Below are 57,551 nucleotides of genomic sequence, written 5' to 3'. Positions count from 1 at the left end.
AGCTGAACTGGGCTTCAAGTTCGACTTCATCGTCGTCTGCACCGTGACCGGCTCAACTCACGCAGGGATGCTGGTTGGCTTCGCCGATGACGGTCGCGCGCGCCAGGTGATCGGCATCGACGCGTCTTTCACGCCAAGACCGGTGAAGGCCCAGGTTCTCGACATTGCGCAGAAGACGTCCGCGCTGGTCGACGGGCCGGAGATCGCCGGCGACGACGTGATCCTGATGGAAGATTACGCCTATCCGGCGTACGGCGTGCCGTCGAAGGAAACGGTAGAGGCCATGCGCCTTGCGGCGCAGACCGAAGCGATGATCACGGATCCGGTTTACGAAGGAAAGTCGATGCAGGGAATGATCGACCTCGTGAAGACCGGTTTCTTCCCGAAAGGCGCGAAAGTTCTTTACGCCCATCTGGGCGGCGCGCCTGCGATCAACGGGTATAGCTATACGTTCCGTAACGGCTGAATGAAGTCCGTTGCGGGGCGCCTCGGGTAGAGGTGATGCGCTCCGCAACGTAAAGACGGCGCCTGGGCCGCTACCGGGCAATGTCAGAATAAGTAATGCTCGATCTGTGTCGACGCGTTCGCAGAACTGAACGCGTCGGCTAGGCGATCATTTTGGAAAACCGAATTTCTTATTGAGATAAATTATAGTCCATCCGTTTCAGGTCGCTGATGATACCCGGCCCGGTGGGCTGCCAGCCCAGTCGTGATCGGGTCCATGCACTGGACGCGACCAGATCCATTCCCATAAACATTCCCAACCACCCGAAATGTTGTTGCGCCTGCTCGGGAGGCAGGGAGATTACGTCGACGCCCAGGCCTGCGCCGATGACAGTTGCGATCGCTTGCGCCGTGACGCCTTCTTCATCGACCGCATGATACCGCTCGCCAGCTTGTCCTCTCTCAAGCGCCAGCCTGTAGAGAGCCGCGACGTCGCGCACATGGGCGGCGGGCCAGCGGTTAAGACCCTCGCCGATATAGGCGGCGACGCCTTTTTCACGCGAAATTGCAATATAGGGGGTAACCAGCCCCTGCTTTACCGTGTCATGGACTTGCGGAAGCCGCACGATGCGAACGTCCGCTCCATCATCGAGCAGTCGCGCGCCTGTGACTTCGGAAATGACACGCGGGTTTTGGTGTGCGGCGTTGAAGACGCTTTCAAGTGCGGGTTGACCCGGCGCCGCCGCGCCTACGCCAGTGCCCGACGTGATGAGGAATGGCCGCCTTGAGCCCTTGAGTTCGGCGCCAAGCGCTTCGATGGCCCGTTTGTCTTTCTCGCAATTTGCGACGAAATTCGTGAAGTCGTGATCAAAGGCGGTGTGAATTACGCTGTCAGCCGTCGCCGCGCCCGCCTGCAGACTGCCGGGGTTTTCAATGTCGCCGCGATGTGGTTCGGCTCCAGCTTCAGCCAGCGCGCGCGCGCCAGCCTCCGACCGTGTGAGGCCGATGACCTGATGTCCGGCGGACAGAAGTTCGGTGACGATACGCGAACCGATGAAGCCGGTGGCGCCTGTGAGGAATACACGCATGGAAGAGCCTCCGTTGTTGCTCCCAATCGCGTCGTATTCTAATTTTCATCATGTAAAAGTAGTGACTTTATCATGGTATAATGATCAACAGGATCGGCGTGACGTTGGAGAACGAGAACAAACTGGGCGGTTTTCTACGCAATTGCCGGACCCGGCTGGACCCGGTCGCGCTGGGGTTTGCCGGCGGGCGAAGGCGTACGTCCGGGTTGAGGCGAGAAGAAGTCGCCCAACGGGCCAATATCAGTCCCACCTGGTACACATGGCTGGAGCAGGGGCGGGGAGGCGCGCCGTCGGAGGATGTTCTCAACCGTATCGCTGCAGGACTGATGCTGACGGAGAGCGAACGCGAGCATCTGTTCATTCTTGGTCTTGGGCGTCCTCCGGCCGCGCGTTACAGGGCGACAGACACAGTGACGCCCCGTTTGCAACGTGTTCTCGACGCGCTCACCACAAGTCCGACCATTATCAAGACTGCGACGTGGGACGTGATCGCATGGAACGACGCCGCAGCGGCGCTTTTGACCGATTATTCAAAAATACCGCGAGAGAAAAGAAATATTCTGCGCATTATGTTCGGAAATGCTCACGTCAGGAAAGCGCAGGATGACTGGCGCAGCGTCGCGCGATTCGTCGTCGGCGCCTTTCGGGCTGATGTGGCGCGGGCGGGAGCGCATGCAGAGATTACACAACTGGTCGAGGACCTGTCGCGCACGAGCCCGGAATTCGAGGCCTTGTGGCAGGAAACTGGCGTCGCCTCGCATGGCGAAGGCGTCAAACGTATCCATCATCCGGATGTAGGTATGATTGAACTTGAGTTTTCAAACTTTGCGATCGACGGGCGCCCCGATCTTGGAATGATAGTCTACAACCCGGCAACCAGCGACAGCGCGGATCGGATCCGCGCGCTTATCGTGGAGCGAGACAGGCGCTCGCGCGCAGAGGTGTGACCCACTATTTTATAAATTGATGGTCAATTCAGGCGCTGGCGGCATGTGGGTCGTCGACGATCGGCCAGAGCGGCCGCTTGACCTTGACGTAATCGGTGCGCCGCGCGTCGGAGGGGTAATGCGTGCCAGCGTCGACGTAGAAAATTTCGGAAGCGACGGGCCTGAACGCCGCATAGAAATGATTCGTCGATTTCACGACAAGGTATTTCTTCTGACTGATGTCGACCCCCAGGCCCGAGAAGATGTCCGGGTCAAACGTCTGGGTCCGGTTGGTGTTCAGGATGACGTCGGTGCATGTGCCTGCGATCCGTATCACTGCGGAGGGGCCGAGCGGCACCCGGCTCGCGCCAAAACTCTCCCATGCTTCATCAACAGCTTTCAGAACCGTTACGGTCGCGTCGATCGGGTCGCCGGCGCCGGGACCGCTTTTTCCGCCGAAGCGCAACCTGATCGTCGCCCCGTCGCCAGCGGCGAGGCAGAAAGTGACCGCGACAGGGTCCCAGATTGTGGCTACGCCGACATCGTCCATGCCCGCGTCAAGCATGGCCCGCAGGATCAGCGTGCCGTCTCCGGCGACGCCGCCACCCGGATTGTCCCACGTATCGGCCAGCACGACGGGCTTCGTCGCGTTGGCTGTAGCGCAGGCGCGCGCCAGTCGCAGGGCGTCGGGAATGTCATGTTGCGTCATGCGGGTGGAGCCCCGCATTGCGAACAGCTCCATACCCTTTTCCCGGGCGAGGCGGTCTCCAAGCGCCAGATCATTATCGGTCACGACCACAAGCCGCGCCCCCAGTTCCGGCACGTCTCCGGCAAGAAATCCGTGAATCAGCGATACGCTGAGCACAGAGCCGCGCCCTTCCATGGCGCGCAGGCTGTCGACAAAGCCCCTCATCGGTTGCTGGCTGGTTGGAAGCACGTCGATCATGCGGCAGTCGAAGACGGAGATGACCGGCTTGATCTGCAGGCGAACGGCGCGAAGTGTCAGGTCCACGACCTGTTCGGCGCGTTCGACGAAATCCGTATGCGGAAATTCAAGAAAAGCGTTCAGAATATTCAGATTTTCGACCCGTTTCGGGGTCAGGTGGCTGTGCGGATCGAACGTGGCGCCGACAATGACGTCCGGCCCGACGATTTCACGGACGCGCTCAGCCAGATCGCCTTCGCAGTCATCGTAGCCCTGTGCGACCATGGCGCCGTGCAGGCCGAGCACGACGGCGTCGACCGGCGCCGCTGCGCGAAGCTGATCGAGAATCTCGTCGCGCAGCGTTTCATAGGTCTGACGCTGCACCAGGCCGCCCGGCTCGGCCCATGTCGCCGTTCCCTCGACAAGTTCGAAACCCTCTTCGCGCGCACGCTCGCGCAGCGCCGGGAATACGGCGGAGCACAAGGTTGGCGTGGCCGGATGATGTCCGGGCGGCGCATAGAACGCGGCGATGAAGTTCGCGCGGTCGGTGGGGACGGGGGAGAACGTGTTTGTCTCTGTCGCCAGAGACGCGACGAACACCTTCATGAGCAGTCTATCCTGTTTTGGCGCAGGCCGGGCGTTGCCGACGAATCAGAGCGGCTTGTAGGCGATCGCCTCGATCTCGACCGTGATGTCGACCATCAGGCCAGCCTCGACCGTCGTGCGGGCAGGGGGTTCGGACGGAAAGAACGTGGCGTAGACTTCGTTGAACGCAGCAAAATCCTTCTTGTCGGTCAGGATCACGAACGTTTTCACGACGTCGGACATTTCACATCCGGCAAGCTTCAGCGCCGCTGAGACGTTTTCCAGAACGGTCTGGGTCTGCACACGCACGTCGCCGTTGACGATCGCGCCGTCCTTCACCGGAACCTGTCCCGATATGTAGACGAAGTCTCCCGCACGGACGGCGGGGGACAACGGCACGTGGGAGGAGCCGAACATTTTCTTGACCATGATGTTATCCTCTTTCTGGTTGGTCAGGACACGCGCCCGCGCGCTGCAACGGGCATGGCGTCTAGCACTCGTTCGCCGGACACGAGGTAAACCGTGTCGAACATGTTGCTGACGACGCAGGCGTGATTGGGGATGATGCGCACGCGCTCTCCGATCTCCGGCAGGCCGGATTCAGCGCGCAGCACGCCATGTTCTTCGCTGAGGCCGCTTAGCGTCGCATGTGGACAGGCTGGAATGTGGCCGAAACCCTCCATGCCAAGCAGATCGCTGGTGAGCGTCTTCGTGCCCGCGTCGATGACGGCGCGGTCGGGGCGCGGCTTGCTGACGACGGTGGCCAACACGCTCAGCGCGCAATCGTCCATGCTCGCCGCGCCGACGGCGACCTGCGAACGATCCATATAGACGTAAGTGCCGGGCCGGTATTCCGTCACGCCCGGGATAGTGTGCGCCTTCCACAGATCCGGCGTTCCGCCAGCGGACACGACGCGCACCGGAACGTCGGTGGCCTTGAACGCAGCGAGGGCGGCGGAGAGCCATGCCGCCATTTCCGCCGTCTTTCCTGCTGCGGGATAGGTCATCAACCCGGCGAAGCGAGCCCCGCCGCGCAGGGCCTGCGCCAGCGTCACGGCTTCTTCGGGCGTCTGGACGCCGCAACGACCGCCGCCGGTGTCGCATTCGATCAGCACGTCGAACGAAACGTCGGCCGCCTCCGCCGCGCGGTTGTATCCTTCGACGGTGTGGAGGCTGTCGGCGGCGACGGTAAGTTTGATCCGCCGCGCGAGCGTCGTCATGCGCGCAAGCTTGTCGAAGCCGATCAGATTGTAGCTGATCAGGATGTCGTCGAGTCCGGCGTCCGCCATCACTTCGGCTTCACCCAGCTTCTGACAGGTAATTCCCTTTGCCCCGGCCTCAACCTGCAAGCGGGCGAACGCGGGAATCTTATGGGTTTTGATATGCGGGCGAAGGGAGAAACCGTGCTGGTCCGCGTAAGCCTGCGCGCGGCCGATATTGGCCTTCATGCGGTCGACGTCGATCAGGACGCAGGGCGTGGGCAGGGAGTCGATGTTCATGACCGGAACCTTGGTTACGTGTGTTTCAGAAAAATGAGTGCATCGACTGGAAGGCGACGGCGCCAGCCAGAGCCATGAGCGAAATGCCCGTCTCGATGACCGACCATGTGATCAGGGTCTGACCGACGCTCATGCCCAGATACTCCTTGATCTGCCAGAATACCGGGTCCGTCACAGGTCCGAAAGCCACCGAACCGGCGCCGGTCGCCAACACCAGCGCTTCTGGAGCGACAAGACCGGTGTGCAGCGCGACGGGGGCGAGCACCGCCGCAGCCGTGCTCATTGCGACCGTAGCGGAGCCGGTGGCCAGTCGCACCACGGCCGCCAGCCCCCACGCCAGAAGCAGGATCGGCATTTTCCACGATACGGCGAGTCCCGTCAGCACGTTCGAGACGCCCGAATCGATGAGCGCCCGGCCGAAGCCGCCGCCTGCGCCGACAAGCAGCACCACGAACGCGATGGGGGCCAGACAGTCGTGCAGACGGTGCGCCATGTCGGCCCATGCGACGCCCCGGGCCAGCCCCAGGCTGACGCATGCGAAAATCGTCGCCGCGACCAGCGCGACGTCCGTGGAGCCGAGCAAGTCCCCGACCCAAGGCCCGATGCCGGAAGGCAGCGCGAAGCGGGCGATCTGCCCGACGAGAATGAGCAACACCGGGGACAGCACGACCAGAGCGCTCAGCCAGAACGGTGGTAATGGCCCGCGGTCGCCACGCTCCAGAAACTGCGCCTCCAGTGAACTCAGTCCCCGGATATGCAGGCGAGGGACGATAAAACGCGCGAAGACCGGGCCGGTAAGGACGGCGGTTGGCAGCATCACCACCGTTCCCAGAAGCAGCATCTTTGGCAGGCTGGCGTGATAAGCCTCCACCGCGATCATGATCGCCGGGTGCGGCGGCATGAGGGCGTGCGCGATGGACAGGCCGGAGGCGAGGGGGAGAGCGGCCAGAAGCAGCGGTTGCCCGGCTGCGCGGGCGGCGACGAACGCCAGCGGGGCGAGCAGGACGAAGCCCACGTCAAAGAAAACCGGCAACCCGACCAGCAGGCCGATGCACATCATCGCCCAATGGATGTTGCGCGGCCCGAAACGCGCAATCAACGTATCGGCGATCCGCTCCGCAGCCCCGCTCTCCGTGACGATTCGTCCCAGCATCGTGCCGAAGGCGATGATGAACGCGATATGCCCGAGCGCATGCCCGGCGCCGTTCTCGAACGAAGCGACGGCTGCGGTCGGCGCCTTCCCGGTGGCGAGGCCAATCAGCACGGCGACGCCGAACAGGGTGATGATCGGCTCCGCCCTGAAACGTGCGATCAGGATCAGCACGGCGGCGATCGAGAGCGCGCCGATGGTGATGATGTAAGCGGGGCTCATCGAGATGTGGTGTTCGTGACGGTCGAAAAATCGAAGGTCATGCTGCTTCGGGCGCCTTGCGGAGCGGGGGCTTTACCGAGTCCGGCATGGGGCAGATATACGGAGTGACGGCCATTGTCGATGCGTGCTCCGCTTTGGCTTTCGTGAGCAGGTTTTCATCGAGAATGGCGTCGAGCGCGGTTGCCGCCATGATCTTCGCTGTATGGATCATGCCTTTGTGTGCATGGGCGGTCTTCCCCTGCCCAGTCATCTGCCAGGAGTGAAGCTGCGTGCCGATGGCGCAGGTTGCGCCCCGCGCCTGCACGGTGGGTACGGCCCAGCTGACGTCGCCGACGTCGGTCGAACCGGCGGAACCGTCGCCTTCCGCACATGGCGGCGCGATGAGGTCGCACAACACCGCGTCCGGATCATAGGGAATCCCCATCCGGTTATAGGCGGCGAGGCGATCCGCCTGGGTGAGTGTGGCGACGAATTCGCTGGCCACGGCGCGGTCCGCGTCGTCGAATTGCGGCGCGCCGAGGCGTTCGAAATTGCGCTGCATCGCCTGTTCCAGCGGCGTGTTTCCCATCAGGTTCGAGACGGCGCTCACCACGGCTTCCGACACTTGCGTTTCCGTCATCATCGCAGCTCCGGCTGCGATCTTTCGAACGCGCTCGATCAGGTCGCGCAGTTCCGGCAGTGTTTCGGAGCGGATGAGATAACGGATCGTGACCCTCGATTGAACCACGTTCGGAGCGACCCCGCCCGCGTCGATATAGGCGTAATGAAGCCGCGCGCTTTGCGGCATATGCTCGCGCAGGTAATTTGCGCCGATATTCATCAACTCCGCCGCATCCAGCGCGGAACGGCCCAGATGGGGCGCCGCCGCCGCGTGGGAGGCCTTGCCGGTGAAGGTGAAGTCGATCCGCGTGTTGGCGAGAGAGCGCGGCGCATTGACGCCTGAGAATGAGGAGGGATGCCACGAAATGGCGATATCGACGTCGTCGAACGCGCCTTCCCGCACCATAAAGGTTTTGGCGGCGCCGCCTTCCTCGGCGGGACAGCCGTAGTAGCGGACGCGCCCTTTCACGCCGTGGGCCTTCAGGTAATCCTTCACGGCGGTCGCCGCCAACATGGCGGAGGAGCCGAGCAGGTTATGGCCGCAGCCATGCCCAAAGCCTGCGCCGGGAAGGGGCGAGGGGCTGCTGACGCCCGCTTCCTGGCTCAATCCCGGCAGCGCGTCATACTCGCCCAGAATCGCGATGACAGGGCCTTCTTCGCCAAACTCTCCAGTTACAGCAGTGGGAATTCCGGCGACGTCGCGCGTGACCTTGAAGCCTTGCTGCTCAAGCATGGCCGCGTGTTCGGCGACGGCCGCGAACTCGCCATAGGCCAGTTCAGGTTGATCCCAGATACGGTCGGACAGGTCACAGAACGCTGGGCCGAGTTCATCGACGCGGCTCCAGACTTCGTCGCTGTTACGCATGGCGGTTTTCCTCGATGATCAGATTGACGGACTGGGAGCGATTACGCGTCGCTGCCAGGCAGCGGCATGAAGCCCGGGCGCGAGGCGATGGGTTGCATGGCCGAAAGCGCGGCAATGTCAGGGACCGGACGGCGCAATGCCGGAGAGGTTGCGAAGGCTGCTTCGATGGCGGCGGCTGTTTGCAGGACCAGAGAGTCGGCGCCGCGCGGTCCCACGATCTGCAGGCCGAACGGCATGCCCCGTTCGTCGACGCCGACCGGGATGCTGACGCAGGGATGTCCTGTCAGCGTGACCAGATAGGCGAGGGAGAGCCATTGGAAATAGTTCGTCGTCGGGACGCCGTCGATCTCTGTTGGATAAAGCTCTGTCCATGGACGTGGGCTTATGGTGATCGCGGGACTTACGATGATGTCAAAATTTTCGAAGAAGGTCTGATATCGCCGATATATTTTCGTCTGCGTCTCCGCCGCCCAAGCGTAATCGACAAGGGTGTAAGTGGCGGCTTCTTCGACATTTGCGCGTATGTTCGGCCCCAAAAGATCGTAATGTGTCTTGTAACGCTCACCGTGAGTGGATTGGAACATCGCCGCACGCAGGATCGCGAAAGCCTCATGACCGCCAGCACAATCGGGGGCGGCGTTCTCACTGGAGGCGAACAGTGCGGCTATCGCTGGCAGTTTGTCGCGGAAGGCGCGTCGGACGATGCTCTCGGTCGGCGCAAGGCCGAAATCTTCCGTGGCGGCGAGACGTAGTTTCGAAAGATCAATCGGTTCTGACGGAAAATACCGCTCTGGCCGGGCGCGAACCTCCTCTCCGGGCAGCGTGTAGGCGAGGGGGTCGTAGCTGAAATCGCCCGCTGAGACGGAGAGCATAAGGGCGGTGTCTGCGACGGTGCGGCCCATTGGGCCATCGCACGACAGGCAGGACCAGCCATGCACGCGGCGTTCGCTGGGAAGGAGTCCCGAAGAAGGTCTGTATCCGACGACGCCGTTAAATGCCGCGGGATTTCGCAAGGAGCCGCCCGTGTCAGAACCGGTGGCGAGGGCAGCCATGCCGCAGGCCAGCGCCGTAGCCGATCCGCCAGACGACCCGGCGGCGTTAAGCGCTGGGTCGAACGGATTTCCTGTCGCGCCGTAAACGGGATTTCGGCTGTTAGCGCCAGCCGCCCATTCGGGGACGTTGGTCTTTCCGGTGATCACTGCGCCAGCCGCCCTTAATGTAGCGACGAAATTCTGATCCTTCTCCGGTATCCAGTCGCGAAACTGCGGGCTGCCGAATGTGGTGCGAAGACCGCCCGTGACGTGCGTGTCTTTTACTGCAAGGGGAACGCCGCAAAGGGGGCCGGTGGGTTCGCCGCGTCGCCATGCGTCTTCCGCCAGACGGGCCGAAGCCAAAGCTGCATCGCGATCTTCGCAGACTATGGCGTTGACGGCGGGGTTAACCTTGTCCGTCCGGTTCTGGCATGACCGCAGCGCCTCGACCGGGGAGGCTTCGCCCGACCGGTAAAGATCGAGCAACTCGACGGCGGTCGCGTCACACAGTTCCATGATTGTCGGCTCCGAATGTCATCAGTTGTCCAGCGGGATTCTTGAACCGGCCAAGTGCGCTGTTCAGCGCAAGGGCAAGAACGCCCGCGACGAGAAGGGTAAGAAAGGCGGCGGGGTAGCTGCCGGTCAGGCCAAGGACGGCGCCGATCACAGGCGGCGCCACGAAACCCGCGATCTGGCCGCCGAAATTGATCAGACCGTAACCGACGCCCGCGATGTCCTGCGGGAGGAAACGGCCCGGCAGGCAGAGGACCGCCGCGAACACGAGCGTCTTGAAGAAGTAGAGCAGCGTCTCGAAGCCGACGACCGCCAGCACGGACGAGCAATACGCCATAGCGAGCAGCGCCGCGCATGAGATGACGACGCACAGCGAAATAAACCGCTCTTCGCGCTGCGTAAACCAGCGGGACATCGCCCAGCCGCCGATCAGGGCGGCGATGGTTGCCGCGGCGTATGGCAGGGTGAGAAGAACGCCCGCTTCCTTGAGCGATACGCCGCGCTCATGCAGCAGGTACGTGGGCATCCAGCTCTCCAGCCCCTTGTTGATGAAGCTGATCAGGAACCACGTCGCCATCAACCGGATGACGCCGGGAAGACGCAGCGCCCTGAGAACGCCAGCCCTTTTCGGAGCCGAAGGAGTGTCGCGGGATGGAGCGGAGCTTTTCGGCGCCAGCAGGAGCACCAGAAGCGCCGTAGCAAAACCGATGCCGCTCATCACGTAAAAGGTCCAGCGCCAGTCCATCCAGGCGAGCACGGGCAGCAAAACCGACGGTGCGATCAGGTATCCGAAATAGTTCGAGGACATCAGCGCCGACGGAGCCTTGTCGCGGGCGCGAGGCGGGACCGCATCGTACAACGCCTTGAGGCTGGCGGCGGGAAACACGCCTTCCCCGATGCCGAATAGCAACCTGACGGTCAGCAACGCGGCGACGGACTGCACCAGTCCGGTTCCGAGCGTGAAGGCCGACCACGCGACAAGGCCGGCCACGACCACCGACTTCGCGCCAAAACGGTCGGCGAGCCAGCCGCCCGGCGTCTGCATCAACGAGTAACTAAGGTAGAAAATGCCGACGATGAAGCCTTGTTCAGTCGGTGACATATGGATGTCGCGGAGCATCGCGGGGGCTGAGAAGGTGATGGCCGCCCGATCCATGTAAGACACGCACCACGCGATATACAGCAGGCCGAAGGTCAGGACGGCATTCTTGCCAAAGCGTGTCGTCCCGCTGTGATTCGTCGCTGTTTCGTGGTTCTCGCTCCTGACGGCCATCCTCGCGTTACTCCGGCGGCATCGTCCCGGCGGGCGCGGCGCGGCCTCCGGGAATTGCGAAGATGAAAATAAGGCCTCCCAGAGCCACGATCCCGCTCATGGTCAGCAGACCGGCGTTGACGTTCCCGGTGATCTGCGTGACGTGGCCGATGATGATCGGACTGCAAAAGCCGCCGAGCAGGCCGATCGAGTTGATCAGGGCGTATCCCCCCGCCGCTCCCGGCCCCTTGAGCAGATCGGAAGGCACGGACAGGAAGACCAGATATGTGGAGTAAAGGCACATGGCCGTGGCGCTCAGGGCGATGACGGCGCCGAGCAGGCTGCCCGTCGCGGCGACGATCGACGCGAGCCCGACTGCGGCGAGAAGAGCCGGGATGGCGCCATGCCAGCGCCGTTCCTGCAGGCGGTCGGATCGCCGGCCCCATGTCAGGATGGCGACAGTTCCGCAGAAAAACGGGATGGCGGCGAGAAAGCCGATCTGAAGATCGCTGGTCGCGCCTGACTGACGCAGTACCGTCGGCAGCCAGAAGCTGATCGTGTAGAGACCGCAGATCACGCAGAAGTAGCCGAGCGACAGGATGTAGATCATTTTATCGCGCAGCACGGCGGAAAATCCGTGGTGGCTGCTTCCGGTCGAGGATGCGTTTTCTTCGACGATCCGGGCCTCGGCGGGCGTCAGCCACCGTGCTTCGGAGGGTTTGTCAGGCAGCGTTGCGAAAACGACGAAGCCCATGATGATCGACGGCAGACCTTCGAGAAAGAACATCCATCGCCAGCCATCGACACCGGCGACGTGATCCATGTTCTGGACAAGCATGCCCGAGACGGGACCGGCGATGACGCCGGACATGGGCGCCGCGATTTGCTGGATCGAAATCGCAGTAGCCATGCGTTCCCGTGGATACCAGCTCGCCAGATAATACATTGCGGCCGGAGCGAACCCGGCCTCAAAGACGCCGAGTAAAAAACGCATGACATAGAAGGCGTTGCGGTTGGTGATCAGCCCCATGCTGGCGGAGGTCAGTCCCCACAGGACCATGATGCGGAAGAAGGTTCGTCGGGCGCCGACCTTCGGCAGAAGTAAATTCGACGGGATTTCAAACAGCACGTAGCCGATGAAGAAGATACCCGCCGCGAAGCCGTAATCCTGCGGCGTAAGGCCGATCCGCTCTGAAATCTGGTGTTGTGCGAAACCGATATTGAGCCGGTCGATACAGTCGAGAAGATATGAAACCGCGAGTATCGTCACGACCCGCAGGTCGATCCGGCGATAAAGCGCGTCGAGGGTCGCTGTGGGCAGCGCCCCGGCGCCGAGGGAGGCTGAGAGTGTCGATGTCCGGACCGCAGTCATGGCAGGGCTCCTGGGCGATGCGCGCGCTGGCGTCTGGGATTGGCCGTCTGTGGGGTTGGCGTCGTCAGGGACCAAAGGCGTCGTGCTCCTAGCGTGGTGACGTTCCCATAAACGGTCTCTGCTGACAGGCTAGCCTCCAGTTTCCATTCGTCCAACAGACGATGCGATTTAAAAACGATTTTATCGCTGAGGAGCAGGCTCGCGCTCATACTGCGCTGAGCAGCGGATACATTTCCGGGCGTCGATTTTTCGCGAAATTGAAAATATTTTCGCGAATTTCCGAGCAGCGGTCGAGATCGCAGGCCGCGACGATCACTTCGTCGCCAGTGGTGCTGGCCATCGAGACGATTTCACCCGTGGGGGCGACGATGCAGCTTTGGCCGAGCAGGCCGCAGCCCTCCTCCACGCCCGTCTTGCCCACGCCCACGACCCACAGGCCGTTCTGGTAGGCCCCGGCTTGCAGGCAAAGGTGGTTATGAAAGGACTGAAGGTGGTCGTGCTCCGGGGCCTGCGCGTAATGTAGAGGCGTGTTGTAGCCAATGGTCGCGACCTCGGCTCCACGCAGCGCCATTTCGCGATATGTTTCCGGCCAGCGCCGATCGTTGCAGATCGCCATGGAGAAGTGGCCGCCAAGAAGGTTAGTCGTTTCGAAAAATCCCTCTCCTGGTTCGAAATAACGTTTTTCGAGATGCTGAAACGCGCGCCCGGGCTCATGCTCGGAATGACCCGGCAGGTGGATTTTGCGATAACGCGCAACAATCTCCCCCTGTGTGTCGACGAGAACCGACGTATTGAAGCGTCTGACGATCCCATTTTCGGTCACTTTTTCAGCGAAACCAAACGTGAACGCCACGCCCAGAGACCGCGCACGCGTGAAAAGTGGCGCTGTCGACTCGTTTGGCATTTGCGTTTCAAAGAAGACGTCGATCTCCTGTTGTTCCGCCATGAACCAGCGAGGAAAAAACGTGGTAAGAGCGAGCTCCGGGAAAACGACCAGTTGCGCGCCCATTCGCGCGGCCTTTTCCAGCAGAATGACCATGCGCGCCACCACGCTTTCTCTTGTGTCGACCCGTGCGATCGGCCCCATCTGCGCGCCGGCGATGATAATTTCTCTTGTCATGACAGTGCTCCGATGAAATTTCGCCGTGATGCAGAACGGAGCGCCCCCGAAGCCGCCGAGAGCCCGTGGTTACCGTCAATCGCAAGCCGTTGCACCGCACAAGCGCTGCCGAAACCGGAGCGTTCATAGTCCTGTTTGCAGAAAAGAGACTTGCGCCCAGAAGAGGTCGTGACCGCCTGAAGCGACATCGGTGGGACGAGGGTGTATTGCGGCCAGGCGCGCACGGTCGTGCACGCTGTAGCGACTGCGGTCGGCTCTGCCGAAAACGCAAACTGCTCTTTGGTGACGGGGCGGGGGGCGGAGTTCATATAGGCTCGGGAAAGCATCGGGCGGCACTGACGCTGATTTGGAGGAGAGTTGCATCAGGCCGCGTGGGAGGCGGGATCGTCAAGGTCGTAACGAAATATTTTTTTCATGTTGTATTCGGAATGATAAATGTGTTTCATTCCGAAAGTGAAGTGAGTGCGGATGGAAAACGACACCCCGATCGAGGTTCGAATCATGAACGTTCAAGACGAGTTGTCCGTCGGCGAACGCAGGCTCGCCGCGGTCATACTTGAGATGGAATGTAATTTTTCCGGATTTACTGCCGGAGAAATTGCCACGCGTGCGCAAGTGTCGAATCCGACGGCGGCACGATTCTTCCGCCGTCTGGGCTATGAAAGCTATCAGCAGGCGCACACCCAGGCGCGTGAACGCGCGCAGATGGGGTCGCCGCTCGTGGCTCTTCGCAGCACGGAGCGTCATGAAAAGATCAATTACGATTTCACGGATTATGTGCGGCAGGAAAATCATAACCTGTCGCGCACGGCCGACGATCTTGGCGCCGACAAGCTGGAGCGGGCGGTCGCAATGCTCCGGGACGCCCGTCGAATCTGGATCGTTGGTTTTCGTAACTCGATGATCGTTGGTTCCTATCTTCACAATATTCTCAATCTCATGCGCGAGGGCGCCGCTCTTCTTCCCCGTGCGGGGATGACTTTGGGCGAAGATCTGGTGAACGCCGCGGAAAACGATCTGGTCGTGTTGTTGTCCTTTCGGCGGAGGCGTCCTGTCCGTGGACGGATTGCGCGTGTGGCCCAGCGGCGCGGTGCGAAGGTGCTTCAGATCGGCGACTTCGATGCTCCGCCCAACGATGACGGGGTCAATCTGACGCTTCGCTGCGCGGTCGAGGGCAGGGGAATTTTCGACAGTTATGGCGCCGCCATGACGCTGGTGAACTGCCTCGCGTCGCTGCTCGAGCAATCCGTTGGCGGCGCCGTGGCGAGCAGACTCACGCAGGTGGAAAGCCTGATGGAGGAGATCGACGTTCTCGCCTTCAAGAGTTGAGAGACGGGTCGCGTTGCGGCCCTATCATGTTGTTTTTGTTTTGATTTCGTAATGAAAAACCTCTCCGGAGTGACGTATGGTTCGCGTTTCATCATTACACCTGAAAAAGTCGCTCTCCGTGGCCACCGCGCTGTGTGCGCTTCATGGCGGCGCTGTGCGCGCGGCGACCGCGACGCACAAAAAAGCCGCGCCGCACGTAAACGTCGGAACTGCGGCTGTGGCGCAGCCTGCAAAACCCGCTACGCCGCGCAAGCGACAATCCATGGTGCGAACGGACACGGAAGCGGTGAGCGTGGTTGCGCGCCATCGCGTGTTGAAGTTTTCGGCGCAGCAGCACGAGGCCAACTCGGCGACTTATCTGGATCAGGAGGTGTTGACGCAGCGTCATATTAACAGCGTCATGGATCTCGGCCGTATCGTGCCGAACCTGACGGTGCAGACGGAAGGCGGTTCGAACGCCCCCTCCTACTACCTGCGCGGCATCGGTCTTCAGGATTACACCCAGAACAACATGCCGTCGGTGCTGACCTACTTTGACGACGTCGCCTACCCGATTTCGTCCATGAGCAGCGGCCAGATGTTCGACGTGCAGAGCGTGGCTGCGGATCCCGGTCCTGTAGGCTTTACGCACGGGTTGTCGGACACCGGTGGCGAAGTGCGCATTGAAAGCCGAGCCCCAACGAAACAGCTTCATTACGGGATTACGGAGGATCTCGCCACTCGGGATCGTAGCAAGACCACGCTGTATGTTTCCGGACCGATCACGAGCAATCTGCAATACCGTATCTCCGCTTTGAACATGGAAGGGGGAGCGTTTCGCTTTAATCGCGTGACGGGGCAAAAACTTGGCAATGCGAACATGGGCGCTATCAGAGGGCGTCTTGCATGGCAGCCTGACGAGAAGACCAATATCGATCTGATCAGCAACTGGTCGCTTGATCGCTCGGACGCCACAGGCGCCTTTGTGCTTCAGGATTTTTCCACGCTCAGCAACGCTCCGCGCGATCAGAACATTTACGCCACTGGCTGGAGCCTGAATCCGCAATACGCAAAACTGATCGGAATCAACCCCAAGAGCATTCCGTCGAATAATGACGTGACATGGGGGATCACGCTCAAGGCGTCTCGTGAACTAAATTTCGCAAAACTGGTCAGTATCAGTAATTTCTCTCAACAACAAAGACATGAATATGTCGATCGTGACGCTTTGGCGTTCCGATCTGGCGATACGTATTTCGCAGGAAATACGAATGTCTTCTCGCAGGAAATTCGTCTGGAAGGAAAGCCGCTGCTGAACGGCCGGTTTCACTGGACGACAGGCCTCTACTACAATCGCGTTCGGGCTTTCGGCGCCAACTGGTTCGATCTTACGGATTACGTAGGGTATTTCCGAGACAGTCTGCATAATCAACCGCAAGAAAATTTCAGCCAGTATGCGACGTTAGGCTACGATTTGACGCGCAAGCTGAAGTTCACGTTCGGTCTGACGCATCAGAGCGACGAGCGTCAGCTTGTTGGCGATGCGGTCAAACAATACTACATGCAGCCTTCGACGACTCAGGCTGCGAGGTGTAACGGCGCGGCAACCTGTATGAGTGAGACGAGCTTTGGGACCAGAGGCGCGCTGACCAACCAGTTTTCTGGAAAAGTCGCGCTCGCCTGGCAGGCTACGGATAATATCCTGGCGTATGCAAGCATCTCGCGCGGCGTGAAACCGGGCGGGTTCACCACCAACACCACCGTATCCGATGTTCAGATCAAACCGTTTAAACCCGAATGGGTTCTGGCGTATGAGGTCGGTCTGAAGACGGAATTCTTCAATCATAGACTGCGCCTCAACACGGCGATGTTCTACGACGACTACCATGACAAGCAGATGCTGGGCACTGTCGTCATCTCGGGTAATCCGAACGTCGCGACAAGCAGCGGCACTCCCGGCACATATGGTTCGTACGTCAACATCCCACACTCGAAGATCTGGGGAACCGAGTTCACGGTAGACGCGAACCCGTTTCCTGGCCTGACACTTACGCAGACTTTCGGGTACCTGCGCGGAAAATATACGGATTACCAGCAGGTCAACAGCGCTGCGGTTTCGGCCAATTACAAACTGACGGGCGTCTATTCCCCAGTCTACAGCAGCTATGACGGCGCTGATATGGGTATGCCGAAGCTTACTCTGAGTGGCATGGCCAGTTATGACACTCGACCTGTCTTCAAGAAATACAAGCTGAACTTTGCAGTCGATTACTCCTACCGGACGCAGCAGGACAGCCTGCAGCCGCGTGGTTCCGGCGTTTACGTCGTGCCGTCTTATTTCCTGATGGGCGCCAGCGTTACGTTCAAACCGATCAACAGCAAGTGGTTCGTGACTGCATACGCAGAAAATCTGACGAACCGGCATTACATACTGGTCGTTCCGGTGGCGGCGACGACGGCGCTGACGGGTATTTCCGGCTCTCCCCGTTTCGTCGGCGGCCGGTTCGGCTTCGACTTCTGAAATCGGTCATGACAGGGCGTTTCGTCAGATGTGACGAAACGCCCGATCGTACTGAACGGCGAAATAACTCGTCGAAGCGCAATTTCCGTTCGCTGGACGGGATTTTGCTGGGAATGAAGTATGCTTTCACTTTCGCTCACCGGCGATAGCATTCTGTTGCGTCGTTTGAACAGTTTCTCCGACCCGCGCATCGCGCCGTTATTCGATTTGATTCGTGAAGCTGACGTTTCTTTCACCAACCTCGAGGTGCTGCCGAACGATTATGAGGGAGATCCAGCGCTCGAGAGCGGGGGGTCACACTTCGGCGCGCCGTCGTGGGTTATCGACGAATTGATCGAAGCGGGCTTCGACCTGTTCGCCGCGGCGACGAATCACAGTCTGGATTACAGTATCTCCGGTCTGCGCAAGGCGATGAAGGAACTCGATGAAAGACAGGTTCTTTACGCAGGCATAGGCCCGGACCTGACCCGCGCCCGTATGCCGACATATTGCACTCACCCGAACGGAACCGTGGCGATGTTGTCATGCACGTCCACGTTCGGTGTCGGGCAGGAAGCGGCCGCCCAGACAGACGCCATGCTGGGACGCCCCGGGTGCAACCCTCTCCACTATGCGGCTACGTACGAAATCACCGAAGCGCAGATGGCGGTTCTGCGAGAGATCGCGGAGCAGTTGGGGCTTGAGACCATGCGGCGCGCGATCGTCAGGCTTGGCTTTGGGTTTGAGCCGGCCGATCCGCAAATGTTGCCTTTAGGCGGATTGAGTTTCCGCCCTGGCAGGGAGACCAGAATTAAGGCGACGGCTCGCGCTGAAGACGTGGATGACATCGTCCGCTGGGTGAAAGAGGCGCGTCTGGTCTCTGACGTCGTCATCGTGAGCGTGCACTCGCACGAGCCCGGTTATAACGACGCTGGCGTCATTGACGAAGAGACGCCTGCGCCATTTTTTCGCGATTTCGCTCACAGCGTTATCGATGCCGGCGCCAATGTAGTTGCTGGACACGGCCCGCATCTCCTTAGGGGAATAGAATTCTACCGGGGGAAGCCGATCTTTTACAGTCTGGGAAATTTCATCGGCCAGAATGAGTTGGTGCCGCGACTGCCGGCAGACTCGTACCGTCGGTTTCGTGCTCCATCTGACATGACGCCAGCGCATGTCTATCGGTTACGCACGGAGAATGACACGAAGGGCTTTCCGGCTGAAACAAGGTTTTGGGAAACTGTCGCGCCAATTTGTAAATTTGAGGATGGCCTTCTAAAGGAGATGGTCATTCATCCCGTCGAACTCGGGCTTGGCGGAGCGGCGCATCAGCGTGGCGTTCCCCGGTTGGCCAAAGGTGAACACGCCAGATCGATCCTGGGACGTCTTGATGCGTTGTCCCGACCGTTTGGAACGGAATTGGCGCTCGATGGCGAAACGCTCCGTTACACGCCTGCATAGGATGAGCAATATGTACGACGTTATTATCCGCGACGGCATTCTCGTCGACCCGGAAACGGGACTGGAGAAACGTGGCGACGTCGCCATACGTTCCGGGGTCATCGAGCGGGTTGGAGCGGTCTCGGGCGCAGCAGTTCGGGAGATCGACGCTGCGGGCCAGGTCGTGGCTCCCGGTTTCATAGATATTCACGCGCATGGGCAATCGATACCTGCCGACCGGATGCAGGCGTTCGACGGGGTGACGACGACCCTTGAGTGCGAGGTGGGCATTCTACCCGTGGCGAAATGGTACGAGAAGCAGGCGGACGTCGGGCGGGTGCTGAACTATGGCGCAGCGGCGGCATGGGCGTTCGCCAGAATTTCGGCGATCATCGAGCGACCGTTGGAGCCGTCGTTGTCTTTCATGGGCAAGTGTTTTGACGATCCGCGCTGGAGCCAGAACACGGCTTCAGACAGTGAAAGCAGAAAAATACTTGCGCTTGTCGAGCAGGGACTGGAGGAAGGCGGCGTCGGTATAGGCATCCCGAATGCCTATCTCCCGGGCGCGGGAGCGAAGGAGATTGTCGATGTCTGCTCGCTTGCCGCACGTTATGACGTTCCGACATATACCCATATTGCGTACTCATCGAATATCGATCCGAGAAGCTCGATCGACGCCTATACACGGCTCATCGGCTACGCAGGCGCTACTGGCGCGCATATGCATATCTGCCACTTCAACAGCACCAGCTTGCAGGATGTGGAGCGCGCGGCCGAACTGGTGCTCATGGCCCAGAAGCAGGGGCTGAAGGTTACGGTGGAAGCCTATCCGTACGGCACTGGTTCTACGGTGATCGGAGCGCCATTCTTTGCGGATCCGGCGTTTCGGGAGCGGACGGGTAATGATTACCCGGCTATCCAGAAAGTTGAGAACGGGCAAAGGATAGCCAGCCGGGACGAGCTTCTTGCCGCGCAGCAGGAGCGCCCGGACACGTTGGTCTTGTGGCATTTTCTCGATGTTGAAGGCGTTCCCCGCCACAGGGAGTTGCTGGATGCGTCGGTACTGTATCCTGGCGGTATCATCGCGTCGGACGCCATGCCGTGGACCCTGCCGGATGGCTCGACCTACGAAGGCGGCGAATGGCCGTTGCCGGCGGAGGCGTCGTCGCATCCCCGGTCTTCCGGAACGTTCACAAAATTTCTTCGGGAGTATATGCGGGAACGAAAGAAAGTTTCTCTTCTGGAGGCAATGCGTCGCTGTTCTCTGGGACCCGCGAAAATCATCGAATCCGCGGCTCCGCAGATGCGTCGAAAGGGGCGGCTGCAAGAGGGTTGCGACGCCGATATCGTGATTTTCGATCCGGATACGATTGCCGACAAGGCTGAATTTTCGGCGATGAACCGACGTTCGGAAGGCGTATCCTTTCTCCTGGTGAATGGCGAACCGGTTATCGACGGCGGAGAATTGCGGGTGGATGCGGCCCCGGGACGTCCGGTCAGGGGGCGGTTAGGACGGCGATGAGCGCTTCGCTGGTCGGTGACGTCGCCGTCCCGGTCTATGTGCTGGGTGGTTTTCTAGGCGCGGGCAAGACGACCCTTCTCAACAGATTGATGGCGCGTCGGGAGGCCGAAAATCTTGCCGTGATCGTCAACGATTTCGGCGCGATAGACGTGGATTCAACGCTGCTCGAGCGGCGTGAGGAAGATATTCTTTCGCTTCGCAACGGGTGCGTTTGCTGTTCCTTGCAGGGAGACCTCTTTTCGACGATCAGGATGCTGCTCGGGAGAACGCCGCAGCCGGAAATGATCGTGATCGAGTGCAGCGGCGTTTCCCGGCTGACCGATATGCGAACGGCGCTGATGGACTCCGTGATCTGGAGACATGCAGCTCTGGAGGGCGTTCTTTGCGTCGTTGACGCCCAGAGTCTGGTTGTTGAAGATGAGGGAGTTTTCGACCCGCTGTGGATTGAACAGATACGGGCGGCCGATTTGTTGACGCTATCGCGTCTGGATATCCTTGCTCCAGCGGAAGTCGATTTCGCTCACGCTCGTTTGCGAAACATCGCCTCGGGGACGCCTGTCGTCGATACGCCTGAAGCGTTGCTGGCGCACTCGGCTCTGTCTGGATCGGGAGGGCGGCGGCGATTTGCGGCGGTCGCTGCTGGCGTGGAAGGCGGGAAAGCCGAGGACAGTTTTGCAAGTCTGGCCTGGGAATCAGAGCGCCCTGTCGATCTTGCATTGTTTCAGGAAACGGTAGGACGTTTTTCGGCACAACTTCTGCGGGCGAAGGGAATTCTCTACCATGCAGGGGCGTCTGGGAGCCCACTTCTGCTTCAGATGGTTGGGCGTCGCGCGTCTCTCGGTCCTGCGCCTGACCGCGCGGCGGCCGACCCGCGCACCCGACTTGTATTTATCGGACGCCGCCAGGGGTTCCCCTCCGGGGACCTGGCGGAGGCGCTCGATCGCTGCGTCGTGACCACACAGGAATAAGACAGATGAGAATTTTTATCGCGACGTTCGGAACGGAAACCAACACGTTCTCGCCGATCATGACCGGGCGTAGCGCGTTCATGGGAGATCGTGACTGGTTCCGCACCGGCGCCACAGAGCATCCGACAACGATGGCCAGCGTGCCGCTGAAAGCGTGGCGTCAACTCGCGGAGGCCGAGGGGCATGAGATCATCGAAAGCGTGTGCTCATTCGCGCAACCCGCGGGTCTGACGCTTCGTGGCGTTTACGAGGAAATACGCGGATATATCATGGATGACCTGAAGGCGGCGCTACCAGTCGACGTCGTTCTATTATCCATGCATGGCGCGATGGTGGCTGTGGGCTATGATGATTGCGAGGGTGACATGCTCGCTCACGCGCGCGCCATAGTCGGACCTAGCGCAGTTGTCGGAACGGTTCTCGATCTACACTGTCATTTGACAGAGAAAATGCAGAAAAATTCTAACCTGATCGTTCTGTACAAGGAGTATCCGCACGACGATATCGAGCCGCGAGCGATCGAGCTTTATCGTCTGGCGATCGATACTGCCGAGGGACGCATACATCCGGTCATGGCTGAACACGATTGCCGTATGCTCTCGGTCTGGCGTACGCCACACGAGCCGGTGCGCTCCTTTGTTGACAGAATGCAGGAGCTCGAAGGGAAGGACGGAATTCTTTCCGTGTCCTTTGCACATGGCTTTCCCTGGGCGGACGTTCCGGACGTTGGCGCAAAGACGCTGGTTATCGCTGACGGGGACGCAGGACGCGCCGCTGATCTCGCCGCCCGCCTGGCGCAGGAAATCTGGGACATGCGGGAGGCCAATGAATCCAGTCTCCTGTCCGTCGACGAAGCAATCGAGCGTATTCTCACCTCTCTGCCTGCTAAGCCGCTCGTGCTTGCGGACGTTTCAGATAACGCGGGCGGCGGCGCGCCCTCCGATAATACGGTCGTTCTGCGCCACCTTCTTGATAGCGGCGCCGAGGGAGTGGCTCTTGGGTGTATCTGGGACCCGATGGTCGTGTCGGCGTGTCTTGAGGCTGGCGCCGGGGAAACCCTGACTCTGCGCGTCGGCGGCAAATGCGGACTGACCTCCAGCGATCCGCTGGATGTAACGGGCGTCGTTCGTGGGGTGACGGACGAACTTTTGCAGGTCGGACTGGGCGGAGGCCGTTCTTCCTTGGGGGCAGCTGCGTGGCTGGTGGTCGAAGGGGTTGACGTCGTCATTGTTTCCAGGCGCCAGCAGACGTTTTCTCCGGAAGCCTTCACGAACCTTGGAATCGACCTGTCGAGCAAGCGTGCGGTGGTCGTGAAGTCAGCGCAACATTTTTACAATCGCTTCGTCGGCATCGCTTCGGAAGTTCTGTTCGTTTCGGCGCCGGGCTGCGTGCGGCCAGACATGGCGGAACTCGATTTGCCTCGTGCCGGGCGTCCTCTCTGGCCGCAAGTCGCAGATCCTTACGCTTCCGCCTGAAAGTCAGGGTGCGCCTGAGAGCCTGGTCGCCACGTTTCTGGCGATGTGCGACTCTGTTACGCGTGGCAACGGGCGAGCTGTTTCTGTCGCGTTCAATAACAGTTCGTGACGGTTCATACGCTGTGCGATGTCGCTCCCCGGGAGGATACTCCGGGCCGGGAGAGGGCTGCGTAGGGCGGGCCTTCCCTATGGCGGTTTCCGGCGCTTTTGGCATTCCGTGAGCCTGAAATCGCTCGTGGTGTTGAGGGCGCAGACTTTGAGTAAACCTGTCATGAAACTGTGTGCGGGCTTGCTCGCGTCCCTGATGCTCGCCGCATGCTCCGGGTCGCACAATGACAATGACCAAAGCTGTGGAAAATCTCCTCATGGCTCGCTGATGAGTTCGATCGGTCGGGGCGCAGGCATGGTCGGCGGCCTCGCCGGCGGGTTGATTGGCGGGGGAGTTGGAAGTGGTCTGGGTATGGGAATGCGTGGTCTGAGCGGTCTTTCCGGCGGCATGGGAGGCGGCGGTATGGGGGGAGGAGGCATGGGCGGGCCGGACGATGCTGGCGGCGGGCAGTACGCCGACGCCTCGAACGGCGCGGGTCCGCCGCGCCGTCGCCCGCAACCCTGTGCGAACGCGGCGGCAGGGAAGGCGGGCGCAGCGCCTCCGTCCTCATCGAAGACCATTGTTCCGGATCATGCACCGAGCGAAGCTATCGATCCGTCGCAGATACGCTTCGAGGAGGGCGCGAGCTGAGGCGTTTCAGACGTGGACCGCCGGTCGCCGAAGATTGCCGGGCAGGATGAAGACAGGGGCCGAGAAACGTTGCGGCTGTCGAGATATCGGCGTGGCATAAAATCCTGAATGGGCATACCGATATCTTGCGCCCATTTCGCCGGATCTGTCTGCGACCGGGTCTGACAGCGACTGTCGCGCGAGCGTGCGGGGAAAATTATTCGCCCTACGCGACTGGCCTGACCAAACCCTTTTTCCAAACGACGATTGAAATGGGAAAATAAAAGTGAACGCCGTCTTCGGCCTCCCACGCGTCCATGCCCAGAGCATTCTTTCCGGAGGCGATGTCCGTTGCGAACAGCGCCTGCAGTGCGGGCCAGTCTTCAGGAGCGACTTGATCCGACAATCTGGATTCGAGACGATACTGATAGGTCGCCACGAGAGACAGTCCTGCTTCAGCGCCCAGTGCGTGCAACTGCGACAGTGTCAGGGCCGAAGTATGCGAAGGATCGCGGAGCGTTTCGGCATAGTCATATGCCTTTTGACATTCGGGCGCCGGGGTCGCGTCGATCACGATGACAAGGCCGTCCGGGCGGCACACGCGCGCCATTTCTGTCAGAATTTTTCCCGGTTCCTGCATATGATGAAAGCTGTAACGCGTCACAACCCTGTCGAAGCTTGCATCTTCGAATGTCAGATGTTGTGCGTCACCGATATGAAAATCCACGTCGTAACCCAGCCTGTGCGCACGCTGACGCGCCTGCTCGATCATGGCCGGCGTCAGATCGACGCCGGTGACCTGCGCCTCTGATCGCGCCAGTTCACAGGCGACGATCCCCGGTCCGCAGGCGACGTCGAGCGCCTTCATGCCCCTGGCGATAGAACAGGCGGCGACGGTCTGGGCCATGCTTTCTGTTTCGGCGTGGATAGGCAATTCGGAAAACGGTTTCGCCCAACGCGTGAATTGCGAAACAATGCGAGCTGCGTGTGAGGCGGATGGTTCGATCATCGTTCTTTCCTTCTTTATACGTTCAGGATAAGGAAATGGCGATTGGCCGTCTGACGCGGATAGGCCATAGTTGAGCGAATACCGGCCAATGAAGACTCTGACAGCCAGAGAGACGCTGAGCGTTCTGATAGAAAACAGGCTTGATGGACCGGGGACGCCCGGTTTTGCGTTTCGTAATCCGTCCACGTCGGTCTTCTACGATTGGCATGAGCATCCATGTCATCAGATCACATACGCAAGACGCGGCGCGACGCAGATCGAAGCTCGGGAGGGGCGATATCTGTTGCCCGCCGCGCACGCCATATGGATTCCAGCGGGGACGCGGCATCGGACCATGATTCGTGACCTGGAGGGGGTGTCGGTCTATTTTGATCCCGCTCAGTTTCCCCCTGATCGCGCTGAACATATCCAGACGTTTCCCGTGACCGCTCTGTTACAGGAAATGCTGTTTCACACCCTTCGCTGGAGCGTAGATTCGGCGGAAAATGACCCGGTCGCCAAAAGTTTTTTCAATACTTTGGGCCTGCTCTGCCTTGAGCAGATGCAAGAGAAAGCTGAGCGTCGCTTCACGCTGCCACGTGCGACCCACCCATCGTTGGCGCGGGCCATGGACGCGGCCCTCGTTTGTCCTTCCCGGATGGATCTGGCGCAGGCGGTAGGACACGCAGGCATGTCGGAACGCAGTTTTCGTCGTCATTTCCGTGCTGAGACGAAAATGACCTGGCAGGACTGGATCACGCAGGTGCGTCTTTTTCACGCGGCGGTTCTACTCGCGGAGGGAGCGCGCGTGACGGATGTCGCCGCCGAAGCGGGGTACGCATCCCTCAGCGCGTTTGCAAAAGCCTTCACGCACTTGCTGGGCATGTCGCCCGCCAGCTTCCGGAAAACGCAAACAGGCGGCTGAAGGGTCGATGTAACGGCCCTAGCGGCGATGATTCGCCGCGGCCGTCGACGCCTCGTCGTGCTTTGAGTCACGGAGTCTATCCGCTTCCGAAATAAGCATGCATTCTTGTGCAATGCGCTTGAATCTTGCCTTCTTGGCTCTCCTGCTTTCGAACGTCGCCGCTCGCGCTGCTGCGCCGACGCCAGCCGAAATCGTCGCCCATGCGCCGGACAGCGCATGGGAAACCGTCGCACCGGAGCGACTTTTGCTGATGACCATGGCCGATGGCGGGAGAGCCGTGATCGAGCTTGCCCCCGACTTCGCGCCAGTTCACGTCGCGAATGTGGTGCGTCTTGCGCGAGCCCATGCATGGGACCGCGGCGCCATCACCCGCGTGCAGGACAACTATGTCGTGCAATGGCGGGTGCGGGACGGGAAGACGGCGTCTCCGAAAGGTTTCGTGGAACAGCCTCCGGCGGAGTACGACAGGCCTCTGGACGGTCTCGCGTTTCGCCCGCTTGGCTATCCTGACCCCTACGCGCCGCAAGCTGGACTCGTAGCGGGATGGGCTGCAGGAAGCGATGGGGCGCGGGTCTGGCCCGCGCAGTGTTACGGAACCGTTGGCGTGGGGCGTGAAATGCCGCCTGACACCGGGGACGGGCGGGAGCTTTACGTGATCAATGGCGAGGCGCCGAGACAGCTTGATCGTAATCTGGCGGTCGTCGGGCGCGTCCTGGTAGGCATGGAGTATTTCGGCGCGCTTCGACGCGGGACCGGGGCATTAGGTTTTTATACCGACGAGCATCAGGACATTCCGATCAAAAACATGACTCTCGCCGCTGATCTGCCGCAGGTGGCGCGTCCTCATGTGCAGACGATGCGAACCGACAGCCCAACGTTCGGGGCCTATCTGGATGCGCGGGCTGCGCGGACCGATCAGTTCTTCGTGCGTGCGGCGCACGGCGTTGCGTTGTGCAACGTGCCCGTACCGTCGCGTGAGGTCAGATGAAGGCTATGCCCGTGAACTGCCGGCAACAAAACATAACGTATATCTGCATAACGTATATCTGAAGGAGAAACAGGAGTTATGTGTCGCTGCCAGCAGGAGCGATGCGTCGTTTCGCGGCCATAACTGCGCCCCCTGCTCTGGGCGGCGGCCTGATCAGGCGGCCTGAGACGCCTCATCAAGCTCAGCCTGAGCCTCGAACCACACCTCCTCCGCCTTCTCCTGCTCGCGCTTTACCGCCGCGAGCCTCGTCGTCAGCTTCGTCAGTTCCTGCGTGGCGGACGACGCGTAAAGCCCGGGATCGGCCAGCTTCGCCTCGATCGTCGCGTGTTCGCTTCCCAGACGACTCATCAACGTTTCTGCGTCCTTCACGCGTTTACGCAACGGAGCCAGCGCTTTGCGGGCCTCGGCGCGCTCCCGTCGGTCCTCCTTGCGTGCGGCTGGCGCTACGTCGGATTTCGACGAAGCTGCGCGGGAGGCCGCGCGCGCGCGTTCGGACAGCCATGTCCGGTATTCGCTCATGTCGCCTTCGAAAGGCGTCACCTTGCCGTCCGCGACCAGCCAGAGCCGGTCGGCCACAAGTTCGACAAGATGCGGATCATGGCTGATCAGCAGCACCGCCCCTTCAAACGCAGACAGCGCGCGGATCAGGGCGTCCTTGGCGTCGAGGTCGAGATGATTCGTCGGCTCGTCGAGGATCAGCAATTGCGGGGCGTCGCGTGTCGCCAGCGCCAGCAGAAGACGCGCCTTCTCGCCGCCTGACAGGTCAGAGACGCGGCTTTCCGCCTTGCCCGCATCCAGCCCGAAGCGCGCGAGCTGCGCGCGTACGACTGCTGGCGCCGCCTGCGGCAGGGCGCGGGCCATGTGGTTTATCGGGGTGTCGCCCATCACCAGTTCTTCGGTCTGGTGCTGCGCAAAATAGCCAACCCGCATCTTGGAGCTGCGGCTGAACGAGCCGGACATCGGCTCCATGCGCCCGGCCACAAGCTTGGCGAAGGTCGATTTGCCGTTGCCGTTCGCGCCCAGCAACGCAATCCGGTCCTCCATATCGAGGCGAAGCGTCAGGTTAGACAGGATCGGCCGCCCGTCATAGCCCGCCGTCACGCGGTCCATAGTCAGCATGGGCGGCGGCAACTGTTCGGGCTCGGGGAACGCAAAGCGGGTAGGGGCGTCCTCCACGACGTTTTCGATGACCGGCAGTTTTTCCAGCGCCTTGATGCGCGCCTGCGCCTGCTTCGCTTTCGTGGCTTTCGCGCGAAAGCGGTCCACGAAGGACTGCATGTGCGCGCGCTGGGCCGCAATCCGCTCCGCTGCGCGCGCCTGTTGCAAGGCCTGTTCGGTGCGAATGCGGACGAATTCCTCATAGCCGCCCGGCGTCAGGGACAGCTTGCCGCGGTCGAGATGCGCAATGGCGTCCACCGTTGAATCCAGCAACCCGCGATCATGGCTGACGATCAGCGCGGCCCCGGAGAAACGCGCCAGCCAGCCTTCGAGCCAGAGCGACGCTTCAAGGTCGAGGTGGTTGGTCGGTTCGTCGAGGATCAGCAGATCGGGATTGAGGAACAGCGCGGTGGCCAGAGCCACGCGCATACGCCAGCCGCCGGAGAAGTCGGAGACGGGGCGCGCCTGCGCCTCCGCGTCGAAGCCCAGACCGGCGAGGATGGTCCCGGCCCGCGCAGGCGCGCTGTCGGCCTGAATGGCGGCGAGTCGGTCGTGGATCTCGGCGATCCGCGCCCCATCGGTCGCGGTTTCAGCCTCGGCGAGGAGGGACGCGCGTTCCAGATCGCCCGCAAGCACGGTCTCCAGCAGGGAGGCGGGGCCAGACGGCGCTTCCTGCTTCACGCGCCCCATCCGCGCACGCGACGATAACCTGATTGTTCCGTCATCCGGCGCAATGTCCCCGGCGATCGCGGCGAGCAGCGTCGATTTGCCGGCGCCGTTCCTGCCGATAAGGCCGACTTTTCGGCCCGGTTCTATCGAAAGGCTGGCGTGATCGAGCAGCGTCCGCCCGGCGATGCGGAGTGTGAGGTCGGTGATGATAAGCAGGCTCAACGGGATCTCGCTTGGGGAAGTTGGCGGCGAAGGACGATGTGCGACGGGTGGGATACCATAGTCATACGTGCGAACGCGAACCGTCCGAACACATGACCATATCGTTTCACAGGCAGTTCTGCGCTGCGGGGGCCTACCCGTCGGGCGCGGAATGCTCTAGATGGGCGCTGCCTGCGGGCCGTCGTAACGGCGATCCGCTTCACGTGAGAACTGGGAGCCGACCATGGCCGTTGAACGCACTCTCTCCATCATCAAGCCCGACGCAACGCGCCGCAACCTGACCGGCAAGATCAACGCCGTGTTCGAAGACGCCGGTCTGCGCATCGTCGGCCAGAAGCGCGTGCAGCTGACGGAAGCCCAGGCTGGCGCTTTCTACGCTGTTCACAAAGAGCGCCCCTTCTATGGCGATCTGGTCTCCTTCATGATCTCCGGCCCCGTCGTGCTGCAGGTTCTCGAGGGCGAAAACGCGGTTCTGAAGAACCGTGAAGTCATGGGCGCGACCGACCCGAAGAAGGCCGACGCCGGCACGATCCGCGCGCAGTTCGCCGAGAGCATCGAAGCGAACTCCGTCCACGGTTCCGACAGCGCCGAGAACGCCGCGAACGAGATCCGCTTCTTCTTCGCCGAAACGGAAATCGTCGCCTGATCATCTGATCGCGGAGCGGCGGTCGTTTCACGACAGCCGCTCCGTTGCGTCGAGCCGGTCGTTCCTTACACGTAAGGGCGACCGATGACCGGAATCGCCTCCGGTAAGGGCTCCGGGCCCACTGGCGCGCTCGTTTCGCGCCGTCTAGATAATGATCCTGCGCGATGATCAGCGCGTGTGGCGATCAAACGGGCCTGTTCCCGACTCCGTCATACGCTATTGTCAGACGCGCTATTTGGCACAAGGCCGGTCCGTTCGGCCGTTCGCAGGATCTGACCGTTCATGGCGTCCCCCAGCCCTCGTTCTCCCGCCCAGCCGAAACACATCCTGTCCAATACCGGCTGGAACATGTTGGGGCGGATCGCGCCAATTTTCGTCGCGCTGCTGGTCACTCCGAAGCTCATCCATCTGCTGGGCCTGTCGCGCTGGGGCGTGTTCAGCATCGCGCTAAGTCTGGTCGGCACGTTTGGCATCTTCGATTTCGGGCTTGGCCGGGCTCTGACTCGTACGATCGCCGACCGCGCGACGGACGAGCCGGACGAGGAGACGGCGGACGTAACGCTCACCGGCATCATCACGCTGACGGTGTTCGGCGTGATCGGCGGTTTGATCGCGGCTGTGGCCGTGGCGTTCTGGGTCCATCACGGGCTGAAAATCCCGCCGGAGCTTGAGCGCCAGACGACGATCGCCCTGTGGGTCCTCTGCGCGACAGCGCCGTTGGTGATGGCGAACGCCGCCATGTGGGGCGTGATGACTGCGTTTCAGGCCTTCAGGGCGGCCAATCTGGTCAATATCCCCATTTCGATCATGTATTATCTGGGACCGCTGCTGGCGCTGCTGGTCTGGAACAACCTGATCGGGGTGATGCTGGTCCTTGCGGCGTGCCGCCTTTGGATGACGGTCAGTTACCTGAAGATTTGCCTGCGCCTGATGCCGCAAATTCGCACTGCGCGCGCGCGTCCGCGCCTGCTTGCGCCGCTGTTCAGGATCGGCGGCTGGATGACGGTGTCCAACATCGCCTATCCGGTCCTGAACTATATGGACCGTTTCATGATCGCGAGCGTCATCTCCGCCGCGGCCACCAGCTATTACACCACCCCCGCCGACGTCGTGGGCCGGTTCTCCCTGCTGACCAACGCCGTTACGGGGTCGGCTTTTCCAGCCTTCGCCGCGTCGTGGAGACGAGATGTGGAGACGACGGTCGTGCTCTACCGGACCAGCGTGCTCACCATTCAGGCCCTGCTGTTCCCCGTGTGCCTGTTCGCGGCGCTGTTCAGCCACCCGCTTCTGGCGCTCTGGATCGATCCGTCTTTCGCGGCGCAGAGCAGCACGATCATGAAATTTCTCTGCCTCGGCGTCTTCATCTCTGGCGTGGATTCCATCGCAGCGGGCTTTCTGGACGGCATCGGGCGTCCCGACGCCAGCGCGAAGCTGTCAATCGGAGAATTCCTTGTCTACACGCCGCTGCTTTACATCTGTCTTGTCCGCTTTGGCGTGATTGGAGCGGCGTTCGCCTGGGCGCTACGCATGACGCTCGACTTTGTCGTGCGCAGTTGGGTCAGCCTGCGCCTTTACAGGCCGCTCGGCGCCGCCATCCGGCGCATTATGCCTGCGGCTGTCGTAGGATTTCTGGCGCTCGTGGCGAGCCTCGTCGAGATGCCGCTTTCGGTCGCGGCGCTGGCATTTGTTGCGCTTTCTGCGGTGTTTTACGGCGTCTTGTGGTTTGGGTGCATGGATGCGTCCGAACGAGGCGCTTTCATGCGTTTCCCCGGTGTGGTCATGGCAAAGCTGGGGCGTTCCAGGGCCGCTTCGGCCAACTGATCTTTGTGGCGGCCGCTCGAGCGAGGGTGAGGTGCGTGTGGCTTGTTGTTGACTATGATAATAAGTCGCAATACCACTCCCGCTTCCCCGATGTGTCGGCGGGCGAAAACGGAGTGAGGCGGGCTCATGAACAATCAGGCGCTGCGGCGGTGGCGGTGGTGGCACAAGTGGTCGAGCATCGTGTGCACCCTGTTTCTGCTCATGCTGTGCGTGACAGGCCTGCCACTTATTTTCTCGGACGAAATATCGAATTTCTTCGACCCGCCCGCGTCGGGCTCCGGGACGAAGCTCTTCAGTGCGACGGCGATGGACGCGGCCGTCAGCGGCGCTCGCAGTGCCTACTCGAAAGAAAGCGTTCGCCTCGTTTACCTTGACCACGACAAGCAACGGATTCTCCTGCGCCTTTCTCCGGGGCCGGACGACACCTTCGACCATACGCACCAGATGACGTTCAGCGCGGAGAGCGGCGCGATTTTGCATGACGGCGACCCTCCGGGAGACGCCGTCATGGACTTCATCTTGAGGCTGCACGCGGAAATGCTCGCTGGATTGCCGGGCGAGCTGTTTCTTGGCCTCATGGGCGTAGCGTTCGCCGTGGCCATCGTTTCCGGCGTGGTGCTTTATGCGCCGTTCAGCCGCCGAATGAGCTTCGGCGAAATCCGTCGGACGCGTTCTTCACGCCTGCGTTGGCTCGACATTCATAATCTGATTGGTCTGACGTCCGGTTGCTGGGCGATGATCGTCGGTCTGACCGGCGTCATGAATTCGCTGGCGACGCCGCTGTTCGGCCTGTGGGAGATGCGTGACGTGGCGCCGATCCTGGGGCCATACATCCACGATCCGGCGCTGGCTCCACGCGCACCCGTGTCGGTCGCGATCCGTGCGGCGGAAGCGGCTCTGCCCGGCATGGCGACCACGTTCGTGACCTATCCGACGCATATCAGCGGAAGTCCGGACCACTATGTCGTCTGGACGCAGGGACAGTCGAAATTGCGGTCGCGAATGTTGACGCCAGTGCTCGTCGATTCCCGCACCGGAGCCGTCGCCTTCGTCGCGGCGATGCCATGGTATCTTCGCGTGCTGGAAATCTGCCGCCCGCTGCATTTCGGCGATTACGGGGGGCTCACGCTGAAGTGGCTCTGGGCGCTGCTCGACGTCGTTACGATCGCGGTGCTTGGCTCCGGCGTCTACCTGCTATTCGGCGGAGGACGAAAATCCCGTGTTGCCGCAGGAGATGTCACTGCAGGGGAGACGGCTCTGACCGAGGAATTGCGGCTGGTGGAGGGTCGCACATGATGTTGCTTTTGCGGTCGAAGTGGTGGCCGCCGATCTGGATTTCGATCGTTACGTTCGTGGGGCTTGTCGGCGCTCTCGTCGTGGAGGGGCCGGTTGGTGACATTGCCGGTGCGGTAGGGCTCGGCGCGCCCCTGCTGGTGACGGCGTGGTTTCTAAGGCGCGCGTAGCTCTCGATCCGGCAATGCGGGCCCAGGGAGCGAGATAATGTTCTTTCGTTTTGTGAGGTCCATTGCCCGATAGCGGGTTTGGATTGATTGAGCAGCGCCCGAGTTCCGACGCAGACTTCACGACAGGCACGCACGGAGCCTGGGGCTTCGCCCGGGTCTCTGACCGTAACAAGCGTATCGTTACGATGGCGGTGCAGGGGCAGGCAGATTTGCTGCTCCTACGTCCAGCCTTTAATCCTCAGGCGGTACACCGTTGGCCAGATTACACTCCCGTAGTGAGCACGCCCGACAGCGCGGCCAGCACGCCCGCCGGATCACTCCACGGCGACAAGGCGTGCGCATCGCCGCCAAGCGCGAGGAAATCGGCAGTTTTGGCCAGAGGTTGCAACGCGGCTGCGTAATCGCCTCCAGCGTCGATCGTCACTTCCGCCACAGCGGGCAATTCCATGACCGCGGACCACCAGCCCACCAACTCGGCGTCGGACGCGATCTCGGACGCTTGAGAGAATGGGCCGAACGAGACGTAATCCGCTCCGGCCTCTCCTGCGGTCATGGCGAGGTCCCGGCTCGTTCCGCAGAATGCGCCAAGTTGAAGATCATTCCCTACGATCAGCCGCGCTGTTGCAGTGTCTTCCGCATCGACATGAACGCCGTCGCATCCGGTGGAGAGGGCGAGCGAGGGGTGGCTGTCCAGGATCAACGCGACGCCGCGATCTTGCACCGGCGGGCGCAAGCGGATGACGATGCGCTTCAGGCGATCTTCCGGCAGATCGGCAAGGCGCAGACGAACGGCCGCAGTGGGAAGCGTGTCGAGCGCGCGTTCAAGAACTGGAAGGAACGCGTCTCCGTCATCCACCACCGGGGTGACGAGATAAAGCTCGCACGCAGTCGTCTCGTCCGATGCCTGTTCCACCCGGTCGCTCATGTTCTGTCCTTTGGTCCTGTCATGTAAGGCTGTCGTCCTGCGTTGCTATGCGATCGGGACGGCGCGCTGTCCATGCGGCCCGGCCGCAACGTCTCTTCGCGAAAGAAGCGTGAGGACATCTTCCGCCGTCATGGAGGGGGTGACCACTATCGCGTCGGGCCTGTCGCGAAGGACATCACGGCCAAGGGATTCGGCGAGCAATTCAATGGATCGGATCTGAGGGCAGGATGGATGCAGCACGATCCGCTTCTGTCCGGCGGCGAGGGCGGTCGCGGCGTGGCCTGCGAACCGGTCGCAGTCAAGGATATCGATGAAGTCGTGGCGTTCGGGGACGTCGTTGCGACCCGATTCGTTCACGGTGCGGTCGGATATCAGCGCGTTTATGATCGCACGCCACCATTTTACGCCCAGAAAGGACGCTGCGCCCACAGGCGATAGCAGGACGGCCGTGAACCCGCCGAGAGCCGCCGCCGCCGCCGCGGTCTGCGCAGTCGCGAGGTCTCCGACTTCGAGCGTCACGAACCCGTCGCGGGCGAAGGGCGGCGGCGAAGTGTGGAACATGCTTGACGTTCAATCCTGTGGCGGCGATTCTTGCCAGATGGTTTCAATGCGAGAGCAAGGCGGTAGCGTGGCTGAACAGAGTGAACATACTCACTCCGCCCTCTCGGCGGGAGAGGCGGTTGCAAGGCTGAATTCGGCTCTGGAGCGCATCGCCTTCGCGATCGAGCGCCGCAAGGCGGTGGCCGCTACAGTTGTCGCTACGCCCGCCGCGCCTGCTGGTCCGGACGTTCAGATGATCGCGGCCAATCTCGACGCCCTCATTATGAGAGTGCGTGACGTGCTGGATGAGACGGCCGAGCCAGGCCCGACTCCAGTCGGTGAAGAGCCCTCGTATGGCGACGACGATGGATCGCCCTCATCCTCAGGGATCGCCGTGCCCGGTGACGCCGCTGACTCCAGCCATATGGCGCCCGATCATCTCGCGCCCGGCACGGATTATTCGGCCGATCATGCATCGGCCCGGCATTTTGATGATCAACATTTTCACGACCAGCAGTTCTCGGACAGCGGGTCGCAGGGTTCTCCCGGATTCGATCATCGCGCCCCGACCGGGCTGGAGGAGTAGGCCGTGGCGCAGGTGACGGTACGCATCAACGGATACGCCTACACGATCGGGTGCGAGCAGGGCGAAGAGCGCCATCTATTGTCGATGGCGCAAGAGGTGGAGAAGCGGGTGAGCCGCGTCCGCAACCTTGGGTTCAGCGGCGAAGCGAAGGTGCTGGTCCTTGCCGCCCTGCTGATGGCTGACGAGGTCGCAGACGTGTCGGCCCAAAAGCTCCCGGTGGAGACGACCGAGGCGTTGGCGGAAGGGCGGCAGGCTGTGCGAGATCGCGCGCTGCTTGGAGAGCAACTTTCTGTTCTCGCGGAACGGGCGGAAGCCATTGCGGCGGCGCTTGAGCGAGACTAAATAGATGGAGCGGGGCTGCCCGGCTCGTCAGGCAGATCATACCCCTGGGCCGATAAGCACTTCCTCGGGAGCTGGCGCTGACGTGGCCGTGGTCATGTTATCCGGCGCCCACCTGCACTAGCAGGTCCTGGAGGTTGTACAGTCCAACGGCCATGGTGGCTCCGCACATGAATATCTCCCGTAGCGACGATGCCTGAAGATTCCCCCCCCGCCCGGGAGTCGGCGGAAACCGCCGAATGTAAGGCGAAGCTCCGAGCTTCGCTCCGAGCTTCGCGGGGCGCATCGCCGGACAAGCAGAACCAGCTCCTCGGCCGCCTGCGCCACGAAATCCTTCTTCGCCCCAATGTCGCGATAGCCTCGCTGTGGCCACTGGAAGGCGAGATCGACCTTCGCCCGCTCAACGAGTTTCTCCATGCGACAGGGCGGAATGTGCTGCTGCCGGAGACGACGAAAAAGGGAAATCCGCTGCTGTTTCGTCAGTGGCGCCCGGATGTCGGGATGATCGCCGGGCGTTTCGGCACGATGTATCCCGATGGAGAGATCGCGACACCAGCGATCATTCTGGTTCCCATGCTGGCGTTCGACCGGCGCGGCTACCGGCTGGGATATGGCGGCGGTTATTACGATCGCACACTTGCAGCCAGTCCCGACGCGATAGCCATTGGCTATGCCCTTTCGACGCAGGAGTGGGATGACGTGCCCGTGGGACCATATGACAGGCCCCTTCCGTTCATCGTGACAGAGTTGGAGACGATTCACTGCGAGCCGTCGCCGTCCTGACCGTCGGGCGTTAAGTTCGCGACGCTTTATCCTGGCGCCGCCTGTTTCTTGAACCGCGCGAACAGTGGCCTTGCCTCTTGCAGGCCGACGCCGCCGACGATTTCGACGGGATGGAAGGATGCCCGCGCAATCTGTTCCGACGAGACCATGATCTGGTTCATGTGGGCCGCAAGCTCGTCGATCGAGACTGCATAGACCACGCGCGAAATGCCGGACCACACGATGGCGCCCATGCACATCGGGCATGGTTCTCCGGTTGTGTAGAGCGTGGCGCCCTTCAGTTCGGAAGTCTTGTCGGCCGAGACGCAGTTGCGGATCGCGGTCATTTCTCCATGCGCCGTCGGATCGTGGTGTTGTCGCCCGATATTGCCGCCGCGCGCGATAACGGCGCCATTGGCGGTGATGACGCAGCCAAACGGGAAGTCCGCCTTGCGCGCCTCTTCAATGGCCTGCGTCATGAAGCGCTCATCCTCGGCGCTGGCTCCTGTCGCTGCGCTTGCGCGGCTCTTTGACGTCGCCATCTGAGCGCCGACAGCGGCGACCGCCGCGAGGGCAGTCCGGCGTCGTAACGATTTTCCGGGAGGGACGGGCGGCATCGAGGGGCGTCTCCAGTGGTGCGGGATTGAGGGGAAGAACTGACGTTTCCAGTCCGGTACGCTACAGCGTCCAGGCAGATCGGCGCAGAGGCCGACAGTGGGAACGATAGCAGGAGAATCTGGTGCGGATACTGTTTCTGGGGGACATCGTCGGCCGCGCCGGACGGGACGCCGTGATCGCCCGAGTTCCCGAATTGCGTAAACGCCTGTCGCTAGACGTTGTGATTGCGAACGCGGAGAACGCCAGCCACGGCTTCGGCCTGTCCGCCGCCATTGCCCGCGACCTGTCTGCCTGCGGCGTAGACGTCATGACTCTTGGCAACCATAGCTGGGACCGCAAGGACCTGGTGGCGGAGATTGACGGCCTGCCAAACGTCGTCCGCCCCCTGAACTACCCGCCCGGCACGCCGGGGCAGGGCAGCACTGTGTTCACTCTGGCGGACGGGCGCCGCGTGTTGGTCGCCAATGTGATGGGGCGGCTGTTCATGGACCCGCTCGACGATCCGTTCCGTATGACGCAGGAGTTGCTGGCGCGCCATCGCCTTGGCATGACGGTGCATGCGGCGATTATCGACGTGCATGCGGAGGCGAGCAGCGAGAAATGGGCCCTTGGGCACGCGCTCGACGGCAAGGCGTCTCTGGTGATCGGCACACACACGCACACCCCGACAGCCGACCACCGTATTCTCACGAGAGGCACGGCTTTCCAGAGCGACGCGGGCATGTGCGGTGATTACGACAGCGTCATAGGCATGCAGAAGGAGGCTGCGCTGGCGCGTTTCGTTCGCAAGATGCCGGGCGAGCGGCTGCAGCCTGCGGAGGGCGAGGCGACGGTCGCCGGGCTGATGATCGAGACGGACGACGCCACAGGGCTTGCCCGGAAGATCGCGCCGCTGCGTCAGGGCGGCATCCTGTCGCAAACAATACCTGACTTCTGACGCCCGGCCTGAGGGCGATTGCTTCGGGGTTTCGCGTCAGGCGTGTGTTTTCAGGCCGCTGGTTTCCAGGTTGGAGACGGGAGAAACCTGCGCTCCGTGCGCGATTCCAACACGGTTGACGGGATGGCCGCTGAAAGTCGATGGACCGGTGTGTGTGAGGACGATGGACGGATCGAGCCACACCTCGCCGCCAATCTGTCGCCAGCGTCGGCAGAAAGCGAAATCCTCGCTGAGATAGGTTCCGGTCTCCGGGTCAATCATGCAATCGAACAGGGCGTATGCCTCGGCCGCCGCGGGTTGCGCAGAAACGCTCCGCCCGACGGCGGCGTCGATGCGGGTGTAGCGCGTTTCGGGGTAGGCGGCGATCATCCGCTCAACGGCGCGGCGGCTGATCAGCATGAAGCCAGTCCCCGCGTAGCCCGCTTCGACAAGGCTTGCGCCGTTATCTGAGGGCGGCGCCTCATGCAGACGCTCGCATTCGCCGACATAACGCAGGGACGCTGTCGCCGCCGGTTCCCCGCGTTTTGTCTGTGCGTCTGTCAGGGCGTCCCAGTAACGGTCTTTCAGGGGGTAGAGACCGGCGACAAGATCTTTTTCCGCCGCGACAAGACGCCCGATGGCGTCCGGTTGAAAGCCGATGTCGCTGTCGATGAACAGGATATGCGTCGCGTGACTTTGGGCGAAAAACTGGTGCAGCAGCGTGTTGCGGCAGCGGGTGATCAGGGCGTCGTTGCCGACCATCGATAGCGTCAGTTCCAGTCCCTGATGCGGAGCGGAAAGGACGCTTCCCAGAATGGATTGCATATAGGTCTGCGTCACGACGCCGCCAAAGCAGGGCGTGGCGATGAAGATATGGGGGATCGGCGCTGAATCGTTCACTCGGAATGCCTCTGTTGTCACGGGCATCCTGCGTGAGAGCGGTTTCGATAGGTTTAATCGCGTGCCTCTGAAACGGGCGCCGACACATGGAAAATTTGGAGGACGTCCCGGAGCGAGCGACAGAAATCGTGCGGTTTAGAAGGTGGTCGGCCCGGTCGCGGAACGCGCCGGTGACCAGACTGAGCCTACTCCTCGATCGGTTCCCATCGTCCCAGGGTGGTTGGCCTGAACTGCGGCACGTGGGCGAGTGAGCGGACCAGTCCGGCGTCCTCGCCCAGTCTGGCGCGCCAGTCGGCGCCGTCCGTCAACACGCACCCGACGCCGATGACTTCCGCTGCCGCATCTCGTGCGAGCGCAATGGAGGCGGCGATGCTGCCGCCTGTCGCGATCACGTCGTCAACGATGACCACCCGACGACGCATCAGTAGCGGCAGAGCAGCGCGGTCGAGGCGAAGGGCCTGATCGCCGTGAGAGGTGATCGACTGCAGCGGTCGGCTTAGCGCATTCGTAAGATGCAGTTTCGGAGATTTCTGGAGGATTATGTAGTGGTCGAGGCCGAGATGGCGGGTGACTTCGATGGCGACCGGAATGCCGAGCGTCGCCGCACCGACGACGATCTCCGGCTGTAAGGGGCGCAGAATCTTCGCCAGTTCAGCGCCGATATGATCGCCGAACGACACGCCCATGTCCGTAATCATCATCAGGGCGATGGCGAGGTCCGGTTTGACAGGCGTTATCGGCAGTTCGATCTCGCGGCCCGCCACGTCCACGCGCCAGGTCGTGGAGGCCAGCGGCGGGCTGGAGCCGCCGGGGGTTATCTGATTGTCCTGGTCGTGGCTCACGCAGTGACCATATCGAAGCCATCCTCCGGAGGGAGGGGGCGGGGTTTGCGATTCTCGTCCAGCGCCACGAAGGTGAACTTTCCTTGCGTGACCTTGCGGCGGTCCTTGGTGTTGCGGGCTCGGCGCCAGGTCTCGACATGGATGACCATGGAACTGCGGCCGGTCTGCACGATCTTGGTGTAGATGCTGACCTCGTCGCCGACGATGACAGGTTCATGGAAAATGAAGCTGTCGATCGCGACCGTCACGCAGCGTCCCTGTGCGCGGAACGCTGCAGCGGTGCCGGCCGCGAGATCCATCTGTGAAACGAGCCAGCCGCCGAAGATGTCGCCAGCGGGGTTTGTGTCGGTTGGCATCGCGACCACCCGGATCGTCGGTATCACTTCAGGCGGGCTGGATGGGGTCGTCGGCACAGAGAGTATCCTCACATCAACAACAGTGACTGCTTCGCCTCGGAGAGCGCCGCCGTCTTTGAGACAGGCAGAGGCGGGACCGGAGGTCAGCGGAACGGCGGCTCGTCAAAGCCGCGGAGCTTGCGTGAGTGTAGCCCCGCCACCCCCTGTTCGCGCAACAGGCGCATGGTCTCGATTCCTACGACGAGATGCTGGTTTACGCGCTCCCGGTAGAAGGCGTTGGCCATTCCGCGCAGCTTCAATTCTCCGTGCAACGGCTTGTCGGATACGCACAGGAGCGTGCCGTAGGGCACGCGGAACCGGAAACCGTTGGCTGCGATCGTCGCGGATTCCATGTCGACGGCGATTGCGCGCGACATGTTGATCTCGGCGAACAGCGCGTTCAGCCGTAATTCCCAGTTCCGGTTGTCGGTCGTCATCACGGTTCCGGTACGCAATCGTGTCTTCAATTCAGCGTGACGCAGCCCGGTGACGCGCGCAGTCACTTCCTGAAGCGCCACCTGAATCTCGGCGATGGGCGGAACCGGCACCCAAGGCGGCAGGTCGTCGTCCAACACATGGTCCTGCCGGACATAGCCGTGTGCGAGGACATAGTCTCCGAGAAGCTGGGTGCGGCGGAGCCCTGCGCAGTGCCCGACCATCAGCCAGCAATGCGGCCGCAGGACAGCCATATGGTCGGTGATGGTCTTCGCGTTTGCGGGACCGACGCCGATATTGACCAACGTGATTCCGTTCCCGTCGGGACGGCGCAGATGATACGCGGGCATCTGCGGGAGGCTGGTCAGCTGGGCGGTCCCGCCGCCAGTCTCGGCGGTGTCCTGCTGGAAAATGATGTCGCCCGGCTCGATGAAAGCGTCATATTCGCCGCCCTTGAGGACCTCCTGCTGGCCATAGGCGCGAAAGGCGTCGACGTAGCGCTGATAATTGGTCAGCAGAATGAAGCGTTGAAAATGCGCAGGGGCCGTGCCGGTGTAGTGGTGCAGGCGGGCCAGCGAGTAATCCGTGCGCTCTGCTGTAAACAGCGCCAGAGGGCGGGGGCGTCCGTCTTCGGGCACCAGTGCGCAGTTTGCTATGGAATCGTCCGTTGCGCGCAGATCTGGCAGGGCGAAGTGGTCCTGCAACAGGCGGAGGTCCGCTTCGGTCAACCCGGCCACCGCATCGTCCATGACGTAGGGGAGCGGGATCGGACGGCGCGACCTGCCGACCAGAACGGGTTGCTCGTAATGACGAATCAGCAACTCGATCTGCTCGAGAAGATAGTCGTGAAACAGAGCCGGGCGCGTAAGCGTCGTGCCGTAAAAGCCGGGTTCGAGCACGATATCGAAGGGCGGACGGACGCCCGGCGCAGGGCCGTGAGAGACCGGGAAGGCCAGGTAGGGGTAGGTCGGGGGGGCGATAGAACCAGCTTCGCGGTTGCGAAATGCGGCGCGCAGCGCCTCCGCGCTCTCTTCATACAGCTCTTCGATCCGTTGCACGGCTGCGCGTGCGTCGGTGAACGAGACGAAGTCCGAACCGACTTCGCTGAGTATGGCTTGCGTCCCGGCCGCCAGCATCCCGATCTCGAGTGTTTCGATCGTCTGTATTTCAGGCATTCTGGCTCTCCTGCGTCCGCTTCCGGGTCTGGCGGGGCGCGAAGGCGCGCGTCAGTGCCGGATAAGTATGTAGTTGATCGTAACGTCCAGGTCGAAGTGGTCGCCCGGGATATCGGGCGGCACCGGCGGCAGTTCTGCGCCATGGAACATGCCCGTCGTCGAAGCGTCGAGTTCATAGGAGCCCGACTGTCCTGTCAGGCGCACGAACCGCACGCGTCCGGCCCTGTCGATCACGACATGCACAGAGGATGGGCCTTCCTCGCCGTTTCGGGCCGCGTCTTCCGGATAATACATGTGGCGACGTATCCAGCGGTCGACCTCGGCGCTGTAATCGTCACTGACGCCGCGCGTCGTGGACCGCGTCGAATAAGGCGCGTTGAGGCGGCCATTCTGCACCATGGGCCCGATCGAGAGGTCGATGGGCCCGCCCGATCCGCCGGAGCGGCCGCGTCGATTGCGGCGCGGCGCCGAGGACTGATCGAGCGACAGATCCATTGGCGTGTCGAACGGAGACGGCGCGTGCTGACGGTGAGTCTGGCGTTGGACCGATTGCTTGTGCGTTGACTTCTTCTCCGTCTGCTTGCTGCCCTGACCGGAGTTACTCGACGTCGGATTGATTGGAGCGGGGGTCGGCGTGGGCGTCGGGTAGCTCTCGTCGGCGGAGGCTTGCGGAAGTGGCGGCGTTGACGGCGTCTCGGGCGTCGGCTGCGCGTCTCCCTTTGCGGACTCGGCCTTCTCCGGCTCGGCGTCGCTGCTTTGAGAGGACGAGGAGGAGGCGTTGCCGCCCGCGGCGTCGTCAGAATGTTCGCCGACCATGCCGCTTTGAGCTGGCGGGGTGACGAACATCATGTCCACGGAATTCGATTCCGGCGCCATCGGCGACCCGCGGGGTCGATGATGTGCGGCCATTATCAGGGCGAAGGCCAGCAACGCGGCGTGCAGCGCCATCGAGATGACCAGCACAGCCACAATGTCGGGATCGGCGAAAATCTGGCGGGGCCGCATGGGCGTCTTGGTGCGACGCAGTTTGCGGTAGCCCTCGGGGCGACCGATGAATGTGGGCGCAAGTCCGTTGCGACCGTTCTCGTCGGATGACGCGACCGGTTTCGGCGCCGCTGCGCCAGGCCGTGTCTCGCCGCGACGCGGAACCAGCACCGGCTCCCTTGGATCCCTGACGCGGGAATAAGGCCTCAGCGTCACCGTCATGAAAAAGGGTCGTTCTCCGGATGGACCTGCGTTTGCCTGCGAGCCGCCGTCTTAATCTGCCACCACCGCCAGCGCGTGGCCACCCGTATCCTGCCGGGTAAAGGTAATGCAACGTATCAGTCCGCCTGAGCGCGGAATTATCAAACGGGATTCACTGTGCGTCGGCAGGGATTCCTCGTCGGCGCGACTGATGCGCTCTGAGTGCGGCGCGCGACGTGGCTTTCGGGCGGTCCAGTTTTTGGCGGCGTGAGTTGTTTCTCAGAAAAGTGCGGGGGTGTTGTCGGAAGTAGACCGTACTGGTCGATCTGCTTCTTCTCTGTCTTTATCTGCGGCGCCGATACGCCTTGCAGGCGCAACCTCTGACAGGCCTAGAGGCTAGCGGTGTCTGATCCTCGTAAAGGAACGCAGATATTTTGATCGCGATTGCGGCATGCCACGGAAAGAAGGTGGCGCCGCATCCGGTGCAGGTTGAGCTTACTGTTGTCTGACGAGAGCGATATGTCGGGCGCACTTGTTCCGGTGGGCGCGGTTATGTGGTCACAGGTATTCATTGGATCAGATGATCTGCAGGCGTTCGAATCGGTTCGAACCGTCATGTGGTCTGGCGACAGGAGCTGATTGCCTCATGCCCGCTCTCTCTCATCGCGCGGCTGAACGTCATCTGTCGGAGGTCGATCCGGACATGGCGGCGCTGATCGGGCGTGTCGGCCAATGTCGCCTCACGCAGGATAAGGAACGGCGTGAACCATATGACGCATTGGTGCGGGCCGTGGTCTATCAGCAACTGCATGGTCGCGCGGCGGCGGCGATCCTTGGTCGTCTGGAGGCGGCGGCCGGCGGCCTTCCCTCTGCGGAATGGTTGATGGAGCAGGACGAAGGGTGTTTGCGCGGCTGCGGCCTGTCGGCGCGCAAGGCCGAAACACTGCGGGGACTTGCTCGTGCGAGGCTTGACGGGACCGTGCCGTCTCGCGCGCAGGCGGCGCGCCTCGATGACGAGACGCTGATCACGCGTCTGATTTCGTTGAAAGGCGTCGGTCGCTGGACTGTCGAGATGCTGCTGATGTTCACGCTTGGGCGGTCGGACGTGATGCCGGTTGACGACCTGGGGGTGCGGGAAGGGTGGCGGCGAATAAAAGGGCTGGACCTGCAGCCGAAGCCGCGTGCGTTGTTGGCAGAGTCTCTACCGCTCTCGCCCTGGCGCTCCGTCGCCACCTGGTATCTGTGGCGAGCGAGCGAAGAGGGGCGGGCAGTCCCGACCAGCGTCCTTACCGGGTGAGCATCGTTTGGGGTGGTTCGTCGTAACGTCTGAAGTTTGCTTTCAGTGCTCGGTGTCTGCTTCGATCTGTTATCCTGTGTGTGGGAGCAGTCGGCGCGATAAATTCCGTATTAGTGGGTATTCTATTAAATATAGTGATAATTTGTTGTTGTGGAGCGTTAACTGCAGCGGTATTGATGTGTTGTTTTTTTGCGTTATTTTTTAGGATATTTAGTTTTTTAATTTTGAATTAAAAGCGGGAAATAGGAACAAAAATTTACTATATAATGTAATATTCAAAAATTACTGTTAATACCTAAAAATTACCCTAGAGTGATCTAGGGGGCGAGTTGCCGCGGCGAGGGCTCTCGCCACCAATGGGATGCAGAAATAGAAAAAGACACGTCTATTAAAAAATATCGACATGGTGGCGCAATTGCTTGCGTCAGTTAGGAGTTTTCAAAAAAGGTTCCGAGAGCGCGTGTATGCGTTCCTGGTTGACGTTCCGGGCGGCTATATCTATCGACTTGTGATTAACTTTCGTTCGCAATACGAGGCTCCTCGCAACCACTCGCATGAGAATTTATAACCGTGGCTTTTGATAATCTTTTGCGGCGAATGTCTCGTCGCCCCGTTACGGCGAAGAAATCTGCGACGCCTTTGCCGGATTTTGTTCTCGAGATTCGCGAACGTGCAGCGCAGGGGCATGTTCTCGATCAGGTTCGATGGGGCGATATTCTTCTAAGCGATCAGTACGGTCCACGAGATCCCGAACAGGGACGGGAGTGGTACGCCATCGCCGCAGGCGCAGGGTATGCTCCGGCGCACAACATGCTGGGCCGTTGCCATCATTTCGGTTGGGGCTGCCCTGTCGACCTTGCCGAGGCGGTCAGCAGCTACAGGGCGGCGGCGGATCTGGGTGATCTTTGGGGGTGTTACAACCTCGGGATCATGACCATGCGGGGTTTGGGTTGTCCCACCGACCTTGAGCGGGCGCTTTTTCTTTTTCGCCGCGCGGCTGACCGTGGGCACGCAAAGTCCATGAACCTCGTCGGGAGATTTACCGAAGAGGGGTGGCACACGCCGCGCGATCCAGCAGTTGCGATTCAATGGTACAGGCGGTCAGCCGAAGGCGGTGATTACAGAGGGCAGCATAATTACGCGACGGCCCTGCTTGAGATGGGACGACGTGAAGATGCGCTGACATGGTGGCGTCGCGCGGTGGAAGAGGCCACCAGCGACATTTTGCTCGCGATGGAAAAACGACTGCGGAGCCTGGGCGCCGCCGGAGACTTGGCGTTGCTTGAGCGTGCGTGCACGCGTCTGGGCGCTTTGGGCGTCGCGGCGGATCAGTAACGGAAAGTGTCTGAATCGCTTCGGTTGCATATCAGAAATCTGACTGAATCATATCTTTTGATGTCAAGTGTGTCCTGATTACACTTGCAAATGGTTATCATTTGAATGACAGAAGGATGAATTCGCATTCAGAATCATTTGCAGGAGCAGCGTCTTTGTCTTCCGGCGCCAAGTATCGTACCCCCTCGTTGTCCCTTGCTCTCGGCTCCCTCGCCATGGGCGCGTCGCTTGGCGCGCCGCTCGCGAGTGCGAATGATCAGGCGCAGAGCCCGCAACGCCACAAACGCCATCACCGGCACGTCGCAGAGGCGAGCAAACCCGCGACAAACACGCCAGCGCCTGCTCCCGGATATGCTCCCGCGGCGGCGTTGAACGGGGACGAGCACGCGGCCCGGAAAACGGGCAGAAATGCGCAGTCTGGCGACGGAGAGTCCTTGCTCGTCACCGGGCGCAGCATGAATATTCTGAACGATCCGATCGGTATCGGTCGAATGCCTCAGGATATCATGCATACGCCGCAGACGGTGAACGCTGTTCCACGAATTCTGATGGAGCAGCAGAACGTCAAGTCGCTCGACGAGGCGTTGCGGGATGTGCCAGGCGTTACGGCTTCGGTGGGCGAAGGCGAGGGCGGAATGTCTGGGGATCAGTTCCTGATCCGCGGATTCCAGGCCCAGAACGATATTTACGAAAATGGCCTGCGAGATTTCGGCGTCTATACGCGCGACAGTTTTGACTACGACCACATCTCTGTCATCAAGGGTCCATCGTCAGAGGTGTTTGGAAACGGAACGACAGGCGGCGCCATCAACATCACGACCAAGGTGGCGCATCTGGGTAACAACTACGGTGCGCAGTTCTCCGGCGGTTCTGGCGAATACTATCGCGGGACGCTGGATTTCAACCAGCAGATCGGAGAGCACACGGCCGTCCGCATTACCGGGATGGGGAATGAAAACAACGAGGTTGGACGAGACAATATTTACTCCCATCGTTGGGGGCTGGCGCCGTCGATAGGGTTTGGGCTGGGGACGAAAACGACCTTCACGCTGGAATATTTCCACCAGTCGGATAACCGGATTCCCGATTACGGCGTGCCGGTCATCACGAAACCGGGGACCGCGATCGCTCGTCCGGCCACGGAATATGGGCTGAACCGTCATAACTGGTATGGCACAAATTATGATCAGGACGTCACCAACGAAAACATGCTGACTGGCAGACTCCAGTCGGAGATCAGTCAATATATCAGCGTGTTCGATGATCTTCGCGGAGGCATGTACCAGCGCTGGTTCTCTGCGTCGCAGCCTGGGTGTGACACGACCTGCGCCAGTGAATTCTTTACGGATCCCTCCGCCGCAACGGTAGACCGGCGCGGCCATCTCGGGGGGCCGGAGCCCTATCAGCAAAATGACTGGTCTGTGCAGAATGTCTTCTCTGTTTTGGCGAAATTCAAAACAGGATCGATCAAGCACGAGATGATTGCAGGGTGGGACGTCGAGCACGTTTATGACAGACGCACCAACTACGCCTATAACTATAATGGCCAGAATGGCACGGCGCCCGACACCACGAGTCTGGTGCACCCCTCTCACACTCAGCCGGGATTGTTGCTGGGTGGCGCGGGCCAGTACCAATATGATCTGGTGAATATTTCTGGAGTAGGACGGGCGCTCTACAAGACGGGCGACGCTACTGATGTCGGCGCCTTCTTTTCGGAGCAGATGTGGGTTGCGCCGTGGTTTTCCATCAAGGGCGGTTTCCGTTGGGATCATTGGAACAGCCATTACTCCGCGAATGGCGGGATGGTTGGCGGCGGCGTGCATTACGGACAGCAGCAGGACACGTTCAATCCGACGGTCAGCCTGATGTACACGCCGAGCAAGAATACGATGGTGTATTTCAACTGGGCGCGCTCGACGACGCCGCTCGGGCTCTACGTGACGAACAGTTCTGAGCCGCTGAAATCCTCGACTCAGGGTTTCAAGCCGGAGCAGTCGAGTCTCTATGAACTGGGGATCAAGCAGCAGTTCTTCCATGGCCGACTTGGCGCCACAGCGTCCGTTTTCAGGCTCGAGAAGGGCAACGCGATGATGACCGATCCCAGCACGGGGACTGTGTCTTCGTCCAGCGACCGTCAGAGAAATCAGGGCGTGGAACTCAGTCTTTCCGGACAGATTCTCAAGAACTGGAACCTGATCGGCACATACGCATATTATGACGCGACCACGACATGGTCTTTGACTGCAGCGGATGTCGGAAAGCGTATACAGTATGCGCCGAAGAACATGGCGACGCTCTGGACGACTTACACGATCGCTCCGGACACGCCTTGGAACGTGACGTTTGGCGGTGGGCTTACGTGGCGCGACGCGGTTTATCTCAACGCGGCGAATACGGCGCGTGTGCCGCACACGATGGATTGGGATGCGATGATTTCTCATAATATCGGGCATCGCTGGCGTATGGCGCTGAATGGATACAATCTTACAAACCGGGTGAATTATTCCAACCTGTTCAGCGACAGGGCGACCCCTTCAGTCGGTCGGACTTTCCTGGGAAGCCTGTCGTTCACGTACTGATCGCATATCAAACTTGGCTCGGATGCGCAGTCTGATCCGACGTCGAGAATTAAGGTCGACTTACGTCAACACCGTAAGTCGACCTTTTTTATTATTGGCACGCTTCCAAGTCGTTCGGACGGGAAGGGAGGCTTGTCATGAGACTATCGGGTCGCCGCGGCATCCCGCTTCTCCAGAGACGCGCTCTGGCAATCTTTCGGCGCGTTGAGCGGATCGCAACGCGCAATCAGATCGTCCGGAAACGCCACCACATAATTGTTCCAGCGCGCAGGCTCTAGCGCGGGAAAGTCGGTGCTGATGATTTGCGCGCCGCTGTGGAAGGCGACATCGCGGCGGGATGTATCGCCTGCGCGGGGTTCGACGGTGTTTGCGTCGGCCCGCGTGCGAACAAGGTAGCCAGCCTTCACCAACTCGGAGATGGATTTTTCGGCTGCGGCATTGTTCACAGCGGCGCTGCCGTTGCCCGCCTGACCTACAAAGCCTTCGTTCACCTCGGTGAAGGCTCCGTCGGGGTCGCCCGGGCGAGAATTCGTGAAGACGACGCGCCCACGCAGGGCAGGATGCCCTTGCGTATAGCGTGCGGTGTCGTGGGGACGATCAAACAGAAAGACTATCTTCCCTCGAGCCAGCGAAAGGGTAGGCCACCCGGTCGTCCGTACAGCCTGGTCGAGCGTGTCGAAATGTCCCCTTACGTCGTCGGGCGTCAGAATATTCGCACGTCCGACTGTCTGCAGAATTTCCTTGTCGAGTTTGTCGTAAGTGGCAGGAGTGAATGTTTCCGGGGTAGTGAAGGGAAATTTCTCGCTTTTGAACGGAATGTCCTGCTTGGTCTCAAGATCCACGAAAAGCGGCAGATGGCCGGGATGGGCCTTGGACCAGGACGAGACAATTTCCAGGCATTTTCGCAAGGGCTCGCAGTTCGAGCGTTGATCGACGTCAACGATGTGCATGACCTTGAAATCATCCCCCTGCATGGCGGACGATGGTTCGGACTCCGGGGCCGGCTGCAAGCCGGATTGGCGCTCCCACGCAGGGCCTTTGGGGTGGCTATATTCGCCGCCACGCGTATCCGCATAAATATCGATTTCAATCTGACGGACGCCGCTATCGAACTGTTCCTGCAGGCTCGTGTGGCGATAATCGAGCGCGTCCGCCATCTTCGGACTCAACGTTTGCAGCCATTTCAGAGTGACCGGAGAAATGTCGGAGCGATAGCTGTTGTGCGTGCCGATAATCTGTATCTGGTTCAGACGTACGGAACCGTCCACGCCTTGAGCGCGAACGCTGTATGTCGGCGTCAGAACAAGCAAAGCCAGAAGAGGTAGTGAAAGCCGTTTCGATCGAAACATATTTTATTCTCTGAATTTTTTGGTGGTAATTGTTTCAAGTCGCAATTGGCGCGTTGCGCAATTCCATTATTGGATAATCATAAAACATTCATAAAAAATACACAAAATTTATAATGAAATGTCATTTGAACGTAGAGGTTTTTCGCAATAGCTCATGGCTGCCGCGCGGGAGCCGTTCATCTCGCCGTTCCTTCACCATGAACGGACTTTGTAATGACGTTAAAAAAAGTATCTCTGTGCAGCACGATTTTCGTCGCCTGTTCTGTATTTGTCGCGCGACCTTATTCCCAGGCGATTGCTGCAAGCCATCATTCTCATACGAAAAGCCGATCAAAGGCCGAAGCCTCGGTCAACGCCAAAAGCGCCGCGCCACTGAAATCTGTCACTCATACGAAGCCGCATACGCGACTTATGGCCACTCAGGCTGAAACAGTTAGCGTGCAGGCTTCTCATCGTGCGCTTGGCGGCGGAATGATGGAGCGACAGACGGTTGCAAAAACGATAAGCTCTGTAAATCAGGAATACATTTCAAAACAATCGCCGCTTGTGAATCCTGGTGTTCTGGTGTCCAGTTTGCCTGGCGTGCAGGGCAATAACGAAGGGCCGTTGAGCACCACGTCGGAAACCATACATATCCGCGGTCTGGATCAGACCCAGATCGGGATGGTTTACGAAGGCATGCCGCTCGCCGACCCGTTCACGTATAGCGCCTACACGTCCGCCATGGTGGACAATGAAAATCTGGCGTCCGTATCCGTCAGCCAGGGATCGTCCGACCTCACGGCGCCGACGTATAACGCCGACGGCGCGCAGATGACGTTGAATCTGCGTCATCCATCGAAAAAATTTGGAGTATATGTCGAGGCTTCAGGTGGAACTCATAGTACGAACAAGGAGTTTCTCCGCGTTGATACGGGCGAAATAGGACACTCCGGCGTGACCGGATTCGTGTCTGGTTCTTACTCCAGCGCGAATCTCTGGCGTGGCCCCGGCGATATGTATCGTTGGCATCTCGACGCAGCTCTTGAGAAACAATGGGGACGACGCAGCAATTCAGAGTTGATATTCAGCTACAACTACGCCAACCAAACGGAGTGGCTATATCCAACCCTCGCGCAGTGGCACGAGTACGGTGATAGTTATAATACGAGTTCAAAATACACTGCAGGAAACACGTCATATTACAAATTAAATACCAAGGCGACGAATGCGATTGTTGGTACGATCAAAAATCACTTCGATTTTGGAGGTGGACTGACGCTGGATGCTCAACCCTATGCAGTTGAAACCTATGGACCGAACAATTATGGCGTGTCCATCCCAACCTCAAATGGCTATTTTGGGTCGGAAAAATACGCCACCCTTGATGGGTATTCGCCCGGAGGCGGAAACGTCACGGCGATCAGCATTCATCCCTGGGTGCAGACGTCGAGCGGCCTGAATCTGATCGGGGCGTGGAAAAAGGGCAATAACACGGTAAAATTTTCATATTGGTACTCTTATGTCGTGCATACCGAGTATCAGAATCATTATGTCGTCGATTCGCACGGCGGCTACTCGGAGAATAATGGATATCTGAAAGTTGGCGGCAGGGCGCTTACCCAATACGATATTAACGGTATGCAGCAGTCCAACACTCTGGCGCTGGAGGACGAGCTGCGGCTGTTCCATGACCGGTTGACGATTAACGCCGGTCTGCGCACGAACATGATCAGCCGAGAATTCACGGAGAGCGTGCCGGGAGCCGATCCTTACAAGTCGGTCAAGAATATGTTCATACCGGCGCCTCAACTGCTCATAAGCTACAAGATCGATCCAGAAAATCAGATATATATCAACGGAACGACCGGATATCGGGCGCCATCTTCATTTCAGTCTCAGGTTGCGACGTATAGCTTCACTTCGCCTGTAGTGGCGTCGTCGCCTTTGAGCGATTATCGACCTGAGTATATGATTGGAGAAGAAATTGGCTTCCGTCATTATGGACCAATCATGTTCAACGTGGCCGGGTTTAACTACAATCTGACGCATCATCAGATTAGCAGCTCCACCTATTTGCCGAACTCAACGCTGATCGTGTCCCAGCCGATTGACGCAGGCGGCGAAACGGCGCGTGGAGTTCAGGCGGAGATATCCACCCGTCCATGGCATCACATCAGCGCCTATGCCTCAGGGCAGTATATGCATACGTCGGTCGGTAATAACATCGCCTACGACGGCGATTATTTTCGCACCAAAGGTAAGCAGGAAGTGGCTTCGCCAAAATTTCTTGCGGCGTTGGGTCTGACCTACGACGATGGAACAACATTCGGAAATTTCAATTTCCGGTATTCCGATTCACAGTATTCCACGTTGATGAACGATCAGGGAATTCCGGCCTATTTTACGGCGGACCTCTCTTTCGGACGTTATCTTCCAAAAGTCGGGCGATTTCATCCCAAGGCGATGTTGAGCCTGACCAATCTGGGGGACGTGCATTACCTGTCGTCGATGACCGGATATTCCGTGACAGCCGCGAAATCGATCACCGGGATTTACGGCAAGACGGTCAGCGGTTCGAATCCCAGCTACAATGTCGGATCCGGCTTTGCTGCTGTTGTAACGATTGCTGGCACGTTCGAATAAAACTGTTCGCGCCCCAGCCTCAGTTCTTTCGAAACAGGCTGGGTCGCGATCTTTGAAGTTATTCGGAACTGTTTCAGGCTACCCCATCCACCAACAGCATCGGCCGCCCATCGCTACTGATTTCGATGCGGGCTTCCACGCCAAACGCCCGGCGCAAATGCTCTGGGGTCACCACCTCGCTCACCGGGCCTGCGCTTACGACCTGGCCATTCGCAAGAAGCATGGCCTGATCAGCACGTCGCAAGGCGACGCCGAGATCGTGCAGCACGATTACGGTGACCATGCCGCGAGAAGCTGTCTCATCACGCAAAACGTCCATGACTTCGAACTGATGGCGCAGGTCGAGGGCGCTCAGGGGTTCGTCTAGAAGCAGCACTCGTGGAGACCTCGCCAGCGCCTGGGCCAGACCTGCAAGCTGGCGCTGTCCGCCTGATAATTCATCGAGATAGCGATGTGCGAGCGAGGCTAAGCCCAGATCGGATAAAATCCTCAGCGCATGGGCGATGTGATTTGATCTGTGAGAACTGTGATCGGTTCGCATCGCCACGAGCACTGTTTCCAGAGTTTGCATCCGGATCGGTGGTGGCAGCGTTTGGGGCATATAAGCGCAGTAACGCGCGCGTTCGGGTGGCGCTAGGGTTCCGAGGGCGATGTCGCCGAGCGATATCGCTCCGTCTGCGGCTTTCAGCCCCGCAAGCGCTCGCAGCAGCGTCGATTTCCCGCTGCCGTTCGCGCCCAGCAATGCTGTGATCGAGCCGGGGGGGAGGGGGCCAACGGTCACCCCGTCCAGAATACGCCTGCGTCCGTAGGAGACGGTGAGCGGACCGGCCATCAGAGAATCTTGTATAGCCTCTCTCATGACGCCGGACGCCGCAAAACGACGCCCAGAAAAAAGGGGATTCCCACAAGCGCGGTGACGATCCCGACCGGAAGGACCTGGCCCGGCACCAGATTGCGTGCGGCTATGGTCGCCCCTGACATGATCAGGCAGCCGGAGAGAGCGGCGGCGGGCAGGTAAGCCCGGTGGTCTTCGCCGACCAGACGGCGCGCGATATGAGGCGCCACCAATCCGACAAAACCGATGGTTCCAGAAAACGCGACGGCAATGGCCGCAAGAATGCTGATCCGCATGAGCGAGGCAAGGCGCACGCGACGAACGTCGACTCCCATACTGGCGGCGCGATCTTCTCCCAACCGCAGCGCAGTCAGAGCCCACGCTGAACGCAGCGAAAACGGCGAAACGATTGCGCAGGCGAGGAGCAGCGCGCCGATCTTCGGCCATGTGGCGCGCGTGACGCTGCCCATTGTCCAGAAAATCAAATCCTGCAACGCATCTTCCGATGCGACGAATTGGAGGAGAGCGACGCAAGCCTGAAAGGTAAAGACCAGAGCGATGCCAAACATGACGACCGTATTGGTCGCGGAGCCTCGAAGGCGGGCGACGGCGTCGAGCGCCAGAGATGAACCGATTGCGAACAGAAATGCATTGGCGGCGACAGCGCCTTCGCCGCCCAGAAACGGAAAGGGTAGGCGCCAGTCAAGGATAATGGCGAGGGAAGCGCCGAACGCTGCAGCCGCCGACAGGCCGAGCGTGAAGGGGCTGGCCAGCGGATTGTCCAGAATGGTTTGCATCTCGGCCCCGGCGAGGCCGAGCGCGAGCCCGGTCAGGACCGCCATGACCGCATAGGGCAGGCGCAAACGCCAAATGATGGTCTGCGCTCCGACGTCGCCTTGTCCAAGCAGGGCGCGAAAGATGTCGTGGACGCCCAATCTCGCAGGGCCAAGGGCCAGGTTGACCACGAACGTAACGCCCAGCAATGCCAGAAGGCTCGCCAGAACGACGATCCGTCGTCGTTGCAGAGACCGGTAAGCCACGAGCGCCGTCTCAATCTCCGTCGAAGGGAGCGCTGGGCCGGAAACGTCGGGAAACGACGTTTCCGGCGGCGCTGCGGGGGGGCGGGGAGCGCTCGTCACGTCGGCGGAGTCACCGTCCACGGCGCCGCTTCTTAACGGCGTGGGAAGGTGGGACGTCGCGCAAGACTTCGTCGTCGGTCGTCGCGCTGGCTGTGTGGTTGCGTATTTTTTTTACCGGCGAGACGTCGCGCCTGCGAAGCAGAAGACGCACGGCGCCCTGATTGGCCTGATGGCTATGCGTCGCGGCGAGGACCACGCGACGCAAGTCGACCCGCCCGAGCCAGTGCGGGAGTTCGCGGCGCAGGATTCCTCCCTCCGGTCCCGACCCGAGGCCCGTGACGATTTCGACGCACCGAACGCCCTCGACGTATGCTTCGTGCAGAAAGGCTTGCAGGCGATAGAACGCGGCCTGAGCGGTCATCCCGTGCAAATCCAGCCTTCTCTCCACCGGAACGCGACCAGTCGCCAGTTTACGGAGGTTGCGGGGGTCGACGCCCGACGCAGGCGCTGTGACGGACGCCTTGAGCGTCGTGCCGCTTCCGGCGCGGCGAGATGCTTTCGCGCGCAGATGCGCCGCCATGGCCGCTTCGGCGGCGGGCAGAAATGAAGAGGCGGGCGTTGGAGGTATGGAGAAGGCCGTGCCGCTCTGAGGGCGGCTGATCGCGTTCGCCGCAGCTGGGTTGCGAATATTCTGGCTTTGAACGGGCGCTTCGAGATGAGCTGGACTCAAATTCGCTTGCCGTGATGCTTTCAGGCCCGGTGTTGGCGGCATGGCACGGATGTCGTACGCGCTCGTGGTGCGCAGCGGTGGCGCTTCGGCGGCGTTCTGCGCCGGAATATCGCTTCCTCCGGGCCCTGCGTCGGGTACAGGCCGCCCCAGCGGCGTCACGTCACGCACGCAGCGCATCCAGAGCTCTCGCTCGTCATCGCGCAACGTCCTGCGGCGCACGCCTGATCCTCTCGTTTCTCTAGGGTCTTTCGCCGTATGCGCGACCTTCCGTCATGATGCCGCTTCGGCTTCCGTCGCCGCAAGGGGCAAACGAAAAACCCGCTTCGACCGAGGGGGAGGGATATTGCGTCCGCCTGATTTGAGGCATTGAGTATTCCGCAGCCGTGCGGCGACCAAGCGGGGCGCGGCGTATAAAATTTGGAGTGATCATGGCCGGACCAAAACTCTTTGAGCCTGTTCGTGTCGGTTCGCTGGAACTGGCCAACAGGATCGTCATCGCGCCGATGTGTCAGTACTCAGCCCAGAATGGCTGCATGAATGACTGGCACCTGATTCATCTCGGTGGGCTTGCGCTTTCCGGCGCCGGTCTGCTCACAATCGAGGCCACGGCGGTCCTGCCAGAAGGCCGGATTTCCTATGGCGATGTCGGATTGTGGGATGACGTGACCGAGGCTGCCCTGCGTCGTACGCTGGATGGCGTACGCGCCTGGTCCGATACGCCGATCGCGATTCAACTTGCGCACGCAGGGCGCAAGGCGTCGCACGAAGTTCCGTGGAAAGGGGGGCAACTCATCCCCTCGAACGTGGAGAATGGCTGGGGTACCGAGGCGCCGTCTGCGACGCCGTACGCGCCGGGGACCGAAGCTCCTGCGGCTCTCGATAAGGACGGGCTGCGGCGCGTGCGTGATGCGTTTGCCGCCTCTGCCCGTAGAGCCGCCCGGCTGGGAATCGATGCCGTGCAGTTGCACGCCGCGCACGGCTATCTGCTGCATCAGTTCCTGTCGCCACTCGCCAATCAGCGAGAGGATGAATATGGCGGCTCTTTGGAAAACCGCCTGCGTTTCCCGCTTGAAGTGTTTGACGCCGTGCGCGAGGCGTTTACCAACGGGCCTGTGACAATCCGCGTTTCCGGTTCCGACTGGGCGCCGGGCGGGTGGGATGTCGAGCAGACGATCGCTCTGGCGCAGGCGCTGGAGACACGGGGATGCGACGCAGTGCACGTCTCAAGCGGCGGGTTGACGCCAGACCAGAAAATTCCTGTGCATCCCGGTTATCAGGTTCCGCTGGCTCGCGCGGTGAAGGCGGCGACGCGCCTGCCGGTCGTGGCGGTCGGGCTGATCACCGGCTTCGAGCAGGCCGAACAGATCGTAGCCACAGGGGACGCCGACATGATCGCCCTGGCCCGCACTATTCTCTACGACCCGCGCTGGCCTTGGCATGCGGCGGCTCATCTCGGCGCCAAGGTGCGGGCGCCGAACCAGTATCTGCGGTGCCAGCCGCGCGCTTATAAAGACCTGTTCAACGTCTGATCGCGCACAGGCTGCGAGGGGGGCTCGCAGCCTGATTGGGCGGTTTCGTCAAAGGCGAAGGCGTCGTGAGATGGGAAGCGTAACGTCGGTCGCAAGTAACGCAATGCGGCCTTGATTCAATGGGTTGCCTGCAGGGGCGTAGGTCCTATTTTTATAACGTTCAGGCGGCGTAAGATTCTGTAATTTGCTGCTCAGCCTTGTGTCGCCCAATCGAGAGCGCCATGAACGCCGCGATTACGCCGGTGCAACCCGATAATATCAACGCATCTTTGTAATTGCCCTGAGCCTGCCGCAGCATTCCGGCGAGGAACGCCGCGGAGGCCGCGCCAACCTGATGGCCGCAAACGATCCAGCCGAATACGATGGGCGCCGCGCGCTCTCCGAACGCCGAGTGCGTCAGTCGCAGCGTCGGCGGGACGGTTGCGATCCAGTCCAGGCCGTAGAAGACGCCGAACACGGTCAGGCTTGGGCCCGAAAAATCTGAAAATGGCAGAAAACAAAGCGAAAGCCCACGGATTCCGTAATAGGCGAATAGCAACCGGCGCGCGTCGAAGCGGTCGGTCAGCCAGCCGGACAGGGTCGTGCCGAAAAGGTCGCACAGACCCATCATCGCCAGTATGCCAGCAGCCGGAACCTCGGCGATCCCATGATCGGCGCAGATGGCGATGAAATGGGTGCCGATCAGGCCGTTCGTCGTGAAGCCGCAGACGAAGAACGTCAGAAATAGCAACCAGAAATCACGTCGTTGAGCGGCGTTCAGAAGAGTCTCGATCGCAAGTTTCGCAGGATGCGTCGTCGGAGGCAGGGGCGGCGCGTAGTCCGCCGGAGCGCCGTGAGGCAGGACACCGCGATCAGCAGGATGTTCCGGCAGAAGCAGCGCAACAAGCGGGATGAGCAGAACGCAGGCGGCGCCGACGCAGAGCGTCACGGCCCGCCACCCGACGCTTTGCGCGATATGGGCGAGAGCAGGCAGGAATATCAGCGACCCGGTGGCGGTGCTGGCCGCGAGAATGCCCATCACGAGACCACGTCGCGTGACGAACCAGCGGTTTACGACGGACGCGCCCAACACCATGGCGACGGCTCCGGTGCCGACGCCGGTCAGCGCGCCCCAGGTGACGAAATACTGCCACGGCTGCGTCATTGCTGATGAGGCGAGGGTCGACGCCGCCATCAACGTCAGCGCCCCGAGCAGCGTGCGGCGGATTCCGATGGCCTGCATCAGCGCCGCCGCGAACGGGCCCATGAGGCCGTAGAGGAAAATACCTACAGCCGCCGTGGCCGCCAGCGTCTGGCGACTCCATCCAAGGGTGTCGTGTAAGGGCATCATCAGTACGCCGGGCGTAGCGCGGACGCCTGCCGAAACAAGCAGGGCGGCGAAGACGACGGCGACAGCTACGACCACGGGGGCGGCGACACGGGGAGAGGCTGGCGTCTGATTCGGGGAAGGGTTGTGAGGCGGTGATGGAGCGCGCATATGACTTACCGGTAAGTTACATTCGGCATTAGTGTACCGATCGGTAACATTGTCAATGGAGGCGAGATGCGGCGCGATCGCGACGACGAGGGTTCGATGGTGGAGAGTGGGGCGCGTAGTGATCAGCGGCCGCGCACCACCAGTTTCGGCAGATTTGCGCAGTCGCACGGCGAGGTCTCGATGCCCGTTGTCGCTGAGAGGAGACGTGCAGCCCAGACGGGCGGTGAGTCTGCGGAGTTTTCTACTGAGGACGGTTCTTCAACGGATGTCTCTTCTGCAAGCGTCCGCGCGGCGAGGGCTTCGTCAGTCGGCGGCGCGCCTGTCGCCCGCCGTGGAGACCGCGTTCTTGCTGGTGATAAGATAAGGGAGACTGCTGCGTCGCTGTTTTACGCGCGGGGAATCCGGTCGGTGGGCGTGGACGAAATCGTGCGTGCGGCGCATGTCACCAAGCCCAGCCTCTATCGCGCCTACAAATGCAAGGACGATCTGGCTGAGCTTTTCCTGCGGGATTACCTGTGCAGTTTCAATGATCGGATGGCGGGTTTCGAGGCCATTTACCCGAGCGATCCACGCGCCCAGATCATCGCCTATTTTGACGATCTGACGAAGCGGGCGGTCCGGCCGGATTACCGTGGCTGCGCACTCAGCAACGCACTGCTTGAGTATACGGAGTCCGATCATCCGGTGCGCCG

The 57,551-nt window shown here is 60.8% G+C and carries 51 protein-coding genes and 1 other RNA gene (2 of these 52 cut by a window edge); 26 read left to right on the top strand and 26 right to left on the bottom strand.

Features of this window, described 5'->3' with window-relative positions:
* On the top strand, nt 1-466 hold the final stretch of the coding sequence (locus J2D73_RS13095) for a 1-aminocyclopropane-1-carboxylate deaminase (protein WP_026398425.1). It extends 551 nt beyond the left edge of the window; only the last 466 of its 1,017 coding nucleotides appear in the window; its start codon lies off the left edge, out of view; it ends in the stop codon at nt 464-466.
* Nucleotides 467-635: 169 nt separating this feature from the next.
* Here the strand turns inward: J2D73_RS13095 and J2D73_RS13090 are convergent, their stop codons facing one another.
* Nucleotides 636-1,532, bottom strand: coding sequence for an SDR family oxidoreductase (locus tag J2D73_RS13090; protein WP_207881973.1), 897 nt, complete (start codon nt 1,530-1,532; stop codon nt 636-638).
* A gap of 80 nt (nt 1,533-1,612) precedes the next feature.
* On the opposite strand from J2D73_RS13090, the gene J2D73_RS13085 reads away from it, so the two are divergent.
* Nucleotides 1,613-2,479, top strand: a complete 867-nt coding sequence (locus J2D73_RS13085) for a helix-turn-helix transcriptional regulator (protein WP_207881972.1) — start codon at nt 1,613-1,615, stop codon at nt 2,477-2,479.
* Nucleotides 2,480-2,507: 28 nt separating this feature from the next.
* Here the strand turns inward: J2D73_RS13085 and J2D73_RS13080 are convergent, their stop codons facing one another.
* The 10 genes from J2D73_RS13080 to J2D73_RS13035 form a co-directional block, all read right to left on the bottom strand.
* Nucleotides 2,508-3,989: a M81 family metallopeptidase gene (locus J2D73_RS13080; protein WP_207881971.1), complete on the bottom strand. Its 1,482-nt coding sequence runs from the start codon at nt 3,987-3,989 to the stop codon at nt 2,508-2,510.
* Nucleotides 3,990-4,034: 45 nt separating this feature from the next.
* Nucleotides 4,035-4,397 (bottom strand): RidA family protein, encoded by a 363-nt coding sequence (locus J2D73_RS13075; RefSeq protein ID WP_026398420.1) that lies wholly within the window; start codon nt 4,395-4,397, stop codon nt 4,035-4,037.
* Between the two features lie 23 nt (nt 4,398-4,420).
* Complete coding sequence (locus tag J2D73_RS13070; RefSeq protein ID WP_207881970.1) at nt 4,421-5,467, bottom strand: D-TA family PLP-dependent enzyme; 1,047 nt, start codon at nt 5,465-5,467, stop codon at nt 4,421-4,423.
* A gap of 25 nt (nt 5,468-5,492) precedes the next feature.
* A complete protein-coding gene (locus J2D73_RS13065) occupies nt 5,493-6,839 on the bottom strand; it encodes a GntT/GntP/DsdX family permease (RefSeq protein ID WP_207881969.1) in 1,347 nt (448 codons plus the stop codon).
* 37 nt (nt 6,840-6,876) lie between these two features.
* Entirely contained in the window at nt 6,877-8,304 is a 1,428-nt protein-coding gene (locus J2D73_RS13060; RefSeq protein WP_207881968.1) for a M20 family metallopeptidase, read from the bottom strand.
* Nucleotides 8,305-8,345: 41 nt separating this feature from the next.
* On the bottom strand, nt 8,346-9,851 hold the full coding sequence (locus J2D73_RS13055; RefSeq protein ID WP_207881967.1) for an amidase: 1,506 nt from the start codon (nt 9,849-9,851) through the stop codon (nt 8,346-8,348).
* On the bottom strand, nt 9,838-11,121 hold the full coding sequence (locus tag J2D73_RS13050) for an MFS transporter (RefSeq protein WP_207881966.1): 1,284 nt from the start codon (nt 11,119-11,121) through the stop codon (nt 9,838-9,840). Before J2D73_RS13050 ends, J2D73_RS13055 begins: the two co-directional genes overlap by 14 nt.
* 7 nt (nt 11,122-11,128) lie before the next feature.
* Nucleotides 11,129-12,472: an MFS transporter gene (locus J2D73_RS13045; protein WP_207881965.1), complete on the bottom strand. Its 1,344-nt coding sequence runs from the start codon at nt 12,470-12,472 to the stop codon at nt 11,129-11,131.
* Nucleotides 12,473-12,677: 205 nt separating this feature from the next.
* Nucleotides 12,678-13,592: an N-carbamoyl-D-amino-acid hydrolase gene (locus J2D73_RS13040; RefSeq protein WP_207881964.1), complete on the bottom strand. Its 915-nt coding sequence runs from the start codon at nt 13,590-13,592 to the stop codon at nt 12,678-12,680.
* Entirely contained in the window at nt 13,589-13,900 is a 312-nt protein-coding gene (locus J2D73_RS13035; protein WP_207881963.1) for a hypothetical protein, read from the bottom strand. The genes J2D73_RS13040 and J2D73_RS13035 overlap by 4 nt, the downstream gene beginning before the upstream one ends.
* 193 nt (nt 13,901-14,093) lie before the next feature.
* Here J2D73_RS13035 and J2D73_RS13030 point away from each other — a divergent pair, with 193 nt between their 5' ends.
* From J2D73_RS13030 to J2D73_RS13000, 7 genes are all read left to right on the top strand, one after another.
* Entirely contained in the window at nt 14,094-14,921 is an 828-nt protein-coding gene (locus J2D73_RS13030; RefSeq protein ID WP_207881962.1) for a MurR/RpiR family transcriptional regulator, read from the top strand.
* Nucleotides 14,922-14,997: 76 nt separating this feature from the next.
* Nucleotides 14,998-17,421, top strand: a complete 2,424-nt coding sequence (locus tag J2D73_RS13025; protein WP_207881961.1) for a TonB-dependent receptor — start codon at nt 14,998-15,000, stop codon at nt 17,419-17,421.
* Nucleotides 17,422-17,541: 120 nt separating this feature from the next.
* Nucleotides 17,542-18,861 carry a CapA family protein gene (locus tag J2D73_RS13020; protein ID WP_207881960.1) on the top strand — a complete coding sequence of 440 codons (1,320 nt, stop codon included), beginning with the start codon at nt 17,542-17,544 and terminating at the stop codon, nt 18,859-18,861.
* 10 nt (nt 18,862-18,871) lie between these two features.
* The gene (locus J2D73_RS13015; protein WP_243429925.1) at nt 18,872-20,362 is read left to right on the top strand and encodes an amidohydrolase family protein; all 1,491 of its coding nucleotides are present in this window, start codon (nt 18,872-18,874) and stop codon (nt 20,360-20,362) included.
* Nucleotides 20,359-21,330: a CobW family GTP-binding protein gene (locus J2D73_RS13010; protein WP_207881958.1), complete on the top strand. Its 972-nt coding sequence runs from the start codon at nt 20,359-20,361 to the stop codon at nt 21,328-21,330. Before J2D73_RS13015 ends, J2D73_RS13010 begins: the two co-directional genes overlap by 4 nt.
* A gap of 5 nt (nt 21,331-21,335) precedes the next feature.
* Entirely contained in the window at nt 21,336-22,805 is a 1,470-nt protein-coding gene (locus tag J2D73_RS13005) for a M81 family metallopeptidase (protein ID WP_207881957.1), read from the top strand.
* Nucleotides 22,806-23,076: 271 nt separating this feature from the next.
* A complete protein-coding gene (locus J2D73_RS13000; RefSeq protein ID WP_207881956.1) occupies nt 23,077-23,544 on the top strand; it encodes a hypothetical protein in 468 nt (155 codons plus the stop codon).
* Nucleotides 23,545-23,749: 205 nt separating this feature from the next.
* On the opposite strand, the gene J2D73_RS12995 is transcribed toward J2D73_RS13000, so the two are convergent.
* Nucleotides 23,750-24,532, bottom strand: coding sequence for a class I SAM-dependent methyltransferase (locus J2D73_RS12995; RefSeq protein ID WP_243429924.1), 783 nt, complete (start codon nt 24,530-24,532; stop codon nt 23,750-23,752).
* A gap of 88 nt (nt 24,533-24,620) precedes the next feature.
* Here J2D73_RS12995 and J2D73_RS12990 point away from each other — a divergent pair, with 88 nt between their 5' ends.
* Entirely contained in the window at nt 24,621-25,436 is an 816-nt protein-coding gene (locus J2D73_RS12990; RefSeq protein WP_207881955.1) for an AraC family transcriptional regulator, read from the top strand.
* A gap of 112 nt (nt 25,437-25,548) precedes the next feature.
* Complete coding sequence (locus tag J2D73_RS12985) at nt 25,549-26,424, top strand: peptidylprolyl isomerase (RefSeq protein WP_243429923.1); 876 nt, start codon at nt 25,549-25,551, stop codon at nt 26,422-26,424.
* Nucleotides 26,425-26,577: 153 nt separating this feature from the next.
* On the opposite strand, the gene J2D73_RS12980 is transcribed toward J2D73_RS12985, so the two are convergent.
* Nucleotides 26,578-28,473, bottom strand: coding sequence for an ABC-F family ATP-binding cassette domain-containing protein (locus J2D73_RS12980; protein ID WP_207881953.1), 1,896 nt, complete (start codon nt 28,471-28,473; stop codon nt 26,578-26,580).
* Between the two features lie 223 nt (nt 28,474-28,696).
* Between J2D73_RS12980 and ndk the strand changes: the two genes are divergently transcribed.
* From ndk to J2D73_RS12960, 4 genes are all read left to right on the top strand, one after another.
* On the top strand, nt 28,697-29,119 hold the full coding sequence (ndk, locus tag J2D73_RS12975) for a nucleoside-diphosphate kinase (RefSeq protein WP_026398401.1): 423 nt from the start codon (nt 28,697-28,699) through the stop codon (nt 29,117-29,119).
* 282 nt (nt 29,120-29,401) lie between these two features.
* Nucleotides 29,402-30,940, top strand: a complete 1,539-nt coding sequence (locus J2D73_RS12970) for a flippase (RefSeq protein ID WP_207881952.1) — start codon at nt 29,402-29,404, stop codon at nt 30,938-30,940.
* Between the two features lie 126 nt (nt 30,941-31,066).
* Nucleotides 31,067-32,236 (top strand): PepSY-associated TM helix domain-containing protein, encoded by a 1,170-nt coding sequence (locus J2D73_RS12965; RefSeq protein ID WP_207881951.1) that lies wholly within the window; start codon nt 31,067-31,069, stop codon nt 32,234-32,236.
* The gene (locus J2D73_RS12960; RefSeq protein WP_207881950.1) at nt 32,233-32,403 is read left to right on the top strand and encodes a hypothetical protein; all 171 of its coding nucleotides are present in this window, start codon (nt 32,233-32,235) and stop codon (nt 32,401-32,403) included. Before J2D73_RS12965 ends, J2D73_RS12960 begins: the two co-directional genes overlap by 4 nt.
* 262 nt (nt 32,404-32,665) lie before the next feature.
* Here the strand turns inward: J2D73_RS12960 and J2D73_RS12955 are convergent, their stop codons facing one another.
* Nucleotides 32,666-33,328 carry a thiamine phosphate synthase gene (locus J2D73_RS12955; protein WP_207881949.1) on the bottom strand — a complete coding sequence of 221 codons (663 nt, stop codon included), beginning with the start codon at nt 33,326-33,328 and terminating at the stop codon, nt 32,666-32,668.
* A gap of 45 nt (nt 33,329-33,373) precedes the next feature.
* Nucleotides 33,374-33,889: a hypothetical protein gene (locus J2D73_RS12950; RefSeq protein ID WP_207881948.1), complete on the bottom strand. Its 516-nt coding sequence runs from the start codon at nt 33,887-33,889 to the stop codon at nt 33,374-33,376.
* Nucleotides 33,890-33,956: 67 nt separating this feature from the next.
* Between J2D73_RS12950 and J2D73_RS20855 the strand changes: the two genes are divergently transcribed.
* The 4 genes from J2D73_RS20855 to J2D73_RS12930 all read left to right on the top strand — a co-directional run bounded on the left by J2D73_RS20855 (nt 33,957) and on the right by J2D73_RS12930 (nt 35,576).
* On the top strand, nt 33,957-34,454 hold the full coding sequence (locus J2D73_RS20855) for a hypothetical protein (protein ID WP_243429922.1): 498 nt from the start codon (nt 33,957-33,959) through the stop codon (nt 34,452-34,454).
* Nucleotides 34,455-34,457: 3 nt separating this feature from the next.
* A complete protein-coding gene (locus J2D73_RS12940; RefSeq protein WP_026398399.1) occupies nt 34,458-34,796 on the top strand; it encodes a cell division protein ZapA in 339 nt (112 codons plus the stop codon).
* Nucleotides 34,797-34,805: 9 nt separating this feature from the next.
* Nucleotides 34,806-34,962: non-coding RNA, 6S RNA (gene ssrS, locus J2D73_RS12935), on the top strand.
* Nucleotides 34,963-34,985: 23 nt separating this feature from the next.
* Nucleotides 34,986-35,576: a 5-formyltetrahydrofolate cyclo-ligase gene (locus tag J2D73_RS12930; RefSeq protein ID WP_207881947.1), complete on the top strand. Its 591-nt coding sequence runs from the start codon at nt 34,986-34,988 to the stop codon at nt 35,574-35,576.
* A gap of 26 nt (nt 35,577-35,602) precedes the next feature.
* On the opposite strand, the gene J2D73_RS12925 is transcribed toward J2D73_RS12930, so the two are convergent.
* Entirely contained in the window at nt 35,603-36,172 is a 570-nt protein-coding gene (locus J2D73_RS12925) for a nucleoside deaminase (RefSeq protein ID WP_207881946.1), read from the bottom strand.
* A 122-nt stretch (nt 36,173-36,294) separates the two neighbouring features.
* Here J2D73_RS12925 and J2D73_RS12920 point away from each other — a divergent pair, with 122 nt between their 5' ends.
* Complete coding sequence (locus tag J2D73_RS12920; protein ID WP_207881945.1) at nt 36,295-37,110, top strand: TIGR00282 family metallophosphoesterase; 816 nt, start codon at nt 36,295-36,297, stop codon at nt 37,108-37,110.
* 36 nt (nt 37,111-37,146) lie between these two features.
* Here the strand turns inward: J2D73_RS12920 and J2D73_RS12915 are convergent, their stop codons facing one another.
* The 5 genes from J2D73_RS12915 to J2D73_RS12895 all read right to left on the bottom strand — a co-directional run bounded on the left by J2D73_RS12915 (nt 37,147) and on the right by J2D73_RS12895 (nt 42,042).
* On the bottom strand, nt 37,147-37,989 hold the full coding sequence (locus J2D73_RS12915) for a hypothetical protein (RefSeq protein ID WP_408736843.1): 843 nt from the start codon (nt 37,987-37,989) through the stop codon (nt 37,147-37,149).
* Nucleotides 37,990-38,174: 185 nt separating this feature from the next.
* Nucleotides 38,175-38,831 (bottom strand): phosphoribosyltransferase family protein, encoded by a 657-nt coding sequence (locus J2D73_RS12910; RefSeq protein ID WP_207881943.1) that lies wholly within the window; start codon nt 38,829-38,831, stop codon nt 38,175-38,177.
* Nucleotides 38,828-39,187, bottom strand: coding sequence for an acyl-CoA thioesterase (locus tag J2D73_RS12905; protein ID WP_243429933.1), 360 nt, complete (start codon nt 39,185-39,187; stop codon nt 38,828-38,830). The genes J2D73_RS12910 and J2D73_RS12905 overlap by 4 nt, the downstream gene beginning before the upstream one ends.
* A gap of 143 nt (nt 39,188-39,330) precedes the next feature.
* Nucleotides 39,331-40,797 (bottom strand): AMP nucleosidase, encoded by a 1,467-nt coding sequence (locus J2D73_RS12900; protein ID WP_207881996.1) that lies wholly within the window; start codon nt 40,795-40,797, stop codon nt 39,331-39,333.
* A gap of 90 nt (nt 40,798-40,887) precedes the next feature.
* The gene (locus J2D73_RS12895; protein WP_207881941.1) at nt 40,888-42,042 is read right to left on the bottom strand and encodes an energy transducer TonB; all 1,155 of its coding nucleotides are present in this window, start codon (nt 42,040-42,042) and stop codon (nt 40,888-40,890) included.
* A gap of 625 nt (nt 42,043-42,667) precedes the next feature.
* Between J2D73_RS12895 and J2D73_RS12890 the strand changes: the two genes are divergently transcribed.
* From J2D73_RS12890 to J2D73_RS12880, 3 genes are all read left to right on the top strand, one after another.
* A complete protein-coding gene (locus J2D73_RS12890; protein ID WP_207881940.1) occupies nt 42,668-43,318 on the top strand; it encodes a DNA-3-methyladenine glycosylase family protein in 651 nt (216 codons plus the stop codon).
* A gap of 597 nt (nt 43,319-43,915) precedes the next feature.
* Nucleotides 43,916-44,653 carry a tetratricopeptide repeat protein gene (locus J2D73_RS12885; protein WP_207881939.1) on the top strand — a complete coding sequence of 246 codons (738 nt, stop codon included), beginning with the start codon at nt 43,916-43,918 and terminating at the stop codon, nt 44,651-44,653.
* A gap of 116 nt (nt 44,654-44,769) precedes the next feature.
* Nucleotides 44,770-47,235 carry a TonB-dependent receptor gene (locus tag J2D73_RS12880; protein WP_408736842.1) on the top strand — a complete coding sequence of 822 codons (2,466 nt, stop codon included), beginning with the start codon at nt 44,770-44,772 and terminating at the stop codon, nt 47,233-47,235.
* A 143-nt stretch (nt 47,236-47,378) separates the two neighbouring features.
* On the opposite strand, the gene J2D73_RS12875 is transcribed toward J2D73_RS12880, so the two are convergent.
* Nucleotides 47,379-48,584: a phosphatidylinositol-specific phospholipase C1-like protein gene (locus J2D73_RS12875; protein ID WP_207881938.1), complete on the bottom strand. Its 1,206-nt coding sequence runs from the start codon at nt 48,582-48,584 to the stop codon at nt 47,379-47,381.
* A gap of 213 nt (nt 48,585-48,797) precedes the next feature.
* Here J2D73_RS12875 and J2D73_RS12870 point away from each other — a divergent pair, with 213 nt between their 5' ends.
* Entirely contained in the window at nt 48,798-51,209 is a 2,412-nt protein-coding gene (locus tag J2D73_RS12870) for a TonB-dependent receptor (RefSeq protein WP_207881937.1), read from the top strand.
* A 73-nt stretch (nt 51,210-51,282) separates the two neighbouring features.
* On the opposite strand, the gene J2D73_RS12865 is transcribed toward J2D73_RS12870, so the two are convergent.
* From J2D73_RS12865 to J2D73_RS21450, 3 genes are all read right to left on the bottom strand, one after another.
* A complete protein-coding gene (locus tag J2D73_RS12865; protein ID WP_243429921.1) occupies nt 51,283-52,041 on the bottom strand; it encodes an ABC transporter ATP-binding protein in 759 nt (252 codons plus the stop codon).
* Between the two features lie 23 nt (nt 52,042-52,064).
* A complete protein-coding gene (locus tag J2D73_RS12860) occupies nt 52,065-53,099 on the bottom strand; it encodes an iron chelate uptake ABC transporter family permease subunit (RefSeq protein WP_207881994.1) in 1,035 nt (344 codons plus the stop codon).
* Nucleotides 53,100-53,193: 94 nt separating this feature from the next.
* Nucleotides 53,194-54,072 carry a Smr/MutS family protein gene (locus J2D73_RS21450; protein WP_408736841.1) on the bottom strand — a complete coding sequence of 293 codons (879 nt, stop codon included), beginning with the start codon at nt 54,070-54,072 and terminating at the stop codon, nt 53,194-53,196.
* A 209-nt stretch (nt 54,073-54,281) separates the two neighbouring features.
* Here J2D73_RS21450 and J2D73_RS12850 point away from each other — a divergent pair, with 209 nt between their 5' ends.
* Entirely contained in the window at nt 54,282-55,382 is a 1,101-nt protein-coding gene (locus J2D73_RS12850) for an NADH:flavin oxidoreductase/NADH oxidase (RefSeq protein WP_207881935.1), read from the top strand.
* A 160-nt stretch (nt 55,383-55,542) separates the two neighbouring features.
* Here J2D73_RS12850 and J2D73_RS12845 read toward each other — a convergent pair whose 3' ends face one another.
* Nucleotides 55,543-56,859, bottom strand: coding sequence for an MFS transporter (locus J2D73_RS12845; protein WP_207881934.1), 1,317 nt, complete (start codon nt 56,857-56,859; stop codon nt 55,543-55,545).
* Nucleotides 56,860-56,925: 66 nt separating this feature from the next.
* Here J2D73_RS12845 and J2D73_RS12840 point away from each other — a divergent pair, with 66 nt between their 5' ends.
* Nucleotides 56,926-57,551 carry the 5' portion of a TetR/AcrR family transcriptional regulator gene (locus tag J2D73_RS12840; protein WP_243429920.1) on the top strand. The gene runs 217 nt beyond the window's last position, so the window shows 626 of its 843 coding nt (coding positions 1-626); it begins with the start codon at nt 56,926-56,928; its stop codon lies off the right edge, out of view.

The organism is Acetobacter sacchari, assembly GCF_017377715.1.
Lineage (GTDB): Bacteria > Pseudomonadota > Alphaproteobacteria > Acetobacterales > Acetobacteraceae > Acetobacter > Acetobacter sacchari.
This window is presented reverse-complemented; position numbering and strand designations above follow the sequence as displayed.

What these genes read in the sequence shown, in the direction of transcription:
- J2D73_RS13090 (WP_207881973.1), bottom strand. Translation starts at nt 1,532, where the DNA reads ATGCGTGTATTCCTCACAGGCGCCACCGGCTTCATCGGTTCGCGTATC.
- J2D73_RS13085 (WP_207881972.1), top strand. Translation starts at nt 1,613, where the DNA reads ATGATCAACAGGATCGGCGTGACGTTGGAGAACGAGAACAAACTGGGC.
- J2D73_RS13080 (WP_207881971.1), bottom strand. Translation starts at nt 3,989, where the DNA reads ATGAAGGTGTTCGTCGCGTCTCTGGCGACAGAGACAAACACGTTCTCC.
- J2D73_RS13075 (WP_026398420.1), bottom strand. Translation starts at nt 4,397, where the DNA reads ATGGTCAAGAAAATGTTCGGCTCCTCCCACGTGCCGTTGTCCCCCGCC.
- J2D73_RS13070 (WP_207881970.1), bottom strand. Translation starts at nt 5,467, where the DNA reads ATGAACATCGACTCCCTGCCCACGCCCTGCGTCCTGATCGACGTCGAC.
- J2D73_RS13065 (WP_207881969.1), bottom strand. Translation starts at nt 6,839, where the DNA reads ATGAGCCCCGCTTACATCATCACCATCGGCGCGCTCTCGATCGCCGCC.
- J2D73_RS13060 (WP_207881968.1), bottom strand. Translation starts at nt 8,304, where the DNA reads ATGCGTAACAGCGACGAAGTCTGGAGCCGCGTCGATGAACTCGGCCCA.
- J2D73_RS13055 (WP_207881967.1), bottom strand. Translation starts at nt 9,851, where the DNA reads ATGGAACTGTGTGACGCGACCGCCGTCGAGTTGCTCGATCTTTACCGG.
- J2D73_RS13050 (WP_207881966.1), bottom strand. Translation starts at nt 11,121, where the DNA reads ATGGCCGTCAGGAGCGAGAACCACGAAACAGCGACGAATCACAGCGGG.
- J2D73_RS13045 (WP_207881965.1), bottom strand. Translation starts at nt 12,472, where the DNA reads ATGACTGCGGTCCGGACATCGACACTCTCAGCCTCCCTCGGCGCCGGG.
- J2D73_RS13040 (WP_207881964.1), bottom strand. Translation starts at nt 13,592, where the DNA reads ATGACAAGAGAAATTATCATCGCCGGCGCGCAGATGGGGCCGATCGCA.
- J2D73_RS13035 (WP_207881963.1), bottom strand. Translation starts at nt 13,900, where the DNA reads ATGAACTCCGCCCCCCGCCCCGTCACCAAAGAGCAGTTTGCGTTTTCG.
- J2D73_RS13030 (WP_207881962.1), top strand. Translation starts at nt 14,094, where the DNA reads ATGAACGTTCAAGACGAGTTGTCCGTCGGCGAACGCAGGCTCGCCGCG.
- J2D73_RS13025 (WP_207881961.1), top strand. Translation starts at nt 14,998, where the DNA reads ATGGTTCGCGTTTCATCATTACACCTGAAAAAGTCGCTCTCCGTGGCC.
- J2D73_RS13020 (WP_207881960.1), top strand. Translation starts at nt 17,542, where the DNA reads ATGCTTTCACTTTCGCTCACCGGCGATAGCATTCTGTTGCGTCGTTTG.
- J2D73_RS13015 (WP_243429925.1), top strand. Translation starts at nt 18,872, where the DNA reads ATGTACGACGTTATTATCCGCGACGGCATTCTCGTCGACCCGGAAACG.
- J2D73_RS13010 (WP_207881958.1), top strand. Translation starts at nt 20,359, where the DNA reads ATGAGCGCTTCGCTGGTCGGTGACGTCGCCGTCCCGGTCTATGTGCTG.
- J2D73_RS13005 (WP_207881957.1), top strand. Translation starts at nt 21,336, where the DNA reads ATGAGAATTTTTATCGCGACGTTCGGAACGGAAACCAACACGTTCTCG.
- J2D73_RS13000 (WP_207881956.1), top strand. Translation starts at nt 23,077, where the DNA reads ATGAAACTGTGTGCGGGCTTGCTCGCGTCCCTGATGCTCGCCGCATGC.
- J2D73_RS12995 (WP_243429924.1), bottom strand. Translation starts at nt 24,532, where the DNA reads ATGATCGAACCATCCGCCTCACACGCAGCTCGCATTGTTTCGCAATTC.
- J2D73_RS12990 (WP_207881955.1), top strand. Translation starts at nt 24,621, where the DNA reads ATGAAGACTCTGACAGCCAGAGAGACGCTGAGCGTTCTGATAGAAAAC.
- J2D73_RS12985 (WP_243429923.1), top strand. Translation starts at nt 25,549, where the DNA reads ATGCGCTTGAATCTTGCCTTCTTGGCTCTCCTGCTTTCGAACGTCGCC.
- ndk (WP_026398401.1), top strand. Translation starts at nt 28,697, where the DNA reads ATGGCCGTTGAACGCACTCTCTCCATCATCAAGCCCGACGCAACGCGC.
- J2D73_RS12970 (WP_207881952.1), top strand. Translation starts at nt 29,402, where the DNA reads ATGGCGTCCCCCAGCCCTCGTTCTCCCGCCCAGCCGAAACACATCCTG.
- J2D73_RS12965 (WP_207881951.1), top strand. Translation starts at nt 31,067, where the DNA reads ATGAACAATCAGGCGCTGCGGCGGTGGCGGTGGTGGCACAAGTGGTCG.
- J2D73_RS12960 (WP_207881950.1), top strand. Translation starts at nt 32,233, where the DNA reads ATGATGTTGCTTTTGCGGTCGAAGTGGTGGCCGCCGATCTGGATTTCG.
- J2D73_RS12955 (WP_207881949.1), bottom strand. Translation starts at nt 33,328, where the DNA reads ATGAGCGACCGGGTGGAACAGGCATCGGACGAGACGACTGCGTGCGAG.
- J2D73_RS12950 (WP_207881948.1), bottom strand. Translation starts at nt 33,889, where the DNA reads ATGTTCCACACTTCGCCGCCGCCCTTCGCCCGCGACGGGTTCGTGACG.
- J2D73_RS12930 (WP_207881947.1), top strand. Translation starts at nt 34,986, where the DNA reads ATGCCTGAAGATTCCCCCCCCGCCCGGGAGTCGGCGGAAACCGCCGAA.
- J2D73_RS12925 (WP_207881946.1), bottom strand. Translation starts at nt 36,172, where the DNA reads ATGCCGCCCGTCCCTCCCGGAAAATCGTTACGACGCCGGACTGCCCTC.
- J2D73_RS12905 (WP_243429933.1), bottom strand. Translation starts at nt 39,187, where the DNA reads ATGCCAACCGACACAAACCCCGCTGGCGACATCTTCGGCGGCTGGCTC.
- J2D73_RS12900 (WP_207881996.1), bottom strand. Translation starts at nt 40,797, where the DNA reads ATGCTGGCGGCCGGGACGCAAGCCATACTCAGCGAAGTCGGTTCGGAC.
- J2D73_RS12895 (WP_207881941.1), bottom strand. Translation starts at nt 42,042, where the DNA reads ATGACGGTGACGCTGAGGCCTTATTCCCGCGTCAGGGATCCAAGGGAG.
- J2D73_RS12890 (WP_207881940.1), top strand. Translation starts at nt 42,668, where the DNA reads ATGCCCGCTCTCTCTCATCGCGCGGCTGAACGTCATCTGTCGGAGGTC.
- J2D73_RS12885 (WP_207881939.1), top strand. Translation starts at nt 43,916, where the DNA reads ATGTCTCGTCGCCCCGTTACGGCGAAGAAATCTGCGACGCCTTTGCCG.
- J2D73_RS12880 (WP_408736842.1), top strand. Translation starts at nt 44,770, where the DNA reads ATGAATTCGCATTCAGAATCATTTGCAGGAGCAGCGTCTTTGTCTTCC.
- J2D73_RS12875 (WP_207881938.1), bottom strand. Translation starts at nt 48,584, where the DNA reads ATGTTTCGATCGAAACGGCTTTCACTACCTCTTCTGGCTTTGCTTGTT.
- J2D73_RS12870 (WP_207881937.1), top strand. Translation starts at nt 48,798, where the DNA reads ATGACGTTAAAAAAAGTATCTCTGTGCAGCACGATTTTCGTCGCCTGT.
- J2D73_RS12865 (WP_243429921.1), bottom strand. Translation starts at nt 52,041, where the DNA reads ATGGCCGGTCCGCTCACCGTCTCCTACGGACGCAGGCGTATTCTGGAC.
- J2D73_RS12850 (WP_207881935.1), top strand. Translation starts at nt 54,282, where the DNA reads ATGGCCGGACCAAAACTCTTTGAGCCTGTTCGTGTCGGTTCGCTGGAA.
- J2D73_RS12845 (WP_207881934.1), bottom strand. Translation starts at nt 56,859, where the DNA reads ATGCGCGCTCCATCACCGCCTCACAACCCTTCCCCGAATCAGACGCCA.